Origin of the sequence: Pandoraea sp. PE-S2R-1 (assembly GCF_002179865.1) — a bacterium.
Taxonomy (GTDB): domain Bacteria; phylum Pseudomonadota; class Gammaproteobacteria; order Burkholderiales; family Burkholderiaceae; genus Pandoraea.
Window position 1 is genome coordinate 687387 of the sequence record NZ_NGUR01000015.1, and the last position, 56746, is coordinate 744132.

The 56746-nt window shown below is 64.0% G+C and carries 54 protein-coding genes, 1 tRNA gene, 1 pseudogene and 1 riboswitch (2 of these 57 only partly in view); of the genes and pseudogenes, 35 read left to right on the forward strand and 21 right to left on the reverse strand.

Annotation, left to right across the window (positions count from 1 at the left end):
- A protein-coding gene (locus tag CDV44_RS20580; RefSeq protein ID WP_141118775.1) for a hypothetical protein crosses the window boundary here: on the forward strand, positions 1–1756 show its 3' portion. The gene continues 80 nt to the left of window position 1, outside the view; only the last 1756 of its 1836 coding nucleotides appear in the window; the start codon falls outside the window, past its left edge; its stop codon occupies positions 1754–1756.
- A 218-nt stretch (positions 1757–1974) separates the two neighbouring features.
- Positions 1975–3669, forward strand: a complete 1695-nt coding sequence (locus CDV44_RS20585) for a hypothetical protein (protein WP_087690083.1) — start codon at positions 1975–1977, stop codon at positions 3667–3669.
- On the opposite strand, the gene CDV44_RS20590 is transcribed toward CDV44_RS20585, so the two are convergent.
- The 4 genes from CDV44_RS20590 to CDV44_RS20605 form a co-directional block, all read right to left on the reverse strand.
- Complete coding sequence (locus CDV44_RS20590; protein WP_087690085.1) at positions 3657–4505, reverse strand: 3-hydroxybutyryl-CoA dehydrogenase; 849 nt, start codon at positions 4503–4505, stop codon at positions 3657–3659. The two genes, CDV44_RS20585 and CDV44_RS20590, sit on opposite strands and share 13 nt — an antisense overlap.
- A gap of 217 nt (positions 4506–4722) precedes the next feature.
- Positions 4723–5763: a porin gene (locus CDV44_RS20595; protein ID WP_087690087.1), complete on the reverse strand. Its 1041-nt coding sequence runs from the start codon at positions 5761–5763 to the stop codon at positions 4723–4725.
- Positions 5764–6227: 464 nt separating this feature from the next.
- On the reverse strand, positions 6228–6497 hold the full coding sequence (locus tag CDV44_RS20600) for a hypothetical protein (RefSeq protein WP_087690089.1): 270 nt from the start codon (positions 6495–6497) through the stop codon (positions 6228–6230).
- A gap of 282 nt (positions 6498–6779) precedes the next feature.
- Positions 6780–7289 carry a hypothetical protein gene (locus tag CDV44_RS20605; RefSeq protein ID WP_087690091.1) on the reverse strand — a complete coding sequence of 170 codons (510 nt, stop codon included), beginning with the start codon at positions 7287–7289 and terminating at the stop codon, positions 6780–6782.
- 719 nt (positions 7290–8008) lie between these two features.
- Here CDV44_RS20605 and CDV44_RS20610 point away from each other — a divergent pair.
- From CDV44_RS20610 to CDV44_RS20635, 7 genes are all read left to right on the forward strand, one after another.
- Entirely contained in the window at positions 8009–8449 is a 441-nt protein-coding gene (locus tag CDV44_RS20610) for a hypothetical protein (RefSeq protein WP_087690093.1), read from the forward strand.
- A gap of 228 nt (positions 8450–8677) precedes the next feature.
- Positions 8678–9082 carry a hypothetical protein gene (locus CDV44_RS20615; protein WP_058376975.1) on the forward strand — a complete coding sequence of 135 codons (405 nt, stop codon included), beginning with the start codon at positions 8678–8680 and terminating at the stop codon, positions 9080–9082.
- Positions 9083–9180: 98 nt separating this feature from the next.
- Complete coding sequence (locus tag CDV44_RS20620) at positions 9181–9666, forward strand: hypothetical protein (protein ID WP_087690095.1); 486 nt, start codon at positions 9181–9183, stop codon at positions 9664–9666.
- Between the two features lie 207 nt (positions 9667–9873).
- Positions 9874–10275, forward strand: a complete 402-nt coding sequence (locus tag CDV44_RS27865) for a hypothetical protein (RefSeq protein WP_141118776.1) — start codon at positions 9874–9876, stop codon at positions 10273–10275.
- The gene (locus CDV44_RS20625; protein ID WP_087690097.1) at positions 10272–11645 is read left to right on the forward strand and encodes a TolC family protein; all 1374 of its coding nucleotides are present in this window, start codon (positions 10272–10274) and stop codon (positions 11643–11645) included. The genes CDV44_RS27865 and CDV44_RS20625 overlap by 4 nt, the downstream gene beginning before the upstream one ends.
- Complete coding sequence (locus CDV44_RS20630) at positions 11642–13000, forward strand: multicopper oxidase family protein (RefSeq protein ID WP_087690099.1); 1359 nt, start codon at positions 11642–11644, stop codon at positions 12998–13000. The genes CDV44_RS20625 and CDV44_RS20630 overlap by 4 nt, the downstream gene beginning before the upstream one ends.
- Positions 13001–13083: 83 nt before the next feature.
- Complete coding sequence (locus CDV44_RS20635) at positions 13084–13590, forward strand: plastocyanin/azurin family copper-binding protein (protein WP_087690777.1); 507 nt, start codon at positions 13084–13086, stop codon at positions 13588–13590.
- Between the two features lie 109 nt (positions 13591–13699).
- Here the strand turns inward: CDV44_RS20635 and CDV44_RS20640 are convergent, their stop codons facing one another.
- Together CDV44_RS20640 and CDV44_RS20645 are read right to left on the reverse strand one after the other, a co-directional pair.
- Positions 13700–14278: a YigZ family protein gene (locus CDV44_RS20640; RefSeq protein WP_087690101.1), complete on the reverse strand. Its 579-nt coding sequence runs from the start codon at positions 14276–14278 to the stop codon at positions 13700–13702.
- 55 nt (positions 14279–14333) lie between these two features.
- Entirely contained in the window at positions 14334–15203 is an 870-nt protein-coding gene (locus CDV44_RS20645; protein ID WP_087690103.1) for a PhzF family phenazine biosynthesis protein, read from the reverse strand.
- A gap of 401 nt (positions 15204–15604) precedes the next feature.
- On the opposite strand from CDV44_RS20645, the gene CDV44_RS20650 reads away from it, so the two are divergent.
- Entirely contained in the window at positions 15605–16324 is a 720-nt protein-coding gene (locus CDV44_RS20650) for a pirin family protein (protein WP_087690105.1), read from the forward strand.
- A gap of 115 nt (positions 16325–16439) precedes the next feature.
- Here the strand turns inward: CDV44_RS20650 and CDV44_RS20655 are convergent, their stop codons facing one another.
- Both CDV44_RS20655 and CDV44_RS20660 read right to left on the reverse strand, forming a co-directional pair.
- The gene (locus CDV44_RS20655) at positions 16440–16913 is read right to left on the reverse strand and encodes a 6-carboxytetrahydropterin synthase (protein ID WP_343039021.1); all 474 of its coding nucleotides are present in this window, start codon (positions 16911–16913) and stop codon (positions 16440–16442) included.
- Positions 16910–18178 carry a GTP-binding protein gene (locus CDV44_RS20660; protein WP_087690107.1) on the reverse strand — a complete coding sequence of 423 codons (1269 nt, stop codon included), beginning with the start codon at positions 18176–18178 and terminating at the stop codon, positions 16910–16912. Before CDV44_RS20660 ends, CDV44_RS20655 begins: the two co-directional genes overlap by 4 nt.
- A 646-nt stretch (positions 18179–18824) precedes the next feature.
- On the opposite strand from CDV44_RS20660, the gene CDV44_RS20670 reads away from it, so the two are divergent.
- The 5 genes from CDV44_RS20670 (at position 18825) to alkB (ending at position 23021) form a co-directional block, all read left to right on the forward strand.
- A complete protein-coding gene (locus CDV44_RS20670; RefSeq protein WP_087690111.1) occupies positions 18825–19256 on the forward strand; it encodes a copper resistance protein CopC in 432 nt (143 codons plus the stop codon).
- Positions 19256–20245 carry a copper resistance D family protein gene (locus tag CDV44_RS20675; RefSeq protein ID WP_087690113.1) on the forward strand — a complete coding sequence of 330 codons (990 nt, stop codon included), beginning with the start codon at positions 19256–19258 and terminating at the stop codon, positions 20243–20245. Before CDV44_RS20670 ends, CDV44_RS20675 begins: the two co-directional genes overlap by 1 nt.
- 105 nt (positions 20246–20350) lie before the next feature.
- Positions 20351–21613, forward strand: coding sequence for a bifunctional DNA-binding transcriptional regulator/O6-methylguanine-DNA methyltransferase Ada (gene ada / locus CDV44_RS20680; protein ID WP_087690115.1), 1263 nt, complete (start codon positions 20351–20353; stop codon positions 21611–21613).
- Positions 21610–22356: a 2OG-Fe(II) oxygenase gene (locus tag CDV44_RS20685; protein ID WP_087690116.1), complete on the forward strand. Its 747-nt coding sequence runs from the start codon at positions 21610–21612 to the stop codon at positions 22354–22356. Before ada ends, CDV44_RS20685 begins: the two co-directional genes overlap by 4 nt.
- On the forward strand, positions 22353–23021 hold the full coding sequence (gene alkB / locus CDV44_RS20690) for a DNA oxidative demethylase AlkB (RefSeq protein ID WP_087690118.1): 669 nt from the start codon (positions 22353–22355) through the stop codon (positions 23019–23021). The genes CDV44_RS20685 and alkB overlap by 4 nt, the downstream gene beginning before the upstream one ends.
- A gap of 131 nt (positions 23022–23152) precedes the next feature.
- Here the strand turns inward: alkB and CDV44_RS20695 are convergent, their stop codons facing one another.
- Positions 23153–23773, reverse strand: coding sequence for an NAD(P)-dependent oxidoreductase (locus CDV44_RS20695; protein ID WP_087690120.1), 621 nt, complete (start codon positions 23771–23773; stop codon positions 23153–23155).
- A gap of 73 nt (positions 23774–23846) precedes the next feature.
- Positions 23847–24587: a DsbA family protein gene (locus CDV44_RS20700; RefSeq protein WP_087690122.1), complete on the reverse strand. Its 741-nt coding sequence runs from the start codon at positions 24585–24587 to the stop codon at positions 23847–23849.
- Positions 24588–24743: 156 nt separating this feature from the next.
- On the opposite strand from CDV44_RS20700, the gene CDV44_RS20705 reads away from it, so the two are divergent.
- Positions 24744–25676 carry a LysR family transcriptional regulator gene (locus CDV44_RS20705; RefSeq protein WP_087690124.1) on the forward strand — a complete coding sequence of 311 codons (933 nt, stop codon included), beginning with the start codon at positions 24744–24746 and terminating at the stop codon, positions 25674–25676.
- A gap of 1 nt (position 25677) precedes the next feature.
- Here the strand turns inward: CDV44_RS20705 and CDV44_RS20710 are convergent, their stop codons facing one another.
- A complete protein-coding gene (locus CDV44_RS20710) occupies positions 25678–27006 on the reverse strand; it encodes a Fic family protein (protein WP_087690781.1) in 1329 nt (442 codons plus the stop codon).
- 464 nt (positions 27007–27470) lie between these two features.
- Here CDV44_RS20710 and CDV44_RS20715 point away from each other — a divergent pair, with 464 nt between their 5' ends.
- Positions 27471–29177 (forward strand): acid phosphatase, encoded by a 1707-nt coding sequence (locus CDV44_RS20715; protein WP_087690126.1) that lies wholly within the window; start codon positions 27471–27473, stop codon positions 29175–29177.
- A gap of 181 nt (positions 29178–29358) precedes the next feature.
- Here the strand turns inward: CDV44_RS20715 and CDV44_RS20720 are convergent, their stop codons facing one another.
- The gene (locus CDV44_RS20720; RefSeq protein WP_087690128.1) at positions 29359–29814 is read right to left on the reverse strand and encodes a MarR family winged helix-turn-helix transcriptional regulator; all 456 of its coding nucleotides are present in this window, start codon (positions 29812–29814) and stop codon (positions 29359–29361) included.
- Positions 29815–30008: 194 nt separating this feature from the next.
- On the opposite strand from CDV44_RS20720, the gene CDV44_RS20725 reads away from it, so the two are divergent.
- The 6 genes and pseudogenes from CDV44_RS20725 (at position 30009) to CDV44_RS20750 (ending at position 35173) form a co-directional block, all read left to right on the forward strand.
- Entirely contained in the window at positions 30009–31724 is a 1716-nt protein-coding gene (locus tag CDV44_RS20725) for an FAD-dependent monooxygenase (protein ID WP_087690129.1), read from the forward strand.
- A 69-nt stretch (positions 31725–31793) separates the two neighbouring features.
- Entirely contained in the window at positions 31794–31979 is a 186-nt protein-coding gene (locus CDV44_RS20730) for a DUF2783 domain-containing protein (RefSeq protein WP_087690131.1), read from the forward strand.
- Positions 31980–32075: 96 nt separating this feature from the next.
- Complete coding sequence (locus CDV44_RS20735) at positions 32076–33479, forward strand: MFS transporter (RefSeq protein ID WP_087690133.1); 1404 nt, start codon at positions 32076–32078, stop codon at positions 33477–33479.
- 33 nt (positions 33480–33512) lie between these two features.
- Positions 33513–34277 (forward strand): annotated as a pseudogene (locus CDV44_RS20740) (NYN domain-containing protein); the annotation flags it as partial.
- Positions 34278–34457: 180 nt separating this feature from the next.
- Positions 34458–34534 (forward strand) — tRNA-Val (locus CDV44_RS20745).
- Between the two features lie 339 nt (positions 34535–34873).
- Positions 34874–35173: a PXPV repeat protein gene (locus CDV44_RS20750; protein WP_087690137.1), complete on the forward strand. Its 300-nt coding sequence runs from the start codon at positions 34874–34876 to the stop codon at positions 35171–35173.
- Positions 35174–35431: 258 nt separating this feature from the next.
- On the opposite strand, the gene CDV44_RS20755 is transcribed toward CDV44_RS20750, so the two are convergent.
- Positions 35432–36361: a LysR family transcriptional regulator gene (locus CDV44_RS20755; protein ID WP_087690138.1), complete on the reverse strand. Its 930-nt coding sequence runs from the start codon at positions 36359–36361 to the stop codon at positions 35432–35434.
- Positions 36362–36527: 166 nt separating this feature from the next.
- Here CDV44_RS20755 and CDV44_RS20760 point away from each other — a divergent pair, with 166 nt between their 5' ends.
- From CDV44_RS20760 to CDV44_RS20795, 8 genes are all read left to right on the forward strand, one after another.
- Entirely contained in the window at positions 36528–37202 is a 675-nt protein-coding gene (locus CDV44_RS20760; protein WP_087690140.1) for a glutathione S-transferase family protein, read from the forward strand.
- A 184-nt stretch (positions 37203–37386) separates the two neighbouring features.
- Positions 37387–38271, forward strand: coding sequence for a pyridoxamine 5'-phosphate oxidase family protein (locus CDV44_RS20765; RefSeq protein WP_371328798.1), 885 nt, complete (start codon positions 37387–37389; stop codon positions 38269–38271).
- A gap of 74 nt (positions 38272–38345) precedes the next feature.
- Entirely contained in the window at positions 38346–38561 is a 216-nt protein-coding gene (locus tag CDV44_RS20770) for a hypothetical protein (protein WP_140413275.1), read from the forward strand.
- A gap of 191 nt (positions 38562–38752) precedes the next feature.
- The gene (locus CDV44_RS20775) at positions 38753–39601 is read left to right on the forward strand and encodes a DMT family transporter (protein WP_087690146.1); all 849 of its coding nucleotides are present in this window, start codon (positions 38753–38755) and stop codon (positions 39599–39601) included.
- A 176-nt stretch (positions 39602–39777) separates the two neighbouring features.
- On the forward strand, positions 39778–40674 hold the full coding sequence (locus tag CDV44_RS20780; RefSeq protein WP_087690148.1) for a LysR family transcriptional regulator: 897 nt from the start codon (positions 39778–39780) through the stop codon (positions 40672–40674).
- Between the two features lie 102 nt (positions 40675–40776).
- Positions 40777–42111 (forward strand): argininosuccinate synthase, encoded by a 1335-nt coding sequence (argG, locus tag CDV44_RS20785; protein WP_058376947.1) that lies wholly within the window; start codon positions 40777–40779, stop codon positions 42109–42111.
- Positions 42112–42354: 243 nt separating this feature from the next.
- Positions 42355–43755: an HdeD family acid-resistance protein gene (locus CDV44_RS20790; protein ID WP_087690150.1), complete on the forward strand. Its 1401-nt coding sequence runs from the start codon at positions 42355–42357 to the stop codon at positions 43753–43755.
- 55 nt (positions 43756–43810) lie between these two features.
- Positions 43811–44983 (forward strand): alpha/beta fold hydrolase, encoded by a 1173-nt coding sequence (locus tag CDV44_RS20795; protein WP_087690152.1) that lies wholly within the window; start codon positions 43811–43813, stop codon positions 44981–44983.
- A gap of 289 nt (positions 44984–45272) precedes the next feature.
- Here CDV44_RS20795 and CDV44_RS28765 read toward each other — a convergent pair whose 3' ends face one another.
- From CDV44_RS28765 to CDV44_RS20820, 5 genes are all read right to left on the reverse strand, one after another.
- Positions 45273–45443 (reverse strand): DUF6726 family protein, encoded by a 171-nt coding sequence (locus tag CDV44_RS28765; RefSeq protein WP_322788735.1) that lies wholly within the window; start codon positions 45441–45443, stop codon positions 45273–45275.
- A 226-nt stretch (positions 45444–45669) separates the two neighbouring features.
- Positions 45670–45951: a DUF1653 domain-containing protein gene (locus CDV44_RS20805; protein WP_087690156.1), complete on the reverse strand. Its 282-nt coding sequence runs from the start codon at positions 45949–45951 to the stop codon at positions 45670–45672.
- A 32-nt stretch (positions 45952–45983) separates the two neighbouring features.
- Complete coding sequence (locus CDV44_RS20810) at positions 45984–46775, reverse strand: DUF4239 domain-containing protein (protein ID WP_170936052.1); 792 nt, start codon at positions 46773–46775, stop codon at positions 45984–45986.
- 156 nt (positions 46776–46931) lie between these two features.
- Complete coding sequence (locus CDV44_RS20815; protein ID WP_087690160.1) at positions 46932–47408, reverse strand: GNAT family N-acetyltransferase; 477 nt, start codon at positions 47406–47408, stop codon at positions 46932–46934.
- Positions 47395–49515: an ATP-dependent helicase gene (locus CDV44_RS20820; RefSeq protein WP_087690162.1), complete on the reverse strand. Its 2121-nt coding sequence runs from the start codon at positions 49513–49515 to the stop codon at positions 47395–47397. Before CDV44_RS20820 ends, CDV44_RS20815 begins: the two co-directional genes overlap by 14 nt.
- Before the next feature lie 123 nt (positions 49516–49638).
- Here CDV44_RS20820 and CDV44_RS20825 point away from each other — a divergent pair, with 123 nt between their 5' ends.
- On the forward strand, positions 49639–50646 hold the full coding sequence (locus CDV44_RS20825) for a DUF72 domain-containing protein (RefSeq protein ID WP_087690164.1): 1008 nt from the start codon (positions 49639–49641) through the stop codon (positions 50644–50646).
- Here the strand turns inward: CDV44_RS20825 and CDV44_RS20830 are convergent.
- Positions 50632–51969, reverse strand: coding sequence for a voltage-gated chloride channel family protein (locus CDV44_RS20830; RefSeq protein WP_087690166.1), 1338 nt, complete (start codon positions 51967–51969; stop codon positions 50632–50634). The genes CDV44_RS20825 and CDV44_RS20830 overlap by 15 nt on opposite strands.
- A 148-nt stretch (positions 51970–52117) precedes the next feature.
- Positions 52118–52196: riboswitch (Fluoride riboswitch) on the reverse strand.
- A gap of 166 nt (positions 52197–52362) precedes the next feature.
- Here CDV44_RS20830 and CDV44_RS20835 point away from each other — a divergent pair.
- On the forward strand, positions 52363–52920 hold the full coding sequence (locus tag CDV44_RS20835; protein WP_087690168.1) for a restriction endonuclease: 558 nt from the start codon (positions 52363–52365) through the stop codon (positions 52918–52920).
- Positions 52921–52934: 14 nt separating this feature from the next.
- A complete protein-coding gene (locus CDV44_RS20840) occupies positions 52935–53483 on the forward strand; it encodes a hypothetical protein (protein WP_087690170.1) in 549 nt (182 codons plus the stop codon).
- 113 nt (positions 53484–53596) lie between these two features.
- Here the strand turns inward: CDV44_RS20840 and CDV44_RS20845 are convergent, their stop codons facing one another.
- On the reverse strand, positions 53597–55066 hold the full coding sequence (locus CDV44_RS20845) for a catalase (RefSeq protein ID WP_087690172.1): 1470 nt from the start codon (positions 55064–55066) through the stop codon (positions 53597–53599).
- A gap of 186 nt (positions 55067–55252) precedes the next feature.
- Positions 55253–56029, reverse strand: coding sequence for an SDR family NAD(P)-dependent oxidoreductase (locus CDV44_RS20850; protein ID WP_087690174.1), 777 nt, complete (start codon positions 56027–56029; stop codon positions 55253–55255).
- A gap of 172 nt (positions 56030–56201) precedes the next feature.
- Here CDV44_RS20850 and gcvA point away from each other — a divergent pair, with 172 nt between their 5' ends.
- A protein-coding gene (gene gcvA, locus CDV44_RS20855; protein WP_087690176.1) for a transcriptional regulator GcvA crosses the window boundary here: on the forward strand, positions 56202–56746 show its 5' portion. Its footprint extends 370 nt past the window's final position; the window shows 545 of its 915 coding nt (coding positions 1–545); the start codon lies at positions 56202–56204; its stop codon lies beyond the right edge, outside the window.

Here is a 56746-nt window from a genome sequence, read left to right on the forward strand (position 1 = left end):
CCCCGCGCATGCCGCAGTTCCCCGGTCGGCACGCGACGACCTGCCACCTCTCGACACGGGCAACAGCCTCGATACCGGGCAGGCGCTGGCATGGCGCGCGGGGACGGCGGCGACCGCATCGCCCACGCTACGCGCCGCCGAAGTCAGCACGGCCTCGTGGCCCGACGTCGTCATCCGGCCACTGGTACCCGAGGCCGTAAAAACCGAGTACAGCGTTGACGACATCCTGAAGGCGATTGCGTCAGGCACCGCGCCGTTCCGCAATCTCGGCGAATCGATTGCCGACGCCTACACGGCACTCACCGGTAACGACGTCAGTACCAAAATGCGAACGAGCCTTCGAAAAGGCACCGTCACCGCAGATGTCCTCACGGGCATGCTGCCCAGTGCGGCCCTCTCTCGCCTGAGCGCCGAAGTCGCACAAGTCCTCGCCGATCAGCACGAGGGTAAGCCGGTCGACAGCAGTCGTCTCGTCGCCATTTTGCTGAACACCAACCTGCGCGGCATGGGTTCCTCTTCGCACAAGTCCACGGTACGTCACACCCCGGCTAACAACGTACGTCCCCTTGCCGCGCACGAGCCCGCACCCGAGCCGCCGCGCGAGCCCCTCGACGCCCCGGCTTTCCATTTGCCGGAGATCGTGACGGGAGAACGCGAACATCTCACCGGCTACGCGCAACCGCTTCCCGGGAATGTGCTTCACAGTCCCTTGCCTGCCGGTCCTGAAGGACCGGACACGTTACACGGCATCATCATGGCGGATGGCCATTACTTCATACGCGGCACCGGTGGCTATTACCGCATGCAGCGCCAGAAGACAGGCGATCACTGGCTCATCGAAGCCCATGAGGCCGGCAAGCCGAAAATCCCTGTGGTCTACGACGCGGCGACGGGAAAATGGCGGGCCCATGCACCCTTGCGTTTGTGCGGGGGCGGCTGCGGGTCCAGCAAGGCATCGGAAGTGGCCAGCAACAGCAACAGCGACAGCATGCTCGGCATGGTGTTCGATCTTTCCAGCATTCGCGAGCCCGAGGTGCGCCGGGCCATTCAGGAGTCCTACGACGACCTGAGCGAGTTGCGCCTGCTGCGCACGAATCGCGACGATCTACGGCCACGGCGCGACAACTCGATCGTCGAGATACGGGAAAGCCTGTCGAACGCCATGCGCCGCATCAACCGCAACGCCCCGCTGCTTGAGCAACAGCGACAGGCGGCCAGATGCACCGCGCTCTACTATCTGGAGCATCCCGATTCCGAAGCCTTCTGCCAGGAAAACGCGGAAGTGCTCTTCCACTTCATGCTCGCCAATCAGGTGCCGGCGAGCCGAATCCGCATGATCACGCTGCGTCCGCGCAACCGGCCGCCGCACGTGATGGTGCTCTATACGGAATCGAAGAATGTCATTCAGATGCTGCACTGGGCGACACCGCAGCCGGCCGTAGACGGACGCGTCGATGGCATCACCGACCTGACCTTCGCACAAGAGATTTACGCCACACGTGCCAGCACACGACTGCTCGACCCGTGGGGGCGAATCAAGATGCAGTCGTTCGAGCGTGCGCGGTGCGAGCACGAGGTGCTCGACACCTTGCGCGTGATGCTCGAAGACGCGGGGGCGCGTAACGGCGAGCCCTTCTTCGTATCGATCACCCGCCCGCTGGGCACACCCCGTACCAGTTCCACCAGTCTGTCGTCACCGGGCGGGGCGTCTCCGCGCAGTGAGCGAATTCCCCAAGATGCGAAGGATTCGTCATGATGAAGCGCGCACAGCGGCACGCGGATCCTGCGGCACTTCGCTACGGTTTGCCGATGACCGTGGTGCGAAAAACGCCACGACGTCCAGCGCAGTCGGAGGCCGCCGTGGCGATTCGGAGCGTTCGTCGGCGGCGCAGACCGGCGTCGCAAACGACCGAGCGACCTTCCCCTGCGCCTGACAACGGTTCGTCCGCTCGCGCTTCGCTTATCGGGTGGCCGATGGCCTGCGCACTGCTGCTCGTCGCGAACATTGCGTTGCCAGTCGCCATCGCACGACCACGCGGCGCCGTCGAGACGCGCGATACCGGCACGCCATCTGCGGGGGTTCTCATCGAGCCAGTCGCCTATGCCCCGATCAAGACCGACTACAACGCGAACGATGTCCTGAAAGCGTTGGCCTCGGGGGGCTCCCCCTTCGCGAACTTCGCCGAGTCGATCAGCGATGCCTATGTCGTGTCGACGGGACACGACGTGCCGGCGACGACACGCAAGCAACTGCGCAACGGCATGCGCGCGCTGGACTACGCCACCGGCATGATTCCGGGCGTGCAACTCCTGCGCGTCCCCGGCGACGTGGCGCAACTCATGTCCGAAGCGTTGTCCGGACACTCGCCGGCGGTTCACCGAGTCGCAGCGGTGCTTTCGAATTCCGATCTGCGTGGCATGGACGGTATCGGCGAGCCGCACCGGCAGGCAGACGCCTCGCCGCGTGTCGCCGCGGCGCCTGCACCACGCAGCGAAGCGCACGGCGCCGTGGCGACCGACACAGGTCCGCCCCCCCATGATTTTCAAGTGCCGACGCAGTGGCGCCCGGTATTGAAACCTTCCCCTGCGCGACACGCCGGTGCGCGATCGCCGATGCCCATTCACGGCGAAAGCGAATTCTTGCGGGGCTATGCACAATCGCTGCCGCGCACAGAACCGTTGACACGTCTGCTGCCCGGGCTCGTTTTGCGAGGGAGTCGTTTCTTCCTGCGTGGCACCGGCGGCGACTATCGCGTGCAGCGATCCAAGGTCGGTGATTACTGGTACGTCAATGCCCCGCGAGCCGGTAAGCCGCAGGTGCCCGTGCGATTCGACCCTGCCACCGGCCGGTGGCATGCCTACGCGCCGCTGCGTTTGTGCGGTGGCGGCTGCGCGCAGAGCGGGATGGACACGCCGCGTAGCGTCACGGACAGCATTCGCGGGTACGTGCTCGATCTCGTCGGCATCGCCGATCAGCGGGTGCGCGATGCGATTCAGGAGGCCTTCGATACGCTCGGCGAGTTGCGTCTGCTACGCAGCAATCGCCACGATCTCCGGCTGTTTCGGGACAACTCGATTACCGACATTCGTGAAGCTCTCGTGGAAGGGCTGCGCGACATCGATCCGACCGCGCCGTTGTCCAACCAACAGCGCCGCGCCGCGGAACTCACTGCGATGTACTACCTGGAGCGCCCGGGGCTCGAAGCGTTCTGCCATGAGAACGCCGAGGTGCTGTTCCACTTCATGCTGGCGCGTGGGGTGCCGAAGTCACGACTGCGCATGGTCACCGTGCGCCCGCAAAACAGGCCGGCCCACGTCATGCTGCTTTATTCAGAGTCGCCCGTGCTCATCAAGATGCTGGAGATGGCGACACCGCAGCCGCCGGTCGAGGGGCTGGTGGACGGTCTGACACATCTGGAATTTGCCCGGGCCATCCTGTCGTCGCGCTATCGCAGCCGGCTCTTCGACCCGTGGAGTCGAATCAAGATGGTGACGTTCGAACAGGCGCGCAGCGAACGGGAAGTGAGCGACATGCTCGCGCCGACGCTCCAGGATGCGGGCTACCGGCGCGGCGCGCCCTATCGCATCTCGGTGACACGTCCGCTGGGCACGCCGCCTCAACGGCAGTCTGCCCAGACGGATCGCGCACAGAACGATCAGTACGTGTAGACGCCGCGGCCGGTCTTGCGGCCGAGATAGCCGGCCGCCACCATTTCCTTGAGCAGCGGGCACGCACGATACTTCGAGTCTTCGAACTCTTCGTAGAACACGTTCATCACCGAGAGGCAGACGTCGAGCCCGATCATGTCGGCGAGCGCGAGCGGCCCGATCGGATGATTGCAGCCGAGCTTCATTCCTTCGTCGATTTCCTCCGGCGTCGCGAGGTTTTCCGCCAGCACGAAGAAGGCTTCGTTGATCATCGGCACGAGAATGCGGTTCACCACAAAGCCCGGGGCATTCTTCACGGTGATCGGCGACTTGCCGACTTGGCGGGCGAGCGCATCGACGCGCGCGTGCGTCTCGTCGCTCGTTTGCAGGCCGCGAATGATTTCCACCAGCGCCATCAGCGGCACCGGGTTGAAGAAGTGCATGCCGATGAACTGCGACGGGTTCTCAACGACGGCGGCCAGCTTGGTGATCGAGATCGACGATGTGTTGGAGGCAAGAATGGCATCGGCCTTGGCCACGCCCTGAAGCTGCTTGAGGATCTTCACCTTCAGGTCGAAGTTCTCGGTCGCCGCTTCGATCACGATGTCGGCACCGGCGAGCGCTGCGTAATCGGTCGACGTCGAGATGCGCGCCAGTGCGGCTTCCTTTTCGGCCGTCGTGAGCTTGTCTTTCTTGATCAGGCGATCAAGGCTGCCGGCGATGGTGGCGAGGCCCTTGTTCACGGCGGCGTCGCTGATGTCGACCATCGTGACCGGCAGTCCGGCCACCGCACAGGCCTGCGCAATGCCGTTACCCATCGTGCCCGCGCCAATGATGCCTACGTGTTGAATCGTCATGTCGTCTCTGCTCCGTGTCTGGTGGATTTTCGGTGCACAAATCATAGCGCGGACACGTCGGATCAGTGACACACGAAACCGCTGTGCGGAACTCGCAAGTGGCGATGCGGCGCGTGTGCCGCGCAGAAAACGACAAAGGGGCAGACGCACCCCAAATTGGCGTCTGCCCCCTTGCCGGACCCGAACGGTGCGCGCATCGCTGCCGCACCGCGCGACATCAGAACTTCATGCGAATACCACCGCCTGCCGTGTTACCCGTCGAGAGCGTGCTCACCTTGTCCATCATGTAAGCCGCGTAGATGTCGGTACGCTTGGACAGCGGGTAGTCGTAACCCAGTGCCCACGTCTTGCGGTTGACGTTGGTCGCGCCCGAGCTCTTCGTGTACGCGTACGACGCGAGCACGCTGCCATTGCCCAGCGGCACCGACACGCCGAGCTGGCCGCCATTTTCCGACACGCCGCCACCCGTCACGTTGTTGCGAATGTATTGGTACTGGCCGAACAGCTTCACGATCTGGAAGTCGTACGTGGCGCCCAATTGCAGGGCCTGCTGGCTGCGGAAGCCCGGCATGCCTGCCATATCGTCGGGGACCGAGTCGAACTTCACTTGCTGGTAAGCCACGGTCGCGGCAAACGGACCGTTGAAGTACAGCGCCGATGCGCTCCACTTGTTCTGGCCGGCTTCACCCGCCTTGTTGCCGAACGCGTACGACACGCTGCCCGACAGGCCCTTGAAGTTCGGCGTGGTGTACATCACGCCATTGCTCCAGCCCGAGTCGCCGACGATACCTTGACCGGCCTGACCGATGAAGGTGTGGAACACCATCGGGCTGAACGTGTACGAATCGACGAACGGGTTGAACAGGATCGTCGAGACGAAGTACGACGTGGTCAGGCGGCCGATCGTGACGGTACCGGCGGTGTCCGACGACAGGCCGACATACGCGTTACGCGAGAACATCGAGTCGCCCTGGAAGCGGCCGTACTGACCGTTCTGCGGACGGAAGAAGTCTTCGAGCACGAACACGGCTTTCAGGCCGCCACCGAGGTCTTCGCTACCCTTCATGCCCCAGTACGACGTCGACATCCCGCCGCCGCCTTGCGTCCAGGCCGTATTGCCGCCCGGGTTCTTCACCGCGCCCACGAAGGCATCCACCTGACCGTACAGCGTGACGTTCGATTGTGCGAACGCCGCCGTGCTCATGCACGCGCCCAGAATGATTGCCCCGCCCAGGCCCTTGGCCATGCTCCGCTTCATTGACTTCTCCTTGGTTTGAGTATTTTGTGTGCCTGCTCCCGCCCCTGCGCGGGCCCTGCCGGCGCTCGTTTGCGAAGCGCCTCCCTGTTGAACGGCCGTGATTCTCGCACAGCCCCCGCGGCCTCGGTACGCCGAAACCGCGTAGAAAAATCGCCACATGAGGTGGCCGGGAAATGGTGGGGAGACAAAATTCGGACGACCACCCGCGCCACAATTAACCTCGGTATAACAGGATCGATATATCCCTTATATTGCCGGGTTAGCGAACACTCACATTCGCTGTGATGTGCGCGTTTGATGGGGGGTCATGAAGCGCGACCTGAAGTCGGCATTGCGGACAGACGAGCGCATCCGATGTTGCACATATGCAACATTCGATTCACTCAAGGGAGAAATTCAGGGGCAGGTGCAGCGCAGCGTCGGAGCGTGGGCTCAGGGACGGACGTCGCCGCTGAGGTGCCGAATTACCGTTCGCGACGACCGCCGCCGCCACCGCCGTGCGGGCCACGCGGGCCGCCTTGCGGGGTGTACTGCCGTTCGCGGGGTTCGGCCGGGGCGGCCCAGTTCGGGTAGGCAGACTGACCACGGCCGCGGTCGGCGCTGAAGCGGCTGATGTCCTCGCGCAACGACGCCTTGTTGACGTCGAGCGGGTCGCGTCCACGCCCGCCTTCTGCCCAGGCAGGATAGGCGCACACGAGCAGCAGGAGGAAACAGCAGCGGATACGGGCACTCATTTCGATATCGCCGGCTTTCGACCGACATCGGCCGGCCCGAGGGTGGGGCCGGTTGGCACGAGGCGACAGTCACGCAACCTTCGCGTGGGCAGCGCATACCTGCGCCATACGCCTCAAGAATGAATGTACCGGGTCAGCCGAACGAGCGTCGACCGAAAAGATGTTAACGCGCGGGGTGGTGTGCAACCGTTTGTAACTGCGCGTTGTGGCTGCGCAATTCGCTTGGGCGAGCGCCTGCTTTCTGCCGGCTTATGACCTGCTTTTTGCCCGCCTTTTACCTGCTTACTGCTTCTCGACCGACAGCGAAATCTCGCGCATGCGCTCGCCGCGCGGCGTCACCAGGTCTTGCGCCGTGACCGTGAAGTTCACCGGACGCGCGTACTTCTTGCTCGCGCTCTGCCATTCGGCGGGCAGACCGGCGGAGTTGGTCGTGGTCGTGCGCAACGTCGTCACGCCACGGGTGCAGCGCGAGACCTGTGTGGCGAAGCCTTGCGCTTGCGTGCGCAGATCCATCGGGGTGATCTTCTGGTAGTCCCAGATGCACTCATAAGTCGGTGCCAGTCCGGTCGCCCGGAACACCTTGCAATCGCCGCCCGGCACCGAATAGGTCGCCTGATAGCTTTCGCCGCGATCGTTCTTGGCCGCGAGTGGGCCGGTGATGTCTTCAAAGCCGTTCTGCGCGCTCTTGGCCAGCAGGAGGATGCCCTCGCACTGGTCCGCCGCAAAGGCCGTCTGCGCTGCGCACAGGCAGGCCAGCAGGGCCCATTGTTTTAGAGAATTCGTTGCCATCATAGGAATGTTTGACTGTCCTGCATCGGGCACATACTGCGGAATATGGCGTCATTAGAACGCAAACCGGGCCCGGACGAAACCACGGTGACAGGGGAAATGGTGCGCCAATTCGAGTGCTGACAGGCGGGTTAGTTCGCGCTGGCCCCGCGCGCGTCCCCGTGCGCATCCTCATGCTCATCCAAAAGGCCGATTCGCACGTCAGTCTTGCGACCTATACTCGGAGGGCAGTCAAACTGCATGGGCGCGGCCGGAACCGGCGACGGTTCAATGCATTGTGGCAGTGCCCCCTGGTGCCAAGTCTTCTTGGCCCTTACCATGCCGCGCCGGTACACGCGGCTGGCGATGCCCCGATGGGGCCTCAACCGGCGGCTTAGCCCGCCGGTTTCCTTTGGTGCCCACGATACGCTGCCACTTGCGCGCTCTCGCACGCGGTCGCACTGTCGCCTCATGACGACGGATTAGGCGAAAGTGCGGATATCGCTGCCCGCAGCCGTCTGCAACTATCAAAGCACAAGAGCAATATTCACCGGGCACTCAACTTCGGGAAGTCAACGGAGTGTTTGTGGATACCTGTCTGTCGTTGGCAGTGCACCCGTTCGGGTGTGCTCGTGTCTGCACGCGTCGCGCGGGGTGACATCATGGGCTACCCCACGATTCCCGGCGACATCTGCTCTGTTGGTCCCATTGGCCCTCTTGGTCCTGTTGGTCCCGTTGGCGCGTTGGGGTCTGTTCACGCGATCAGTCCGATCGCCGCCATCGCCCCCGATCTCTCCCAAGCCACCTATTACCTGCGGGGTCATGGCGGCACGCTCGCGCATGTGCTCGCCGCCCTCGGCAAGTTTCGCCGACGCCATGGGCATTGGCCGCGACGCCTCTACCTCTACCCCGAAACCTTTGCCGCGCTGGTGCAGGACCTCACGCCGATCGGCTTCTATCGCTTCCAGCAGCGGCTTGAGATTATTGCCGATCTCGAACGCGACCTGTTCTGCTCGGACGATGCCGGCAATGTAACCGTCTACCGGATGCAAGCCGCGCAGGACCCTGCCGCAATCGATGCCGCCACGGGCTGGCTCGACCTGTGTTCGCCCGGGGGGCTGCCGCCGTCGAACGCAGCGCCCTCGCCACATTCGCCGCCGTCACCCCACGAGCCGTCGCGCTGACGGCGGCGTGTCCGGCATCTCATCCATGAGGCGAGACGTGCCACTTTTTCGATATCGCGTTGTCACAGCGATATCGCAAAGCACGACTAGTCTGGTCTGCCGGCGCGCCGCTTGACTGGCGACGCGCCGGGCACCTGAGCCTCCACCGTATTGTCTGACTGCTACCGGCCCCCGCCCCTGTCGTGCGGGGCGATATGACCTCCGCCCTCCCCCTGTCGGAGAGATGTCATGAACCGACTCGCGATCATTCTTGATGGTCTGATGCTGCTCTATCTCGCTGCCGCCACCGTGGTGGGCGTGCAAGCGAGCGCCGCCGACGGGCATGAAATGCTCGCCAGCGTGCTCGGCGTGCTGCTCGCCATATTCACCTTGGCGTTGCTGGCTGCGCCGTTCTACGTCTCGCTGGTCGTCCTCGTCGCGCAGTCTGAGCGGCATTTGCGGTTAGCCGCGTGCCTGCAATGGGTGTTGCTCGGGTTGATGGTGGCGCTCACGCTAGTCTCGTTTCTCGCCAGCGATACGATCGAAGTCTCCGCGCCGCTGTTCGTGCTCGTGGCCGTGGTGTGTGTCGTCAATCTGGTTGCGCTCTCGCGGCGGCGCACGCACTTCGAGTCGTTCCATCTGTTCGAGCACTGAGGCGACGGACGCCGCGTAGCCCAGTTGCCAGACGCGTTCGTGTGTCCTTATTTCCGTCCATTTGCGAGCGGCCTGCCGGCAATGCTAGACTGCGCGGCATGAATCGCTGGCGCAAACTCCTCGTGCTGTGGCTGTTGTGCGTGACCTTGCCGTTACAGGCACTGGCCGCGCTGCGCACGCATTGCGCGCCGGGTTCGCCCGTGCAAAGCGTGGCGCAACTTGCCATGCCGATGGTCGCGATGGCGCACGACGATTCCGTCATGGCTAATGGCACCGCGCAACACACGATGCATCACGCGATGGGTGACATGTCGCATGACACGATGTCGGCCAGCGACGGCACCCACGACGCAACGCTTCACGCTGCGGGCCACGACACCTCGTCTGACACCGCTACGCAACACTCGCATCACGCCAGTTGCTCGGCATGCGCCGCGTGCGTGGTCTGCACGGCACTGCCGCAAAGTCTGGCGCTTCGCACGCCGGACGCCCAACCTTCCACCGTCATTCCGTTCTTGCGCACGTCCGCCGCCAGCGCGTTCGTTGCCGCACTGGAACGCCCTCCGAAAGCCACCCTCGTCTGAGTTTCTGATGGTGTGACGTTTGCGCTCAATTTGCGCACCGCTCGCCGTCACTGTTCCCGCTCGAACCGACGTTTTCCCTGCCACGCGCGCTTTCAGCGATCGCTTGCGGTGCGCTCGACACGTCCGTTCGTCAGATGAACTTGCGATGTCCGCTGCCTCGTCGTGAACCGATGAGCGCGGCCATCGTCATGCTCGACGAGTCTTTCGATGATGCTTCTTTCTTTGCGACGGCACGCGCTCACCGTGCCGGCCGCGCTATCGGTGGCGTATGCGTTCAGCGCACCACCGGCACACGCGGCGACCGATCCCGCTGGCGCGCCGCAGGCTTCTGCTGCGAATGCAACTTACGACCCCGCAAATCCGGCCGCGCCTGCTGGGCCATCCGCGGCCCCCGGTGTACTGCATGAATTTGCCCGCCCCGCGCTCTCCGTGCCGCCCGGAAACTGGCGAGAAGTGAATGCCAGCGTGTCCGGCGGTGGCCAGATGGATCATGCCGCGATGGGTCATGGCGCAATGAATCACGCCATGCCGATGCCGCCAACCTCACCGGCATCCGCAGCCGCAGCAGACCCGCACGCCGGGCATTCCATGAGCGGAGGCACGCGATGACGACGTCAACTCGCCTCCACCGTCACGCCCGTCGCACCCAAGGCGCGCTCATTTCACTCGCCGCGTTAGCGCTCACCGGTTGCGCCACCTTCAGCGACGACGGTGGTTTCACGCCGGTCGCGCAGGTAGCACAGCAGCGGCTGGGCAAGTCGGCCGTCTGGGCGCGCGACGATGCCACCACGCAAGCACTCGCCGAACAGCGCGACGCCCTGCTCGCCAAGCCGCTCGATATCGACACGGCAGTGCAACTCACGCTCATCAACCATCGCGGCTTGCAGGCCACTTATGCAGAACTCGGCATCGCCGAAGCCTCGCTGGTGCAAGCGGGCCGACTGCCCAACCCGCGCTTTGCCTTTCAGCGCGTACAAGGCGGTGGCGATATCTCGATCGAGCGCACGTGGGGTATCGACTTCGTGCGTGTGCTGACGATGCCGCTCGCGTCGCGCGTCGAAGCGCGACGGTTCGCCCAAGTGCAGGCACAAGTGACGCAAGCCATCATCGAGCAGGCCACGCTTACCCGGCGGGCATGGGTCGAGGCGGTCGCGGCCCAAGAGCGCGTGCAGATTCTCGAACAGACGAGTCTCGCCACGCAGGCCGCCAGCGAACTGGCCGACGGCATGGCGCGTGCGGGTAACTTCAGCGCGATGCGCCGGACTCAGGAGAACCTTGTCTACGCCGATACCGCAGCGCGGCTGGCCCGCGCCCGCGAGCAGGCCAACACGGCACGCGAGCAACTTGCCCGGCAGATGGGGCTATGGGGTCAGCAGCTCACGTTCACGTTGCCCGCGCGCCTGCCGTCGTTGCCTCACACGCGTCCGGCGTGGCCCGACGCCGAAGCGCAAGCGATGCGTGAGCGCCCCGACATCAATGCAGCGCGCGCCGCACTGGATGCCACGGCCAGCGATCTCGGCCTCACACAGGCGACACGCTTCATCAATGTGCTCGACACGTCCTATCGCGACAACAGCGCCACAGGCTCGCCCAACGAGCGCGGCTACGAGATTTCGCTCGAAGTGCCGCTGTTCGACTGGGGCACCGCTCGCGTTGCCGGTGCGGAGGCGCGCTATCGACAGCGCATTGACCGTTTGGCCGATACCGCCGTCGCTGCGCGTGCGGATGTCCGTACCCGCCGCACGCAGACCCTCGCCGCGTGGGACATCGCCGAGCACTACCGCGTGACAGTCTTGCCGCTGCGCCAGCGTGTCTCCGACGAAATGCTGCTGCGCTACAACGGCATGCTCTCCAGCGTGTTCGACTTACTCACGGATGCCCGCGAACAACGCGACACCGTGCTCGCCTACATCGACGCCACCGCAGACTTCTGGCTGGCCGACGCGGCATTACGTGAAAGCTTGGGAGGTGGCGCATGACGTCACGTCGACGATTCCTGCGTGACGCGAGTCTGGCCGTGATGGGCGCGGCCGCCGTGGAGCGAACCAGTCTCGCAGCCATCCCCGAAGCGGCGACGCGCAGCGACGCCAGCACCGCGACACCGCACGCCCCGCCGAATGGGCGCCCGTATCGACCGGTCGTCACGCTCAACGGCTGGACCCTGCCATGGCGCATGCGCAATGGCGTGAAGGAATTCCATCTGATTGCCGAGCCCGTCGTGCGCGAGATTGCCCCCGGCATGCAGGCGAATCTGTGGGGCTACAACGGCCAGAGTCCGGGGCCGACTATCGAAGTCGTGGAAGGCGACCGCGTGCGGCTCTACGTCACCAATCGTCTGCCCGAAGCGACGAGCGTGCATTGGCACGGTCAGCGCTTGCCCAATGGCATGGATGGCGTGGCGGGTCTCAATCAGCGCGCGATTGCCCCGGGACAGACCTACGTCTACGAGTTCGAAGCCAAGCGCGCGGGCACGTTCATGTACCACCCGCATGCCGACGAGATGATGCAAATGGCGATGGGGTTGATGGGCTTCTGGGTCACGCATCCGAAAGATCCGGCGGCGATGCCGGTCGACCGCGACTACGTGTTTCTCATCAACGCGTATGCGATCGACCCGGGCACGCGCACGCCGCGCGTGAACGAGATGACCGACTTCAACCTGTGGACATGGAATAGCCGCGCGTTTCCGGGCATCGATCCGATGGTGGCGCGACAAGGAGACCGCGTGCGCATTCGCGTGGGCAACCTCACGATGACCAATCACCCGATTCATCTGCACGGTCACGAGTTCAAGGTGACGGGCACCGACGGCGGCTGGGTCCCTCCCTCGGCGCAGTGGCCGGAAGTGACGACCGATGTCGCGGTCGGTCAGATGCGCACCATCGAGTTCGATGCAACGGAGCTGGGCGACTGGGCCTTCCATTGCCACAAATCGCACCATACGATGAACCCCATGGGACACGAGGTGCCCACCATGCTCGGCGTGAATCAGCGTGACATCGCCGGCAAGATTGCGCGCATCATTCCCGACTATATGGCGATGGGAGAAACCGGAGGCTCGATGAACGGCATGGAGATGCCACTGCCCGAGAACACGCTGCCGATGATGACCGGCACCGGTCCGTATGGGCCGATCGAAATGGGCGGCATGTTCACCACCGTAAAAGTGCGGCGCGACCAGCCGCGCGACAGTTATCGCGATCCCGGCTGGTATGCCCAGAAGCCCGGCGCGCCACGCGGCTCGGTCGCGCGTGCGTGGCAAGGCGATGTTTCAACCCTACCGTCGGCTTCACCTTCTTCCCAACGTCCACCCGTTACCGGAGGCAAATCATGATTCGTTCGTCCCACTTCCGCCAGATCCGCCGTCAGCTCAGCCGTCACCTTGCCCGTCTGCCGCAGTCGCCGTTGTCCGCCCGCATGCCGCTGCGCCATGTCATCCGCTTGCTGATTCCGGTGGCTGCGCTGGGGCTGAGTGTTTCGGCGGCGCCGGCCTTTGCCGACGATCCGCACGCGATGCACAACATGCAGCACGCGCACGGCGACGGTGCTGCGACCAACATCGGTGAAGCGGGCGACGCGGCGCAAGCCACGCGCACCGTCGAAGTCGATATGCGCGACACCATGCGTTTCTCGCCCGGCACGCTCACGGTGCGCCGTGGCGACACGGTGCGTTTCGTCGTGACCAACAGCGGCAAGATCCGTCACGAGATGATGCTGGGCACGGCCGCGTCGCTCACCGAGCACGCGAAGATGATGCAGCAGATGCCCGGTATGTCGCACGCCGAGCCCAATGCGGTCACCGTCGAGCCGGGCCAGCAAAAGACGCTCGTGTGGCATTTCACGCAAGCCGGCACGGTGGACTTCGCGTGTCTGGAACCGGGCCATTACGAAGCCGGCATGCGCGGCGTCATCAGCGTTCGGTAGTTGGGAGGAATGGGCGGGGCGCGGGCATCCGCCACTGCAATGTCGGCAATGTCGGCAATGCACAGAAGGCCTGTTTGCCGACCTTTTTTCGGCGCAGACCGCGCCTTGCCTAGACCCGTTCGAGTCCGCCGCTGAGCGCTTCGGTAGCGTCGGCCTCGAACACGTCGACATCGCGCGCCTTGAGACTCAGCCGCAGGGTCACGCCGTCGTCGTAGCTGACATCCAGTACGGTGGCCGCGTGACGCTCGGCAATCCGGCGCAGCGGCGCTTCGTGCGCGAAGCTGCAACGGTAGCTCGGCTCCGCCATCGGTTCGACGGCGGTGAGCGTCGCCAGCTTCAGGGCTTCGCTCACCGCCTGTCCGTAGGCGCGGGTCAGGCCGCCCGCACCGAGTTTGATACCACCGTAGTAGCGCACCACCACGGCCAGCACGTTGGCCAGCTCCTTATGCATCAGCACGTTATACATGGGCTTGGCCGCCGTGCCACCGGGCTCGCCGTCGTCGTCGAAACCCGACGCACCTTCGCACAACAACACCCAGCAGTAATGCGTTGCGTTGGGATAACGCACGCGCAGCGCGTCGAGCTCGCGCATTGCCACCTCGCGGGATGCCACGGGCATGACAATGCCGATAAACCGGCTCTTCCTGATTTCCAGCTCGGTTTCGACCGGTGCTGCCAATGCGTACATCCGTTGAATTCTCCCCGCGTCCAGAGCGCGACTGCCCTGCGACGCTCGCAAACGATTACAGGCTGACTTCGCCGCGCGCGAGTTCGATCACGTTACCGCCGACGCGAATCTGACGGTCGGCCGTCACTTCGAGCGTCAGGCGGCACGGACGTTCGATCGCGTCACCTTGCGACACGCGCGCGCGCACCGGCAGCGGATAGCCCTGTCCGATCAACCAGCCACCCAGATTCGCGCAGGCCGAACCGGTGCCCGGATCTTCGCTCACGCCACCGCCTTGCGTGGTGAAGAAGTAGCGCGCCGTCACTTCCAGCTCGCCGCCGTGATTGGCATCGATGGAAAACACATAACCCGTCTTGCGCTCGAGGCTCGAGAGCGGCCAGCGTTCCAGCCGGGCGCTGTCCGGCGTTGCACGGGCCACTGCATCGGCGTTCTTCAGCGGAATCAGCAACTGATCGGCACCGGTATCGACCCACTGCGGCGATTGCGCCAGATCGTCACGCGACAGGCGCACGAGCGCCGCGATGTCGGCGTCGGCTTCGTGTGCCTTCTCGATCTTCGGTTCGCCATGCGACGGTGCCGTGAGCGTCCAATGATCGCCTTCGGCCTGCACCGGCACGAGACCGGCCGCGAATTGCAGCGTCACCGCGTCGCCGAGATTACGAATCGAGCGCAGCACGTGGGCCGTGCCCAGCGTCGGGTGACCGGCAAAACGCATTTCGTAGCCGGGCGTGAAGATGCGTACATGCGCGTCGGCAGTCTCCGAGGGCAGGATAAACGTCGTCTCGGACAGATTGAACTGTCGCGCCAGCGCTCGCATTTCGTCGTCGCTCATGCCGCGCGCATCTTCGAAGACACACAGCGGATTGCCGCCGAACGTGGTTTCGGCAAAAACGTTGACGATACGAAAGGCAAAGGTGCGGCTCATGACGAATCTCCAGAGTGGGGGCGGTCAGGCTGACAGGGCCGACAGCGCCGGCGTGACTAACGAGGCCCGTGGCCTCGCAGGGCGGCCGGTCTGCCATGCGAAAGAAGGCTCGTAGTCTCGCACATCGTGCGTCAACGCGCGCATCGGCCGCACGTCTTTGCCGTTTTCACGCGACTTTTCGGTAAATTTCACCGCTCGACTCAGATTTGTCCGACCTTCACACGGAAATCCCGTCAATCCATTGCACAACAATTGTCATCTGAAACGTGACAATTATTCGCCATTCAGACGGATTGTAGTTCTCGCCGGGGACCCTAAAATGTGAGTCATCGAGGCAAACAACACCGCATCACCGCCTCTCACTGATTCGAACCGAATCGACGAACACCAAGGAGCCCAACATGCTGGACATCAGACAAGCTGCCGACCGGGGCGTTGCCAATCACGGCTGGCTCAACTCGCATCACACGTTCTCGTTCGCCAATTATTACGATCCGAAGCAAGTCGGCTTCTCCGACCTGCTCGTGATCAACGACGACCGCGTGGCCCCGGCGCAAGGTTTCGGCAAGCACCCGCACCGCGACATGGAGATCTTTTCGTACGTGCTCGAAGGCGCGCTCGAACACAAGGACACCATGGGCACGGGCTCGGTGATCGAACCGGGTGACGTGCAGTTGATGAGTGCCGGACGCGGCGTGGCGCACAGCGAGTTCAACCACTCGCCGACGACGCCGGTGCACTTCCTGCAAATCTGGATCGTGCCGAACCAGAAGGGCATCACGCCGGAGTATCAGCAACAGCGTTTCTCGCCGGAAGAAAAGCGCGGCCGTCTGCGCCTGATCATGTCGCCGGACGGCGCCGACAACTCGCTGCACATCCATCAGGATGCGCGCGTGTACGCCGGGCTGTTCGACGGCGACGAATCGGCCACGCTGGCGATTGCGCCCAACCGCTATGCCTACGTGCATGTCGCACGCGGCAGTGTGGAATTGAACGGCGTGGCGCTGGGTGAAGGCGACGGCGTGCGGGTGCGCGAAGAAACCGCGCTCACGCTCGCCAAGGGCAACGACGCCGAAGTGCTGGTGTTCGATCTGCGCCCGTTGGAAACGCCTGACTTCTAAGGCGCAGAGGCATGACGTACGGCGATCACCCGCCGCACGTCATGCGTCATGCAAAGCGGACGGTGCCTTAGGGACCGTCCGCTTTTTTCGTTCGCGTTGCTTGCCCTCATCTCGCTCACGCAGGGCCGATAACAAGCGAACACGCGTCGCCGCGCGCATCGCGGCTCACGGTTACGCGTGAGAGTCCGACAAGACGCGGTGCCAGCGTGCGCCAGATGAAACTGCACAGATTCTCGAGCGTGGCGGGTCCAAGCCCGGCGACATCGTCGAGCAGCCGGTGATCCAGACGCTCGCACACCTGCGCCAGCGCCGCGTCGAAGACGGCGAGGTCGAGCACCATGCCCGTCTCGCCCTGCGGCTTGCCCGTCACTTCCACCGTCGCACGGTAGCTGTGCCCATGAATGCGACGGCTCGCGTCGATGCTCGGCGGATCGATGTCGCGCCGCGCCAGCGTGTGCGCCGCCTCAAACACGAAACTGCGCGAGAGCGTGAACTGCGCGCGGTCTGCGCTGCCGTTCATGTCGTTGCTGCCGCTCACACGCCCCATCCCCATCCCTTTCAAGCCGCCAATCAAGCCCACACGACTCATGCAGTGCCGCCCGGCAAGTCGAGCGCCAGCGCATCTTGCGAGTCGCGCCATGCGGCGTCACCCTGCGCCAGTTCGACCACACCCAGACGGCACTCGGCGAACGCGAACTCGATGGCGGTGCGATCCATCTCGCGGCCGATGAAGACGACTTCGTTGATGCGGTCGCCCCACGGCGCTTCCCAATTGGCTTCGATCGCGTCGCGTTGCGGGTCGCCAAGCGCCGGCCAATGGTCGGGGTCGGCGGCGGCCCACCACTGGCCGACCGCCTCCAGCGTCGCCGTGTTGCCCGCGCGCGAGTAGGCGAGCGCCCACGCGGGCCGGTTCGCCACCCATACGTAGCCCTTCGCCCGCATCAAGCCCGGTAGCGGCATGCCCATGAACGCGGCAAAGCGTGCGGGATGCAATGGCTCGCGATGACGCAGCACGAAGCTCGTCACGCCAAAGGTGTCGGCTTCCGACGCGTGATCGCCCACGAGTGCCTGCGCCCAGCCGGCCATCTGCTCCGCACGCTCCGGGTCAAAGCGCCCCGTGCCCAGCACTTCGGTCAGCGGCACCTGCCCGCGCTCGCCGAGCACGATGCGTGCCGACGGATTGAGGCCGGTGATCAGCGCCTTCACGGCGTCGAGCCGTGCCGCGTCGACGCAATCGACCTTGCTCACCACCACCACGTCGGCGAATTCGATTTGTTCGGTCAGCAGTTCTGCCAGACGGCGTTCATCCTCTTCCCCCGCCACTTCGCCACGCTGCGCGAGCGTGTCCAGACCGTGGAAGTCTTCGAGCACGTGCAGCGCGTCGACCACCGTCACCATGGTGTCGAGACGCGCGACGTCGGCGAGCGACTTTCCGGCTTCATCACGAAACTCGAAGGTCGCCGCCACCGGCATCGGTTCGGCGATACCCGTCGACTCGATCAGCAGATAGTCGAAGCGGCCGTCCTGTGCGAGCTCACGCACGGCGATCAACAGGTCTTCGCGCAACGTGCAGCAGATGCAGCCGTTGCTCATTTCGACCAGCTTCTCTTCCGTACGCGACAGCGCCGCACCGGCGTTGGCGGCGCCACGTTCCACGAACGACGCGTCGATGTTGACTTCGCTCATGTCGTTGACGAGCACCGCGACGCGCAGGCCTTCGCGATTGCCCAGCACGTGATTGAGCAGCGTGGTTTTGCCGGCACCTAGGAAGCCGGAGAGGACGGTGACGGGCAGGCGGCGGTCGGCACTGCCAGCGGCAGTGGCGGCGGCAGCGGCATTGAGAGGAGGTGTCATGGCGGATGGATCCTGTTTGCGTGGGGGGCGATCAATGGCTGGCAACGCCCGCTGCCGTTTGAACCTTTCACGGGTGGTGCCTGCCGCGCGTGAGCGCGACGCAGCCCCGTAGGGATGCGCGCCGACGACGCTCGCGAGGGGTGTCGCCATGCCGGAGCCTGGGAAAAGCCGGCAGGGCGTGGGCGTGACGCCGGTGGCGCGCGCCGTCGGGGGGACCGGTGCAGCGTCAAGCCAGATCGAACGCGTCGGCGCGCATACGGGCGCGGCGCCATCGCTTCGCAAGCTACGTGTGGCCGGCCGGACGAGCACCCCCGCTATCGGCGGTGCATCGTGTGACGGTGGTCATCGCGGGGCTGCGACGAACGGGCGCCGCAAAAATGCAATTGAGTTGCAATAAATCGCGATGATACGGAGAGATTTTTAATTTTGCAACTGAGTTGCAAATATAAGACAAGCACCGAACCGGGCATGCCCTGCCGCGGACTGCGCGACACCGCGTCGCACCGCCTGTCGCGGAACTGCCGGGTGGCTGCATCGGTCTGCAAGGTCTGCGATACTGCGCGAGCGGTGCAGGTCGCACATCGCGCGGCGCCCGATACGTCGCATTGACGCCCCCCAATCCTTTTTCGCCAAGCTCAATATGCGTATGTCCAAGACCCCCTACGCCCCCCGCACCGCCCAAACCACTCGCACCCCGGGCGCCCGCCTCAATCCGCTGCGCCGCGCTGCGCGAGGGCTCGCCCTCGTTGCCGCCATCGGTCTGACCGGGCTTTCGCAAGGCGCGTGGGCCCATGCGCATCCGGTATCGAGCGAGCCTGCCGCGCAGGCCACGGTCGACGCGCCCAAGTCGGCCCGCGTCACGTTCGACTCGGCCCTCGAAGGTGCGCTCTCGAAGCTCACCGTCGTCGATGCGAAAGGCAAGCCGGTGACCGAGGCGAAGGCCGAACTCGACGCCGCCCGCAAGACGCTCACGCTGGCGTTGCCGACGCTCGCCGCCGGCGACTATCAGGCGAACTGGGTCGCCGTGGCCAACGACGGCCATCGCACGCAAGGCAGCTTCAAGTTCACCGTGAAGTGATGCCGTCCGATCTCGCAGCGGGCACCTGGCAGCCGGCAACCGCCGGTCTGCTCAACCTTGCGCTGGCGTTGGCGCTTGGCGTGTTGCTGCTGCGCAGCCCGCACGCGGTGCGACGCGGGCTGACCCTGCGCGTGCTGCCGGGGTTTGCTGCCGGACTCGCCGTCATTGCGTGGGTCGCCTATGTGCTGGCGAGTACGCAGGCGATGACGGGCGGCGATTGGGACAGCACGTCCGCCATGCTCGCCGACGTATGGCTGGTGCTCACGCAATCGCATTACGGGCGCATGCAGTGGGTTGCGGCGCTCGGCACCGCACTGCTCTGCGCAGGCGCGTGGACGTGGTACGACGCACGACGTCGTTTGCGCGACGCGCCCCCCGTCGCGGACGATCCCCGCGACCGCCATCATCGCCGCGAGCATCAACAGGAGCGTCACGCACGCACCATCTACGCGGCCGGTGCCGTCCTGCTGGCACTGGCCCGGGCAGGTACCGGGCATGCCGCCGACGCGTCCATGCCGTGGCTTGCCATCGGCATCCACACGCTGCACGTTGGGGCGGCCGCTACGTGGACCGGCGTGCTGCTGGTCGCGGGCTGTGTCATTCCGGGCTGGCGGCATTGGCCGGTCGGCGCGAGAGCCGCGTACGGCGAGCGTCTGTCATCGGTGGCTACGCTCGCCATGTTCGTCGCGCTTGTTACGGGAGCGTTCAACGCATGGCGCACGCTCGGCGAGACGCCCTCTATGTGGTTTGCAACGCAGAACGTGCCGTATCTCGCGTGGCTGATCACCAAGCTTGTGCTCGTTGCCTGCGCTGCCGTACTGGGTGCGTGGAACCGCTGGCACTTTCTGCCGCGTCTGGCGCTCGATACCGGCGAGACGCATCTGGACACCACGGCCTTCGCCCGTGTGATCGCCGTCGAAGCGCTCGTGCTGGTGATGGTCATGAGCTTCGCGGCCAAGCTTGGCACGACCATGCCACCGGGTGTCTGAGCCGCGCCGGGACTGGGCTGAATTCAATAGCAAGAAGCGGAGCGCGGTATCGCGACCGGCTCCCTAAACTGAAGGCAAGTCATCAGTCATTGGGAGAACACTGCGATGTGTGCCAATCAAGTGAGTACCAAGCCTTCAGTCCGTCAGGCCAGCCCTGCGCGCGCCGGTCACGCGGCGAATCGTGCGGATAGCACGGATAACGCGAAGAACGCGGATAACGCGAATACTGCGCGCCAGTCCCCGGCACCGGCCGGTACGACGACACCTGCCGCGCGTTATGCGACCGACGCCGCCAAATGGTCGGCCGTCGCCGCCCGCGACAAAGAGGCCGACGGGGCATTCTTCTATTCCGTGCGCACCACCGGCGTATATTGCCGTCCGTCGTGCGGGGCACGTCTGGCGCTGCGCGAGAACGTGGCGTTTCACGCCGATATGGCCGAGGCCGAGCATGCGGGCTTTCGCCCGTGCAAGCGGTGCAAGCCGGATCAAGGCACGCTCGATGCACGTCACGCCGAACTGATCACCGCCGCGTGCCGCCGCATCGACACGGCCGAGGTTGCGCCGCGTCTGGAAGACCTCGCCGCCGAGGCCGGTCTCAGCCCGCATTACTTCCATCGCCTGTTTCGCGCCGTCACCGGTGTGACACCACGTGCTTATGCCAACGGACGCCGCGCCGAACGCGTGCGCGATGCGCTGCCCGCTGCGGGCAGCGTGACATCGGCGTTCTACGATGCAGGTTTCAATTCCAACGGCCGTTTCTATGAGAACGCCGGCGCGTTGCTCGGCATGAAACCGGCCGCCTTCCGTGCAGGTGGACAAGCGGAAACGATTCGCTTTGCCGTCGCGCAATGTTCCCTTGGCGCGTTGCTGGTCGCCGCCACGCCGCGTGGCTTGTGCGCGATCTCGCTGGGCGACGATCCGGAAACCCTTGTGCACGAATTGCAGGATCGTTTCCCGAAGGCAGAACTCACGGGCGCCGATGCCGAATTCGAGCGTTGGGTCGCCCAAGTGGTCGGGTTTGTCGAGTCGCCGCGCGTCGGGTTGTCGCTGCCGCTGGACGTGCGGGGCACCGCCTTCCAGCAGCGGGTCTGGCAGGCGTTGCGCGATGTGCCGGCAGGCAAGGTCGCGAGCTATTCCGAGATCGCCGAGCGGATCGGCGCGCCGCGTGCGGTACGGGCGGTCGCACAGGCCTGCGCATCGAACACGCTGGCGGTGGCGATTCCGTGCCATCGGATCGTGCGTCATGACGGCGGGTTGTCGGGGTATCGCTGGGGGGTGGAGCGCAAGCGCGCGCTGCTCGCGCACGAACAGGCCGAGATGGTTGGCGCGGTTGGCGCGGTTGGCGCGTCCGCCAAGGGGAAGCAATGACCGCGCGCGAACCGGTGGGCAGGGTGCAGACGCTCAATTGGCAGGCGATCGAAGGCGAGCTCAACGGCTTCGGCGCCGCACGGGTGCCGAATCTGTTGAGCGCCGACGAATGCGCAGCGATCGCCGACCTGTATGGCGAGACCGACAGCCGCCCGAGCATTACGCCGACGTCATCGCGCTTCCGCAGCCGGGTGGTGATGGCGCGTCATGGTTTCGGGCTGGGGGAATATCAATACTTCGCGTATCCGCTGCCACCGCTTGTGGCGGAGTTGCGTGAGGGATTCTACGCACCGCTGCGCGAAATTGCCCATCGCTGGCACGCCGCACTTGGCATCGACGTCCGGTATCCGCCGACACACGCGGCGTTTCTCGAACAGTGCCACGCGGCGGGTCAGCGCCGCCCGACGCCACTCCTGCTGCGATATCGCACCGGCGACTACAATTGCCTGCATCAGGACCTCTATGGGGAACATGTGTTCCCGTTGCAGGTGGCCATTCTGCTTTCGCAACCGGGCGAGGACTTCACCGGCGGTGAGTTCGTGCTGACGGAGCAGCGTCCACGAATGCAATCGCGCGCCGAAGTGATGCCGTTGATGCGCGGCGATGCGGTGGTGTTCGCCGTGAACCATCGCCCGGTGAACGGCACACGCGGGGTGTATCGCGTGAATCTTCGCCATGGTGTGAGCCGCCTGCGCAGTGGCCACCGGCACACACTGGGCCTGATTCTGCACGACGCCACATGACACTCGATCTCTTCGCCGATGCCAACGATTCGCCGGATCCCCGCGCGAGGCAAAACGTGCAGGCCGATGAACTCGGCCCCGGCGCGTTCGTGCTGCGCGGCTATGCGGGGGCGAGCCTCGACGTGTTGCAAGGCGATATCGAAGGGGTGGTTTCACAGGCACCGTTACGCCACTGGCTCACGCCGGGTGGCAAACGCATGTCGGTCGCCATGACCAATTGCGGCGAAGTGGGCTGGATCAGTGACCGGATGGGCTACCGCTATGGCACCCGCGACCCGCTCTCGGGAAAGGCGTGGCCTGCCATGCCGGCGTCGTTCTTGAAACTTGCGCTGGAGGCGGCAAGCGCCGCCGGGTACGCGGGCTTCGCGCCTGACGCCTGCCTGATCAATCGCTACACGCTGGACGCACGTCTCACGCTGCATCAGGACAAGGACGAACGCGAGTTGGACGCACCGATCGTGTCGGTTTCGCTCGGCTTGCCAGCGGTCTTTCTATGGGGTGGATTGCAGCGGGGTGATCGCACGCGAAAGGTGCGGCTTGAACCGGGGGATGTCGTCGTGTGGGGCGGCCCGTCGCGGCTCGTCTATCACGGTATCGCCAGCGTGGAAGGCAGCTTCGACGCCGACGCGGTGCGTTTTAACCTGACGTTCCGAAAGGCACGCTGACGTCAGCGGTCAGCGGTCAGCGGTCAGCGGTCAGCGATGATTTTCGACCGCGCCAAAGACTTCGAGCGAGGACGTCACCGCCCTCGCCCGATATCCGATCCACGATAAATCCGTCGTGAATGCGTCGCGGATCAGTACCCGATGGTGAAACGTGCGCGCGGGTGCTGATTCTTTTCGAGTTCATCGACCAACGCGATGGCGTAGTCTTCCATCGAAATCCAGCTCTTGCCGTTGGCGTCGACCAGCAGGCCATCGCCCCCGAGACGGAACTTGCCCGTGCGCTCACCCGGCTCGAACAGGGCCGACGGCGACAGGAAGGTCCAGTTCAGCGACGCGTCTTTCGGCTCGGCGCGCAGCACGTTCAGGAAGTCGCGCCCCGCACTGGCTTCGGCCTTGTACGCCTCGGGGAATTCCGGCGTGTCGATCAGTGCCTTGCCCGGCGCAATTTCCAGACTTCCCGCGCCACCCACGACGAGCAGACGCGGCACGCCTGCGCGCTTCACGGCGTCGACCAGCTTCGCCGCATCCATCGATACGAAACGACCGGCACTGATGACGGCGTCGTTGCCGGCGAGCAGCGGTGCAAGCGATGCCGGATCGGCAGCGTCGCCCTTGACGACACGCAGGCCCGCCTCGGCTTCGACGCGCTCGGGGTTGCGGGCAATACCCGTGACTGTGTGACCACGTTGCAGCAACTCGGCAGCGACACGCGTACCCACGCGGCCGGTAATACCAATCAATGCGACTTTCATCGGGAGTCTCCTGAGGGTGAGGGGGGATTCGGCAGAGGTGACGTCATCGGCAGACACCACTTCCGCGGCAGATTCAGATCGCGCAGCCGTCAGGGCCGCATTGCGGCGGCGTTTCGGCAGCGTTGCTGGCGGCATTCACGCCCCCCGGCGCGTGGGTCTGCACCGCTTGCGCCGCGAGCAGACGTTCACGCAATGCGTCGCGCCATGCGTCGGGCTTGCCGAGATAGCGCCCGGGTTCCAGCCGTTCAAGTTGGCCGTCGATTTCCAGCGCAAACGTCGGAAAGCCGCTGCCGCCGACGCGCGTCAGCCACGAACGGCTTTCGCGAAAGTGGCGCATGAGCGCGGCATCGTCCTGCGCATCGAACGCGTCGGCAAAGGCCTCACGATCGAGACCGAGTCCGGCAGCGATATCGATGAGCACGTCGCGATCGGCGATGCGCTTGCCGTCGACGTAATGCGCCCGTTGCAAGGCGGCAAACATGTCGAGGCCGCGCCCGGCGAGCGTCTCGGCGGCCAGCACGGCAGCCGTCGGCGGTGCCGAGTCGAACACGGCGCTGTCGTCGCGCAGCAGGCCATCGAAATAGGCATCCCCGAACGGCTGCCCGGTAAGCGCGGCGATGCGATGGTCGTGCGGCATCACGTAGTTGCGCAATTGCGGCGTGACCGCCTGCGCATTGGGCCCGGCCATCATGCCGCCGCCGTGCAGGGCGATGTCGAGACCGGCGACGTCACGGGCAGCGCGTACGAGCGGTGCGGCGGCGTAGCACCAGCCGCACAGCGGATCGGCGATGTAATGCAAACGGGCTTGGGTCATGACAGGCTGTCCATTTGAGCGGGGGAACGGTGGCATTGGCGTTCCGGCTTGCCTGCGCCGTCATTCGACGCGTTCCATGAGTGACATCGTAGACGCGCCAATCGCTCAGAAAAAGCCCATAATGACGATCACTTTGTTGCATCGATCGAGCAAATCATGGATCGGCTGACAGCCATGCGTGTCTTTACCGAAGTGGCCGAGCGCGGCTCGCTCACGGCGGCGTCGCAGCGGCTCGACATGTCGCGCGCGATGGTGTCGCGTTATCTGGCGGAACTGGAGGCGTGGCTCGGCACGCGGTTGTTGCATCGCACGACGCGGGCGGTAAGTCTCACCGAGGCGGGGCTCGACGCGCTGCCCCGGTGCCGCGAGATGCTCGGTATCGCCGACGATCTTGCCAGCGTGTCGCACGACGACACGACGCCGCGCGGCTTGTTGCGGGTGGCGTGCAGCACGTCGCTCGGGCAGGCGTTTCTGGCGGCGGCGGTCACGCGTTTCATTGCGCGGCATCCGGGTGTGGCCATCGACCTTGTGGTGGCCGACCGCACCGTCGATCTGGTCGACGAGCGCATCGATCTGGCGATTCGTGTGACGTCAGAGCCGGCGCCGGGATTAATTGTGCGACGCCTCGCGACCTGCCATTCCGTGGTGTGCGCGGCACCGGCGTATCTGCAACGGGCTGGCACGCCCTCGCGCGCCGAAGATCTCGCGTTGCATAACTGTCTGACGTACACGTATTTCGGCAAGAGTCTGTGGCAGTTCACGCATGACGGCACACCGCTGGGGGTGCCCGTCGGCGGCAATCTGTCGGCCAACGAGGCAAACGTACTGCTCTCGGCGACGCTCGCCGGTGCCGGCATCGGCATGCAGCCGGTCTATGCGGCGTTGCCGTATCTGCGCGACGGCACGTTGCAAGCGCTACTGCCCGATTACGTGCCGCGAGAAATGACCGTGTACGGCGTCTATACCTCACGCAAACAGATGCCGAGCGCTCTGCGTGCCCTGCTCGACGATCTGGTTGAGCAATTCCGGACCGGGTTGTTTGAGGATAGTGGGTACCTTGCGCCTCGGCCGGCGACGCGCAGCCTCTGAATCAACTCGGACGCCCCGCATCAATCCATGTTTGCGTCATATGCGGTGTCAGGTAATAGCGTGCGCAGTTGAAAGGCCCGAGCTCCGACAACTCCTCCTCCAGAATCGGCACAAACGTTTGACAGGCGCCCGTCGTGAGACTGAGTGCCGATACTGCATCCGACACCGTGGCGCCGGCCCGGACGATGCGATCGATCGCGACCGTCAATTGCGCGCGAAAATTCACACGCTCCAAATCCGGTGAATCATCCGAGAGCGCGGCAGTTGCGTACTTCGTCAACGATCTGCGGTAAGTTCGTTCGAACAGCCGCACGGCTAGCGATGTGTCGCGAAACTCGTACACGCCGATCATGGCTTGCGCGTATTCCATCGGATCAACATCGAGAAATGACAGTGGCGCGCAGTTCTTGAGCATCAACGGCACATTGGCCGCGAGGCGGCTCGTTCGCTTGTTTCCGTCTTCGAACGGTTGCAGATACGGCAACTGCACCCAGAGGAAGAATGCCGCCTCGATAGGATTTCGGATTTCTGCCGCCTTCGTCACGATCTGCGTGAACATCTCGTCGAGCACGCAAGGTGTCTGCTCCGGCTGAAAGCGCGTATCCGTAATACCAACGGGCCGGCACCGGATCGTGCCGAGGGCGTTTCGGTTTGAGAGCAGGTCCTGCATGAGCAACGCGTGCAGGTTGCGCAGCAAGCTCGTGGTTAGCCCCTCATGCGGCACCGCATCCACCAGAAACTCAATCGCGCGCTTGTGATTGAGCAACATCACCGCATCGCGATCCCCATCGATGGTCTTTTCGCGAAACAGCGCTTCGGTTTCCAGCAGGCTATAGCGGTTACCTTCCAGTCGCGACGACGACCACGACAGATCGATCAGCAATTCCTCCAGCACACGCCGTGCAAATGTCCCCGCCGGCTGACGGCCAGGAAGCCGCCCTGCCCCAAACAATCCGCGCGCCAACTCCGCGGGCAACAGTGATGTTTGATTGGGGACGTAGCTGTCGACGAAATTCCGAAGGTAGCCCACCGCAGTGCGCGTCGAGAGCGGTGCCTCGAGTCGACGACGCAACACCGCCTCCGGTGACGTGTCGGCCCACACTGCCTCGGTGTCGGTTGCAGGGGACGTATCAAGCGGCGGACTGACGTCGTGCGTCAAATGCGGTTCGCAAACAACGCTGCCTGCCGCCTCGCTCACCACGACATATCGCGGAGCCTCGCCGCCGCCAAGCCGAACCACATCGCCCCCCGCCCACAAACGGCCGAGTGCGTCGCGTACGGTTTCAAGGCCGACTGTTGTCGCGTCGGCAAGTTGTTCGGAGGTCGACATCTCCTGGCCTTCCATTGATCGCTCTCGCATGACGCGAAGCAAGCGAACATCGAACGGCAGGTCGGACCGCAGGCGGGTACTCAATAGGGAAGTCATTGGCGGGATGGGCAACTGCCCCGAACATGCGTCCGGGGATTTGGGGAAACCAAGATACGGAGAATCGGGACACTTTCGAAGTGCAACGGCTCATTGTAGAAACCGCAAAGCCCGCGTGGCACATCGCCCCAAAACATTCGGAATTTCCCCGCCGCACCCCGCCGCACCTGGCCCGCCCCCGCCACTTCCGCCCCCTCGCCGGGAAGTGCCTTTGTTTCGTCACTGAATTGTCACAATCGACGCGTAAAAACGTCGTCTGCCTCGCCCGCCTGGGCAGGGTGACGACCTGACTCGTACGTCGTACCCTTGCCGACCGTCTGCGGGCGCCAACGCGCGCACCCAAGCCCGACACGTCAAACAAGGACATCATGACGCACGACGCCACGCCCCAGCCGCACGATCCCGCCCTCGACAGCCAGGACGACAATCCGTCTGACCCGTCGCGTCGCCGCATTCTGCAAGGTCTGGCCGCCATCAGCGCCGCCGGTGCCGCAGGCGCCACCACCGCCCTCACGGGCTGCGCCGCCGAAGGCGGTGCCGGTGCCACGACCGTAGTCGCCGCCGGCGGCACGTTCGATGCCCAGCTCAAGGCCAGCATCAAGACCGTGGTCGTGATCTACCTCGAGAACCGCAGCTTCAACAACCTGTTCGCCGATTTCCCCGGCATCGAGAAGCCGCTCTCGAAGGTGCCCGCCTCCGCCTACACGCAGCTCGAGCGCGACGGCAAAACGCCGATGCCGATGCTCCCGCCGTTCTTCGACGGCCTCGTGCCCAAGGCCCAGACCATCGGCGGCAAGAAGTACCACATCACCGAAAAAGACATCCCGCGCCAGCCCAACGCGCCGTTCATGCTCAAGGACGCCGAGGGCAAGCTGCTGCCGGAATCGGTCATCACGCGCGACCTGTGGCACCTGTTCTGGCAGAACCAGATGCAGATCGCCGACGGCACGAACAACCAGTTCGCCGCCTGGGCCGACTCCGGTGGTCTCGTCATGGGCTACTACGGCGAGACCGCCAAGACGCTCAACATGTACAAGATCGCGCAGCAATACACGATGTGCGACAACTTCTTCATGGCGGCCTTCGGCGGTTCGTTCCTGAATCACCAGTTCCTGATCACCGGCCGCCCGCCGGTGTACCCGAACGCCGCGCAAAGCCCGGCCAAGGACAAGATCGCCGTACTCGCCGACGGCCCGCAAGGCGTGCGTCTGGCCGTGCATGCAGAATCGCCGGCCGCCGCTGACGGCAAGCCGAAGTTTGTGCGCGACGGTGCCATCACGCCCGACAACTTCGCCGTGAACACGATGATGCCGCCGTATCAGCCGTCGCCGGTGAAGCCGTCGGCCAGTGGCGACAAGCACCTCGCCGATCCGTCGAACCCGAGCACGCTGCCGCCGCAAAACTTCGCGACCATCGGCGACCTGCTCTCGTCGAAGGGTGTCTCGTGGGCCTGGTACGCGGGTGCGTGGCAGGCCGCACTCGATCACAAGGGCGGCCCGGATACGCCGAACTTCCAGTACCACCACCAGCCGTTCAACTACTTCGCTCAGTTCGCACCCGGCACCGCCGCGCGTGAAGAACACTTGCGCGACGGCGGCCTCGGCGACGGCCCGATCTCGAACAAGTTCATCGCCGACGCCATTGCAGGCAAGCTGCCCGCCGTGACGTTCTACAAGCCGCAAGGCAACTTGAACCAGCACGCCGGTTATTCGGACGTGGAGTCGGGCGACCAACACGTGGCGAACATCCTCGCCCACCTGATGAAGTCGCCGCAGTGGCAGAACATGATGGTCGTGATCACGTATGACGAAAACGGCGGCTGGTGGGATCACGTCGCCCCGCCCAAGGGCGACCGCTGGGGCCCGGGCTCGCGCATTCCGGCACTCGTCGTGTCGCCGTTCGCCAAGCGCGGCAACGTCGATCACACGTTCTACGACACCACCTCGGTGCTGCGCTTCATCACGCGTCTGTATGACCTGCCCACGCTCGAAGGCATCGCCTATCGCAATGCCGCCTTCGCCGCACGCGGCGCCATGCCGCCGGGCGACCTGACGAAGACGCTCTCGTTCGCGTAATCGCAGCGGGGCGACGGCGCTGCCGGCAGCCTCGTTGCTGAACCGCCGGACGTCGTCGCAATGCAAGAGGGGCACCGACTCGCGTGGGTGCCCCTCTTCTTTTGTCATCTCAATGGTGCCGGGTCGCGCTCAACCGAATCCGGTGAGGCGCCATACGTCTGCGCCCGTCGACACCGCAGCGTCAGTCGGTTCCATCCAGCTCATCCGAGCGCAACAGCAACTTGTCGAGCAACCGCTCGTACACACGCATTTCTTCGTCCGTCAGCGCTTCGAACAAGTGTTCATAGTGCTCGCGCGCCGCGCCGATCACCACGCGCCACATCGCCTCGCCTTCCGGCGTCAGCGTGACCTTCACCGCCCGGCCATCGAACTCGTCCGGCGCGCGTCTCACCAGCCCGCGCGACACCAGTCCGTCGGCACCACGGCTCGCCTGACTCTTGTCCAGATTCGCACGCCGCGCCAGCTCGGAGTTCGACAGCGCCCCCGCCGAACCTACCGCCGCCAACACGCGCGATTCGGCCAGACTCAACTGCGCCGCATCCGCGTACGACTGCGCAATGCGCTTGTCGTGCTGCTTCATCAGGCGGTGCATCTTGTACGTCAGGAACTGATCGAGGGTCTTGTGAGCAGGCCGCATTTCAGTGTTTTCCCCTAGTCGAAATGAGACGATATTTGGTTGCGGGCGCAACCTTAGCACACTAGAATGGTTGCGTTAGCAACTAAATACGCAAAGGCCAGATTGGCCTTTCCTGCGCGCTTGTGCTGGCCGGCTCTGCGCTGACACGAGACGGTCGACGGCGAGCGCGCCGAGCCGTTTTCGGGTGTCGCATCATGCATCGACCAGAGACCTCCCCGCGCGCGTCGCTTTATCACGCGTACCGCGTCCATCCGCACTTTTTCCCGCAAGGTGAGCCGCCCGAAGTGCCTGTTGTCATCGTCGGCGGCGGCCCGATCGGCATGGTCTCGGCGCTGGCGCTCGCGCGTCACGGCGTGCGCTGCGTGGTGCTGCAAGCCGAGCAACAAGTCTCCGAAGGCAGCCGCGCGATCGTCTTCACGCGCCGCTCGCAGGAGATTCTGCAAGCGGTCGGCGTGGCCGATGCCGTGGTCGCCAAGGGCCTGCCGTGGACGAGTGGCAATTCGTTCTATCGCGGCCAGCGCGTGTTCCGTATGGAATCGCCCGTCAGCGAGGATGATCGATTCGCCCCGCTCATCAACCTGCAACAGAACGTGCTCGAGAGCTATCTCGTGGACGCCATCGAGCGCGAGCCGCTCGTCGAGATTCGTTGGGGGAACAAGCTGGTCGGCGTGACACAGAGCGAGCAGAACGCGCAGGAAAGCGGCCACGTCACGTTGCAAATCGACACGCCCGACGGCGAATACACGCAACACGCGCAGTGGCTCGTAGCAGCGGACGGCGCGCGCTCGACGGTGCGCACCGCCATGGGGCTGCGCTTCGAGGGGGCGAGCTACGAAGGGCGTTTCGTGATCGCCGACATCCGTATCGATCTCGATCTGCCGACCGAACGCCTCGCTTATTTCGCGCCGGACTGGAACCCGGGCAACACGGTGCTGATGCATCGCGAGCCCGACGGCATCTGGCGGGTGGACTATCAGTTGCCCGCCTCGGAAACCTCCGAACACGCGCTGCAACCGGAGACGATCCGCGAGCGCATCAACGCGCAGCTCGACATGATGGGACTCGGCGGCAAGCCGTGGGAACTCGACTGGTGTTCGGTGTATTCGGCGCGCGCACTCACGCTGCCCGATTACGTGCACGGACGCATTCTGTTCGCGGGCGATGCCGCTCACCTGCTGCCGATCTTCGGTGTGCGCGGCGCGAACACCGGCTTTCAGGACGCCATCGATCTGGCATGGAAACTGGCTGCGGTGGCCAAAGGCGTCGCGCCGTCGGCATTGCTCACGTCGTACACGCACGACCGCGTGGGTGCCGCGCGCGAGATCATCGCCGAAGCGGGCAAGAGCACGCGCTTCATGACACCGCCCTCGCATGGCTTCCGCCTGCTGCGCGATGCCGTTCTCGACCTGTCGCTCGACCATGCATTCGTGCGGCCGCTGTTCCACTGGCGCACGTCGCGTGCACACGACTATCGCGACTCACCGTTGAACAGTCCAAGCGATGACAACGCTTGCATGAGCGCCCACATGAGCGCCGGCCCGACCGTCGGCGCGCCCGCACCGAACGTGAAGCTCGGTGCAAACGACTATCTCTACGATCATTTCGGCGCCGCCTTCCACCTCGTGATCTTTGGCGACGCGCCGCTCTCCGACGCCCTGTGCGACACCCTCGCAACGTGGCGCGAGCGCGGTGTGCCGGTGACGGTGATCGCGTTCGCCGACAAGCAAACCACGGTGGCCGGTGCCGACATCACGTTGCCCGATCCGACCGGCCATGCGTTCGAAAGGTACGGTGCGGAGCACGGCACAGCCTATCTCGTGAGGCCCGATCACCACATCTGCGCACGCTGGCAGACGCTCGACGCCGCGCGTCTTACCGATGCGCTCGCGCACGCGACGGCCCGCGTCTGAACCGAGTGAAGCGCGGCACGCACTGCTGCTGCATTTCACTCACCACGTAATTTTGGGGAAGCCCCTGTCATGACCGCACAACCCACCACCATCGCCGGGCTTGAGGAAATTTACGACACCCTCGCTCTGGCCATCGATGCCGTCCCCGAAGACCGGCGCGAACTGCTGCTCGCCAAACTCGCCTTGTTGCTGGCCAACGAAGTCGGCAACCCGCAACGCGTGATCGAACTCATCGGCGAAGCCGCACGCACCTGATCGATTCTTTCGGCGCCTGCCCTCGACGGCAGGCCCGCTTTCCTTACACCGCCACACGACAAGTCAAGGCGGGGCGCGTTGGAGAAGACACTTATCATGAGCCGCACGACCCCTGCCGCCAGCCTCGCCGGCGGCATTGCTACACCTGTACCCATTGCACCGCACGCCGACGCACCCAGCGCCGCCATCGAGCAAGCTGTCGTACGAAAAGTCTCGCGACGTCTGCTCGGCTTTCTGTTTGTGCTGTTCCTGTTCTCGTTTCTCGATCGCATCAACGTCGGCTTTGCCGCGCTCACGATGAGTCAGGACCTCGGGCTTACGAGCACCATGTTCGGCATGGCGTCAACGGTCTTCTATCTGACCTATGTGCTGTGCGGCGTGCCGAGCAACCTGATGCTCGTGAAGTTCGGCGCACGGCGCTGGATCGGCGCCATCCTGATCGCGTGGGGACTCGCCTCAAGCGCCACGATGTTCGCGCACGATGCCACCAGCCTCTACCTGATTCGCGCCATCGTCGGCATTACCGAAGCGGGCTTTCTGCCGGGCATGCTCCTGTACATGGGCGACTGGTTTCCCTCGGCGGCACGGGCACGCGCAAACGCGTGGTTCATGATTGCGATGCCGGTCACGTCGGCGCTCGGTGCGGCGGCATCCGGCTATTTGTTGCGACTCGACGGTGTGGCAGGCCTCGCCGGCTGGCAATGGCTCTTCGTGCTCGAAGGGTTGCCGACGGTGTTGCTGGGCTTCGCCACGTGGTGGTACCTCGACGACAAACCGGCGGATGCGCGCTGGCTCTCCACCGCCGAAAAGCGCACGCTCGACGGCATGATTGCGCGCGATCGTGAAGCGGCGATTGCCGTCGCACAGCAGGCTGGCAATCGCCACGCCGCGACGCAGACGGGCAGTGTCTGGCGCGCCATCCTGACGCCCACGGTGGCGAAGTTCGCACTCGGCTACTTCTGTCTGGTCAACACGCTCTCGCTCGCGTCGCTGTGGATTCCACAGATCGTGAAGAGCTTCGGCACGACGAGCAGCAACGTCACCATCGGCCTGCTCGCCGCCATTCCCTCGCTTTGCACCATCGCCGGCATGATCTGGTGGGGACGCCGCTCCGATCGCCTGCAAGAGCGCCGCTGGCATCTCGTGCTGCCGATGCTGTTCTCGGCGGCGGGCTGGGTCGTCACGTGCTTCGCACCCGAGGCGTCGATGCGTCTCGCCGGGGTCGCCATGGCATCGACCGGGGCATACACCGCGATGGCGATCTTCTGGACCGTGCCCGATCGCAGCCTCACGCCGCAAACGCGTGCGCTCGGGCTCGCCGTCATCAACGCCGTAGGCAACCTCGGTTCGGCACTGAGCCCGATCGTTGTGGGCGTGCTCAAGGACTGGACGCACTCGTTCACATCGGGGCTGCTGTTTGCCGCCGCGAGCCTGCTGGTGGGGATTGCCGTGCTGTGGTTTGCACCGCTGGGACAGCCCCGGCGGCAAACCGCGCCATAATGCGTTACCTCTTCGCCCACAGGGAACCCATTCATGTCACCGACTTCCGCAGTGGCCGTTCAAGGATCGACCCTCGTCGTTCTCATCGACGCCGATAACGCCGCGCCCGCCATCGTCGAAGGTCTGCTCACTGAAGTGGCCAAGTACGGCGTGGCGAGTGTGAAGCGCATCTATGGCGACTGGACCAAACCGAATCTCGACGGCTGGAAGAAGTGCCTGCTCGAATATTCGATTCAGCCGATCCAGCAGTTCCGCTATACGGTCGGCAAGAACGCGACCGACAGCGCGATGATCATCGACGCGATGGACCTGCTCTACACCGGGCGCTTCGACGGCTTTTGCCTCGTGTCGAGCGACAGCGACTTCACACGGCTGGCCTCGCGCATTCGCGAACAAGGGCTGATCGTGTACGGCTTTGGCGAGCGCAAGACGCCGCAGCCGTTCGTCACCGCCTGCGACAAGTTCATCTATACCGAACTGCTGCGGCAAGATCACGAGCGCGATGATGACGACGAGGAAGCGCCCACGCGGCGTAATAAGCGTCGCAGCGCCGCCGAACTCAAGCGCGATGCGCGTCTCGTACGACTACTGCGCAACGCCGTGACGGATGTCTCGGATGAGGACGGCTGGGCAAGTCTCGGCTCCATCGGCAGCCACGTCGCCAAGCAGGCACCGGACTTCGATTCGCGCAACTACGGGTTCGGCAAGCTCAGCGATCTCGTCTCGACCATCGGCTTGTTCGATGTGGAGCAACGCGCAGGCACGGGCGGCAAGCAAGGCATCTGGGTGCGGCTCAAGCCAATCAAGCCACGCCGTGGCACGACAAAACGCGGCGAGGCGTGATCCATCGATGGTGAGTCAGTGGCACGAAACGACACGCGGCAGGCTCGCCACGAAAGCGCTTCACAAATATTTTTCAGAAATTTTCGCCAAAGACTTGCCACCTTCAGAAATTGACCCTATACTCGCGGTCTTTCTAGGCTCGTAGCTCAGCTGGTTAGAGCACCACCTTGACATGGTGGGGGTCGTTGGTTCGAGTCCAATCGAGCCTACCAACGAACAAAAGCACAAGGCGTCCCGCGTTTTTCGCGTGACGCCTTTTGTTTTTTCCGCTGTGCCTTTTCACTTTGTTGCCGTCCCCGATGTCCCACCGCTTCGCTGTCCTCTGCGCGTGACGTGGCAAGGAAAGAGCGCGTCCACTCGCGTTACAAAACGACACATCCCCGACAGACTCGTTGCACCTGCCGCGCCACACGCTCGCTACACTGGCCTCAACGATTCGACGACAGGCAACACAGCGCTTCGTGCGAATCGATCCAGCTCACCCCGCAAGCGCTCGCCTCATCTCGCAACGACACACCGTCACCGATTCGCGAGCGCCACTGGAGGACACCATGAAACGCTTTCTCATCATCGCTGCCCTTGGCGTAGCCGCCGCTGCCGCATCAGGTGCCGCATCGGCTCACGTGGACGTCGGCGTGTATCTGGGCGTGCCGGCACCGGTCTATGCAGCGCCGCAGCCGGTCTACGTGGCACCGCAGCCGGTGTACGTGCAGCCGCGCCCTGTGTATGTCGAACCGCGCCCGGTCGTCTACTACGGCCGCGATCGCTGGGACGACTGGCGCGAACGCCGCTGGGATGATCGCCATGACCGCCACGACCGCGGCTGGCATCGCGGCTGGCGCCGTGACTGATCGCGCAGTTCGCGATTAGCCCCTTCAACGCGATGAGCGCGACAAGCACCTGACGCATGGCGCAAAACGCATAACGCATAACGCCCAAGCATCTGATACCGCGATCGAATCGTACGATTCACACGATTCGGCCGACATGAACGAAGCGGCCCGCCGGTTGGCGTCGGCGGGCTTTTTAGCGGAAAGCGGCACTGTCGCTTTCCGCCTTCTTTTGTCTGCCGTCCGAGTTTTGTTTCGCTGCCCGGCTTCGCGACGACCTCACACCATCGGCACGTCGCGCAATTCCTTCTTCATCCACTCGACGAATGCGCGTGTGCGTGACGGCAGCAACCGTGCATGCGGATAGACGATGCTGACCGGACGTGCCGGTCCTTCGTAGTCCGTGAGTACGCGCTTGAGGCGGCCATCGGCCAGTGGCCCGACCACCTGATAGGACAAGAAGCTGCCGTAGCCGAGTCCGCCGATGCAGGCCTCGATCGCCGCCAGTCCGTGATTGACCTCCAGATTGCCGTCGACCGGCACCGCAAACTCGCGGCCACCTTCGCCCCTCTCGCCCCTCTCGCCCTTCTCCCCCTTCTCCCAGAATCGCCACTGCGCGTAACCGACACCGTAGGCACGGATGCAGTTCTTGCCGATCAGGTCGCGCGGATGCGTCACCTCGCCTTGCTCGGCCAGACACGCGGGGCTGGCGACCACGACACGCCGGATGGCACCGATGTTTTGTGCGATCAGTGTGGAGTCGTCGAGCGGTGAGATGCGAATGCCCACGTCGATCCCCTCTTCCCACAAATTCACCACGCGGTCGTTGAGCAACAACCGGCATTTGATAGCGGGATACGCCCGCAGGAAGCGATGCAAGGCGGGCGCGACATGCAACTGACCGAAGAGCACCGGTGCGGTGACCACGAGCGTGCCGGTCGGTGCCTCGTGACGCTCAGTCAGACGTGCCTCGGCGTCGTGCAACTCACCGAGGATCCGACGGCAGGTGTCCAGATAGGCGTGGCCTTCTTCGGTCAGCGCCTGACGCCGTGTGGTGCGATTGAGCAATCGCACGTCGAGCGACGTTTCGAGCGCCGCCAGCGTGCGCACCACTGCGGGTAACGAGGCATCGAGCGCGCGCGCCGCCGCGCTCAGGCTGCCCTGATCCACGATGGCGACGAAGGTCTGCATGGCACGAAGTTTATCCATGGGAAGCCACATTACTCCACTTACTGGAGTAGTCAAATCAGTTCTTCACCATTTATCCGGAATTCAATAGGAATAACAATGCAGACGTGGAATGCGTGAATGGCGCTCGGTAGCAAAAGCGCGACGCCAGCACCCCCAGGACCCGCGACTTCACCGGAGCTTTCTCATGACTGCGTCAACCCCATCGACCCGCCCTGCCCCTAGCCGCCCGATCCGGCTGTATCGCTTTGCCCTCTCGGGGCACTGTCACCGCGTCGAGCTGATGCTGCACCTGCTGAACCTGCCGTTCGAGGCGGTGGATGTGGACCTCCCCGCCAAAGAACATTTGCAACCGCCGTTTCTCGCCATCAATCCGTTCGGCCAAGTGCCGGCGATCGACGACAACGGCGTGATTCTCAGCGATTCGAACGCCATTCTTGTGTATCTCGCGTCGCGTTATGACCCGGCCGGCACATGGCTGCCGCGCGACCCGGCGGCGGCCGCCAACGTACAGCGCTGGCTGTCGGTTGCCGCCGGCGATCTGGCCTTCGGTGCGGCTGCCGCCCGAATTGTGGTGGCGTTCAAGCGTCCGGGCGACACCGTGGACATGATCCAGCGCGCCAACCAGTTGCTCACGCGTATGGAATCGCATCTGACGGCACCGGGCGCGAGCGCATTCCTCACCAGCGCCACGCCCACGATTGCCGATCTGGCCTGCTACGCGTATCTGGCGCACGCCCCGGAAGGAAACGTGACGCTCGAACCCTATCCGGCCGTACGCGCATGGCTTGCCCGCATCGCCGCATTGCCGGGCTTCGTCCCGATGGCATCGCTGCCGTGCGGCCTGAACGCGGCCGCGTGAGCCGCGGTTTGAAGCGAACATGAAGCGAACATGAAGCGAATGTGAGGCGATCATGAACGACATCCGCCATCCCCCCGTCGATTGGGAAAATCTGCTGCCGGCGCCGCTGCCGATACTGGGCCCGGACTCGCCGTTCCATGCAGGCGAAGCGGTCGTGCAGACGCTTGCAGGCTCGCGTGAGGCGATGGCGGAAGTCGGTCCCAAAGTGATCCGCACGGCGATGCCCGAGCAGCATCGACAGTTCTTTCCGCAATTGCCGTTTTTGGCGGTCGGCGGGCTGGATCACGCCGGGCAACCGTGGGCCACGCTGCTCAGCGGTACGCCGGGGTTCGTCCACTCGCCGGACCCGACGGTGCTGCGCGTGGATACGCTGCCACCGCCGACCGATCCGCTCTACGGCACGATGACGCTCGGCGCCCCCGTGGGGGTGCTCGGAATCGAGCCGTCGACGCGGCGTCGCAATCGCATCAATGGGCCAGTCATCGAGAGTGATGCACAGGGCTTCGCCGTGCGTGTGGCGCAAAGCTTCGGCAATTGTCCGCAATACATCCGCAAGCGCGAGATCACGCCGGATGCGCATGTTGCGCCACCCGAAGCCGAGGCGCCACAGACCGAGCTCGACGACGACGCGCAGTGGCAAATCGCCAGCGCAGAAACCTTCTTCGTTGCGTCGTACTACGCCGGTGAAAGCGCAACCTCTCGCAGCGCGGGCGCCGACGTATCACATCGCGGCGGCAAGCCGGGGTTTGTGCGCGTCGACGATGCGCAGACGCTGACGTGGCCCGATTTCCGTGGCAACGCTTTTTTCAACACGCTGGGCAACTTGCTCGTGAACCCGCGCGTCGGCCTGCTCTTCGTCGACTTCGCCACGGGCGATTTTCTGCACGTGGCTGGCGATGCCGAAATTCTTTGGCATGACGAAACACAGAGCGGATTTGTCGGCGCCTTGCGACTGGTGCGCGTGCATGTGCGCGAGGTGCGTCGCGTGCGCGGCGCGCTACCCGTGGCATGGCGCGATGGCGAGACCTCGCCGAGTGTCGAACGCACGGGTGATTGGCAAACGGCGTGAGTGCAGGCCGCACGCCGACCGGCTTGCCGCCAGCGAACGTGCCGTGTAAAGTACGTGAACGCCCGTCGAGTGACGTGCCAATTTTTCATCACCTTATTTTCTCCATGACGGGTCACGCGTCCATCCGCCTTGCCGTATCGCCGCCGTTGCGCGGTGCCGGCTCGCGCCTGCGAGGACGCTTTGCAGCAGTCGCCCCTCCCCCGCCTGCCGGCGTGGCACCGCCCGACGCTGTCGTCGTCGCGGCTGTCGCCAGTGTCATGGCCGTGGTGACCGACGTCACCGTGGTCTGACGCCACCGGACGTCGCTCGGATGTTTGACATCCGCAGCGCTACGTCCTGATTCGATTCCGAATTCTGTTCCGCCTGTTGCGTCGTCTCGCCATGACGACAGCGTTGCCTCGTGCTCACTTCAACGTGCGCCTCGGCACGCATGTCATGGCCATACGCCACAGGCCGGACTACCTGCGCAGGGGAAAGCACAATGCAAGTCGATGGTCTCTGGTTGCGCCGGCATGGCACAACGATGTTGTTCGTCCTGTTGTGGAGCGGCGGCGCACTCGCTGCCAAATGGGGGCTGACGCACGCGTCGGCATTCGCGTTTTTGGTGATACGTCTCGGCGTGGCGCTGGCAGCGCTCACGTTGCTCGCGATCACACGGCGCCGGTGGTGGCCGGCACGCGGCACGCGCTGGCGTGTTGCAGGTACCGGGGTGCTGCTCATCGGCGGCTATCAGGCGGCGTATCTGCTGGCCCTCGCGAACGGCATCACGCCCGGCGCGCTCGCCACGGTTCTCGGCGTGCAGCCGATTCTCACGCTCGTGGCGCTGGAGCGATCGCACAGCGCCCAACGCCTCGTGGGGCTGGCGTTGGCGCTAGGCGGTCTGGCGCTCGTCGTCGCGCAGAGTCTGATGTCGGCGCGGCTGTCCGCTGCCGGGTCGATATGGGCGCTCACCGCACTCGCCTGTATGACGCTCGGCACGATTGCGCAGAAGGGCTCCCGGCAGACGCCACTCGACGTGCTGCCGCTTCAGTACGCCGTCGGGTTGGCACTCGCCGTACTGGTCGCGCCGACACAGCCGTGGCACGTCGATAACTCGGCCGGCTTCTGGTTGCCGCTGCTTTATATGGGCGTGGTGATCTCGGTCGGCGCGACGTTGTTGCTCTACCGGATGATCGCGGCAGGCAACCTCGTCACCGTGACCAGCCTGTTCTATCTCGTCCCCGTGGTCACCGCGCTGCTCGACTGGGGCATCTTCGGGCATCAACCGACCCTGCTCGCCGTCGGCGGCACCGCAGCGATTCTGCTCGGGCTGCGGCTGGCGCTGCGGTAGCGGCTTTGGCCCGGGTTGCGGTGGCGCTGTCGCCAGTGGCCGAACCGAAACGGGTGGCCAACGCCAGTCAAAGGACGGGCCATACGACTCGGTTAAGATTGTCGGCTCCAAGGTGACAATGACTCAGCTTCGCTGGGCGTTGTCACCTAACCCTTCTTAAGACTGGAATTTGACGGATGGATCTGCTCGACGACATGCGCATCTTCGTGAGCGCGGTGGAAGCGATGAGCTTTACCGGGGCGGCAGCCAGACTCGGACTGTCGAAGCAGTTCGTAAGCCGGCGCATTTCGGCACTGGAACAGAGCCTCGGCGTCCGGTTGCTGCTGCGCACGACGCGGCGGCTGGCCGTGACCGACCTCGGCCAGATCTATTACGCCCGGGCGCGGCGGATTCTCGACGATGTGGAAGCCGCCAATCTTGCCGTCAGCAGTCAGGGGGAGCGCCCGCGCGGCAATTTGCGCGTCTCGGCACCGATGTCGTTCGGCACGATGTTTCTCGGCTCGGTCATCCCGTCGTTTCTGGCGACCTACCCCGACGTCACCATCGAGTTGGAGTTGAACGACCGCACGGTCGATATCATCGGCGAAGGCTACGACGTGGCGGTGCGCATCGGCGCACTGGCCGATTCGTCGCTGATTGCGCGCGCGGTGGCGCCAATGCGCATGGTCACGTGCGCCAGCCCCCGCTATCTGGCCACCCACGGCACGCCGCTCACCCCCGAAGACTTGCGCGAGCATGCCCTGCTGCCCTATGGCCATAGCCAGCGCGTGAGCTGGACGTATGCCCGCGACGGGAGTCCGGTAGAGATTTCCGTGTCAGGCCGACTGCGGGTCAATAACGGCGAATTGGCGCGCGATGCCGCCGTGGCGGACCTCGGTCTGACGTGGCTGCCGGTGTTCATCGTCGCGCCGGCCTTGCTGGGCGGGCGTCTGGTCACCGTGCTCGATGATTTTTCCCCGCCGCCGACCGCCATTCACGTCGTCTACCCGCAGCATCGTCAGGCATCGCTCGTGATTCGCGCGTTTTCCGAGTTTTTGGCCTCGGCATGCAGCGTGGCGGGGGTGCAGTGGTAACGCGAAGCGCGTCCCGATGCATGGGAATCGGCCATCAGACTTGACCATCCATAGCCCTGACAGGGATACTTGACAGGTTAAAAACCCAGCTTTTCCACGCCGATGACCACGATTCTGCAACACATTCCCACGGGACAATCGGTCGGCATCGCCTTCTCGGGCGGTCTCGACACCAGCGCAGCGCTGCTTTGGATGCGCAAGAAAGGCGCGATTCCCTACGCTTACACGGCCAATCTCGGTCAGCCGGACGAACCCGATTACGACGAAATCCCGCGCCGCGCGATGGCTTACGGTGCCGAACAGGCCCGTCTGGTCGACTGCCGTGCCCAACTCGTGTCCGAAGGTATCGCCGCCCTGCAATCGGGCGCGTTCCATATCTCGACGGCCGGCGTGACGTACTTCAACACCACGCCGATCGGGCGCGCCGTCACGGGCACGATGCTCGTGGCCGCCATGAAGGAAGATGGCGTCAATATCTGGGGTGATGGCAGCACGTTCAAGGGCAATGACATCGAGCGCTTCTATCGCTACGGTCTCTTGACCAACCCGGGCCTGCAAATCTACAAGCCGTGGCTCGATCAGCAGTTCATCGACGAACTCGGCGGCCGCAAGGAAATGTCGGAGTTCCTGATCGCCAACGGCTTCGACTACAAGATGTCGGTCGAGAAGGCATATTCGACCGACTCGAACATGCTCGGCGCCACGCACGAAGCCAAGGATCTGGAGCACCTGAATTCGGGCATCAAGATCGTGCAGCCGATCATGGGCGTGCCGTTCTGGCGCGATGACTGCGCGATCAAGGCAGAAGAAGTCACCGTGCGCTTCGAAGAAGGCCAGCCGGTGGCCCTGAACGGCAAGACTTTTGCCAACGCCGTCGAACTGTTCGAAGAAGCCAACCGCATCGGCGGCCGTCACGGTCTGGGCATGAGCGATCAGATCGAGAACCGCATCATCGAAGCGAAGAGCCGTGGCATCTACGAAGCCCCGGGCCTCGCGCTGCTGTTCATCGCTTACGAGCGTCTGGTGACCGGCATCCACAACGAAGACACCATCGAGCAGTACCGCGAAAACGGCCGCCGCCTGGGCCGTCTGCTGTACCAGGGCCGTTGGTTCGATCCGCAGGCCATCATGCTGCGCGAATCGGCACAACGCTGGGTGGCGCGCGCCGTGACCGGCGAAGTGACCATCGAGCTGCGTCGCGGCAACGATTACTCGCTGCTCAACACCGTGTCGTCGAACCTGACGTACAAGCCGGAGCGCCTGACGATGGAAAAGGGCGAATCGAGCTTCACGCCGCTCGACCGTATCGGCCAGCTGACCATGCGCACGCTCGACATCGTCGACACGCGCGAGAAGCTGATGACGTACGCCAAGGCCGGTCTGCTCACCTCGACGAGCGAAGACGCCCTGCCGCAACTCGAAGGCAAAAAGGACTAAGACGGGCCGTCCGGCAGCCCTGCCCCTCAATGTTGTAACGGGGCGCTCAGGGTGCCGGCGCTGTCTTGCTGCAACAAAGGCGGCGCGTTCCTCACGGAGCGCGCCGCCTTTGTTTTTGGCCTGTCACGGTACACGCGCTAACATAGCACCACAAAACAAGCTTTTTCCCACATCCCCCGTGAACGGGATGCCCGTGACGCCCGGCACCGATGGCGTTGCGACGCATGCGATGGAGACCCTGCGTTGGTACGTCTGATCCTGTTGTTGCTCGGCGTCGATTATTTGCGCCGGCGAGCCCGTGCGCTGATCTGGATCGGCGCACTGTTCTTTGCCTTCGGGCTCGCACTCATCGTCGATGCGCTCGACGGCGTGGTGCATTTCCCGATCAAGGTGTTTGCCTGGCTGCTGCTTGCCGAAGGGCTGGCGACGCTGGCCATCGTCGGGATCGGCGTCGGCGGACAGCGCATCGTGCGCAGCCTGAAGGGCGGCACCTTTACGCTCACGGCGCTGCTGGTGCTCTTCTTCCATCAGCAGCACGGCAACTTCTGGCTGTCGATGCTGTTCGGTACGCTGTTCCTCGCGGACGGCCTGCTCCAGTGCGTTGCCGCCTACGTCGTTCGTTACCCGCGATGGGCATGGGCAATGGCCGGCGGCATTTTCGAAATTGCCGTCGCGGTGTTCTTCTATCAGCCGTACCCCACGCACTACAAGGGCACGCTGCCATATGCCATCGGCCTGGGTCTCGTGTTCACCGGCTGGAACGTGCTGGTGCTGGCGATGCGCGCACGCCGCATGCGCAGCAGCTTCCGCGTCGAGCAGATTCTCGGCAGCCCCGAAGACAAGCGCAAGTTGTGGCGCGACCGTCCGCGCGCGCCGCGTTGGGAAGGCCCGCCCTCCGAAGGCGAGCCGGCACTGACGGTGCACGTCTGGACGCCTTCCGGGTCATCCAAGGCTCCTGCACGGCGACAACCGCTGATCGATCGCTATATCGCCGCTGTCGACAAGAACGGTGTGATTTCGACCGGTCATGCCGCGCTCGAAAGCCACGAGGGCGTGTATCTGAGCCTGTATCCCGCACAGGAAATCGACCGTTCGCCGGATCAATTCGGCCAGTTGTTGCGCGCGACCCGCGAGAACGACGTACCCGGCGTGTTCCAGCCCGATTACGTGACCGAGTCGAAAGCGTGGTGTGCGTCGACGGTCAAGGTGCGTATCCGGAACTACAGCCCCCAGCAGTTGAGCGCCTTCTGGGAGATGTACCGGCAGAACCCCACGTACAACCTCACCCATCGCAACTGTTCGAGCAGCGTGGCAAAGGCCCTCGAAGCCGCCATCGAAGGTCGCGTCGGACGACTGACCAACGGCGACGATGCGGGTTGGTGGACGTTCGTTCGTCTGTGGCTGACGCCCGAATTGTGGGTCGCCGCACAATTGCGCAAGCGTGCCAAGACGATGGCATGGACGCCGGGGCTCGTACTCGATTACGCGCGTGCGGTGAGCATGCTGGTCGATCCGCGTCCGTTCGGCTGGATTACGATGTCATCGCTCGCCTTACGCCGCATGCGCCGGTCGCGTCGAGCATGGCGTGAAGCCGCCGAGCAGGCCGCAGCGCAAACCCAGAGCAATCAGGCCTCGCACGGCTGACGTCGCCGTGCGGGGGTTGCCATTCGCAGCAGTCAACTCACGAGGACAGCTCAACATGTTCAACCGCCTGTGGCGTTACGCGAGCGCCGCCCTGTTCGCCAGCCTGGTCATCGGACGTGCCGCCCACGCGGTCACACCCGAGGCCGCCCCCACCGTCATCCCGCACGGCGCAATCGTCGAGCGATTACCGCTCGAAGCCGACCACGGACTGCCCGAAGCGGGGGAACAGTTCCGCATTCGCTATAGCTCCATCGACGGGGTCGGCGGCATCGAAGCCCGCGAGGACACCGGTGCCGTGTTTCTGCCGAAGGGCCCGACGCCCGCCGGTGGCTGGCCCGTCGTCCTTTGGGCGCACGGCACGGTCGGCGTGGCGAGTCCCTGTGCGCCGTCGCTCAACGTGCGCACGCAGCGCGACACCCAGTATCTCGGCACGTGGCTGTCGCTCGGCTTTGCGGTGGTGGCGCCCGATTACGCCGGTCTCGGCTCGCAAGGGTTGCATCACTATCTGAATGCGCGCGCCGAAGCGTACAGCGTGCTCGACAGCCTGCTGGCCGCGCGCAGCGTGTTCCCGTTGCAGAACCGGGTGGTGATCGTCGGACAGTCGCAAGGGGCTCATGCCGCGTTTGCCGCCGCCGGGTATCAGCCGCTGTACGCGCCCGACGTGAAAGTGGTCGCCACTGTGCTGACCGGCACGCCCTACTTCAACGCACAAACCTCGGCGGCCGCCATCTTCGCCGGCCAGCCGGACCCCGGGGCACCCGACCCGAAGATTCCCTACGCGATGTATATCTTCCTCTCGGCTGCCGATCGAGACCCGTCGCTGCAAGCCTCGCGCTACTTCTCGCCGCAGGCGCTACCGGTGCTGGATATGGCGCGCTCGCTGTGCATCGGTGAATTGACCGACCGCTCCACGGCCGCCGGGCTGAACGGGGGCAACAGCATGCAACCGGCGATTCAGAAGCTCATGCACAACCAGACGCCTTCATTGCGTTACCCGACGCTGCGTATCAAGCATCCGGTGTTCATCGGCATGGGTTCGGACGACATCGACGTGCCGGTCATGATGCAGCAGGCTTTCGCTCGCGACGTCGCAGCGGCCGGCACGACCACAATGGTGCGTGTCTACGAAGGGCTCGACCACGACGCGGCGGTCAATCCGTCGCTCAGAGACTCGGTGCCGTTCATCCTCAAGCAGATGGCCCCTGAGAAGCGTGCACGCGCACAATAAATAGAGGGGAGATTCGGAATTTCGGAAAGACAGGAGCGGGGCGAGTTGGCAACAAGAGAAATAAGTATTTGATTTATTTGAAATTATTTCTCGTTGCACGGACGCAACATGCGGACACTTACGCAAAACTACATATGGTGCGTCGCAACACGTTGTCCTATACTGAACTCGTCTCCTCCATGTCTCCTCCTGATATGGATTAAGCCCGCCACTCGCGGGCTTTCTTTTTTTCTGCGCCCGAAACCGCGCAAGTATCAGGCCTCAACCGTCCAGCCACCTGACGGTGCGCTTAGTCGATGACTGCGGCACACGCATCGGTCGGTGCCGCCAGCACACCCCCAACGCCCGGTACGATCTTCAGGCCCGCCGAGGCCACACGGCACGGGGCGGCCACGAGCCCGCATCCCGCCACCGACGTCACAAACGGCAGTACAGCGAACAAGGCCCACCAGCGACGCAGATTGCGCGGTGCGGGGGTCGACTTCGCACGGGCGTCGTCCGCAGACGGAACTGCGGAAAGCAGGGACGGATTCAGCGAATTGCGCGGATGATTAGGCACTGACTGACCCGTTTGGGCAGGCGAGCAGTACATCGAAGCTACGGTATTCATGGGCGTGAAGCATCCAGAAAAATGGCTCGGGGGGCCGGATAGCGCGAAGAAGCGTAGAGCGCGTGAGAATCGCCGGTTACCCGGCAGGCGACGTGTGTCCGACATACGTGAAGCGTGCTACCGGAGCGTCATCCATCGTCACCGGCTCGTTCCAGATGCGCAACAAGCGAGTGCTCATCGGCAGGCCTTCGCGCGGATAAAGGCGGGTGTAGACCACCACCGGCTCATCGGTCTCGTCGGCGCGGGCAATACCGAGCGCGAGATAGTAGTTGCCTTTGTAGTGGCGGTAGACGCCCGGGCGGAATGCCTCGATCTCAGGCGTGGATTCGGCGGAAGGTGCCGGTGAAGTGGGAAACATCGTGTTCAACTCCTGCAAACTACAAACGGCTATCACTTGGGAATAACGATGCCGACCGATTTCGCCAGCGGTGCCGGCGAGATCCCGGACACGCCCCGAAACGGCTCGTCCAGATTGATGATCAGTGCGACCACCATTCCGATCGCGCCCATGTGCAACGCAATGATGAAATTGCTCTTCCACGAGCCCGGATAGCGGCCGTTCATGGCCATGGCCGCGACCAGAAACAACGTAATCACCCACCAGAACACCGAGGGCACCGTCTTCGTGGCGTTCTCGAAGCGGCCCTGCCGCGCTTCTTCCAGACGGTCGAGCAGAATGCGGATCGAACTGGCGCTCTCGTCGTGCTCCTTCAGCACCCGGCGAGTCGCGCCGACGAACGCGCTCAACGCGTCTTCCGTACGTGGCGAAAGATCCGGGTCGGCAGTACTCAACGTCTTCCACTCGTCGTTGACGGCGGACGTCACATAGTTGCGCAGCAACACCCGCGCGGCTTGCGCATCGGTGTCGCCAACGGCCTTCAATTCGCGGTCCAGACGGCGCACCACCGACGCTTCGTGCAGCGCCTGATCGTCGGCATGGCCGAGATTGGCGCGCACGTCGGTCAGCACGTGTGCCAGCACAAATACGATGAAGGCGAGCAGGCTGCCGTGCACCACATCGGCCACGGTGCCACGCACTTCGGAGGGGTCGGCCAACCGGTCGAACAACCAGACGCGCGCAAGCCACGCCACGGCGACTGCCGTGAGGGCTGTCACGATCGCCAACGACACGAGCAGCAAGCCCGTCGGCATCAGCGTCATTTGGTCAACCAACCATTGCATCCGTCCCTCTCCCCTGACCACGTTATTGGGGCGAACAGGCATCCCGCATCAGGGTACCCGCCGCCGATGCGGCGACTATACCTGATGCGCGAAGGACGGCAACCTTGCGAAAATTTCCGCGCATGTCGGCGGAAAGGAAAAAGAAGGTGGCAGCGCTCAGAGCGCTTTCGTCAGCAGCACCGTGGTGAAACCGCTATCCCATTCCTCGTCGGGATATGTCGCGACCTCGGCATAACCGTGCTTGCCGTAAAACGCGCGGCTCTGTGTGTTGAACGTATCGGTTTCCAGCCGCGCCAGTGTCTGCCCGTTCGCGCGCATCTGCGCTTCGGCATGGGAGAGCAGCGTTGCTCCGAGACCCAATCGTTGCCGCGCCGGCGAGACGTGCAAGGCGTCGATGAAATCGCCTGCCACGTGCACCATCCCGGCCACCGTCCCGTCAACGGTAGCGACCGTGAATTCCGGCCAATGTGCCTCGACATAAGCGCGAGTGCGTTCGCCAGAACCATGCGCCGCAGCGGCTTCCGGGCGCAGTTCCGGCGCCCAAGTGGCGAGATAGGTTTGCATCAGCAGCGCGGTCACCGCATCGATATCCGCCGCACTCGCAGTACGCAGCGTCACTTCAGGACCAGGCATTGCGAAGCCTCCGTGCTACGTCGATATGCACCGTCACGTCGCCCACCGGACCGGCGGGCCCCTCACCTTCTCGCGGCTTGGGCAGCATCTCGAACAGCGGCAGCATCTTGTCCGACACGAAGCGGCTACGCGTGCCGTACACGTGACGGTCGCCCAGACCGGTTTGTTGATGCACGTAGAACCGTTGCGGCACCACCAGTTGCAGCGACGCCTTCGCGCGCGTCATGGCCACGTACAGCAAACGGCGTTCTTCCTCGATGTCCTCGTCGTCGCCGGTACTCATGTCGGACGGGATACAACCGTCGACCACGTTAAGCACGTAGACCGAGTTCCACTCCTGCCCCTTTGCGCTGTGAATCGTCGAGAGAATCAGATAGTCCTCATCGAGCAGCGGCGGGCCGGATTGGGCGCTCGTCGCATCGGGCGGATCGAGCGTCAGTTCGGTCAAAAACTGTTCGCGCGAGCCGTAGGTCCCGGCAATGCGGGCGAGCTGCTCGAGATCGGCCTGACGCACGGCCGCATCATCGAACCGCTGGGTGAGCAGCGGCGCGTACCAGCGCAAGGCGAGATCGACATCGGCGGGCCACGCAAGGCGCGTGTCATTCAACGTTCTGAACACTTCTGCAAAGCCGCGCCAATCATGCGCAGCCGCCGATGGCGGTTTGAAATCGGCAAGCACCTGCGCGGGCGTCGCGGACTGTGCCATCGCATCGAGCAGGCGCGTGGCGCTCACGGGCCCGATACCGGGGATGAGCTGCGCCACGCGAAAGCCAGACAGACGGCTCGCGGGGTTATGCGCCCAACGCAAAATCGAGAGCATGTCCTTGACGTGGGCCGCTTCGAGAAACTTCAAGCCACCGAACTTCACGAACGGGATGTTGCGCCGCGTGAGTTCGAGTTCGAGCGCGGCACTGTGACTGCCCGTGCGAAAAAGCACAGCCTGTTGCTTGAGCTTCGTGCCGGTCTCGCGCTGTTCCAGCACCTGATCGGCAACCCAGCGCGCCTGACCGGATTCATCGCTAACGTTGACCAACTGTGGCAACTGCGTTGACTGACGATCGGTCCAGAGCGCTTTGGCGTAGCGCTCGGTCGATTCGGCAATCACGGCATTCGAGGCATCGAGAATGGGCTGAGTCGAACGGTAGTTGCGCTCCAGCGTAATCACGTGTGCCGGCTCGGCAAACTGGCCCGGGAAGTCGAGGATGTTGCGAATGGTGGCGGCACGAAACGCATAGATCGACTGGGCATCGTCACCGACGACCGTCAGGCCCCGTCCGTCCGGTTTCATCGCGAGCAGAATCTGCGCCTGAAGACGGTTGGTGTCCTGATACTCGTCGACCAGCACATGATCGAAGCGCGCCCCAAGCTCGCGTGCCAGTTCAGGCGCGGTCATCATCTCGGCCCAGTACAGCAGCAGGTCGTCGTAGTCGAGCACGTGCTGCGACTGCTTGGCATCGACGTACGCGCCGAACAACGTCTTCAACTGCGCTTCCCACTGCGCGCACCACGGGAAGTGTTTCGCCAGCACCTCGGCGAGCGGCGCCTGACTATTCACCGCCCGCGAGTAAATCGACAGGCAGGTGCCCTTCAGCGGAAAGCGGGACTGCGTGGCCGAGAAGCCCAGTTCGTGCCGCGACAGGCCGAGCAGGTCCTCCGCGTCGCTGCGGTCATGAATAGTGAACGCTTCCGAAAGCCCGATGCGCGTCGCGAAGTCGCGCAACAACCGTGCACCGACGGCGTGGAACGTGCCCGCCCACGGCAGCGACGGCGGTTGCGACGAGGCCAGCCCGAGCACCTTTTGCAGCACGGCACCGGCGCGGCGCTCCATCTCCCCGGCAGCGCGCCGGGAGAACGTCAGCAACAGGAGGCGATTTGGGTCGGCACCCCGCGCGATCAGGTTGGCCACGCGATGGGCGAGCGTGCTGGTCTTGCCGGAGCCTGCCCCTGCGATGACCAGCAGCGGTCCGCCGGGCGTACCGTCGCCGCCCACGCCGTAGTCGACGGCTTCGCGCTGGCGGTCGTTGAGTTCGGCCCACGGGTCGCGGGCGGCGGGCGTCGGCGCTGGAGTCGGTGCAGGATTCGGCGCTGGAATCGGCTTATCTGACATGCAAGACAAGGGAGGCTGGAGGTTCGGCGAGTCGGTGGGCCGGGCGGCGAGCGCACCGACTACTGTATATTTATACATTATAACGATCGCATCGACGCTCATCGAGTCACAGGGTTTCGAGTCATGACATTGCGTGTCGGCACATCGTCCTGGACCGACCGGACACTCATTGCCTGCGGGCGCTTTTACCCGCCGGGCGTCAACACGCCCGAAACGCGGCTGCGCCATTACGCGTCGCGTTTCGATCTGGTGGAAGTCGACAGCAGCTACTACCACCTGCCTGACGCGGGCATGGCGTGGCGCTGGACGCAGCGCACGCCGCCATCGTTCCGCTTTCATATCAAGGCCTTCCGCGCGTTCACCGGACACACGACGCCCGTCAGTGCCCTGCCTGCGGATATTGCGGCTGCGCTGGGTTCTTCTCACGACCGGGCGTTGGGTTCCGCCGATGCCGCTATCGACGCCTCAGCCAATCTCCCGGCCGAGCTACGCGACGAGCTTTGGCGGCGGTATCTGGAAGCCATCGAGCCGCTGCGCCAGAGCGGACAACTGACCGCCATCCATTTTCAGTTCTCGCCGCGCGTGAAGAACGACCGCGCCGGGCGAGCGCTCGTGTTCGACACCGCCAAACGGCTCGACGGCGAGCGTCACGCGATCGAGTTTCGACATCGCAGCTGGTTCGACACGCCCTCGCGCGAAGCCGCCACGCTAGCGATGCTGCGCGAGACGGGCGCCGCCCACACAATCGTCGACAGCCCCACCGAATTCGAAAACACCGTGCCCGCCGTCTGGGCGACCACACGCGACGACCTTTGTGTCGTGCGTCTGCATGGCCGCAATGCGGCGGCGTGGAACCGGCGCGGCATCACCGCGTCATCGGGCCGCTTCGTCTATGAATACAGCGCGAGCGAATTGATCGACATTTCGGCACGCGTGGCGCGTATTGCCGCGAAGGCCGACGACACCCACGTGCTCTTCAACACCAATCACGAAGATCAGGGCATGCGCAATGCCGCGGCATTCCAACGCACGATTGCGGGGCTGGCACGAGGCGATATCACGCTGGGCACTACCGATGCCGAGGACGAATGGGATGCTCTCGATCCGGACGACGTGTCACCTTGGCGATGAATCGTCGTTGATCTGCGAGCGCGAGCGCTGCGCCTCACGCCATGCGGGCAGATCGGCCAGACGCGCCCCTTCGGGCACGACTCCATGCTTGCCGTGTCCGAGGCGCTGCGATTTGTAGATGCCCGTATGTCCCGAGCAGAGATACGCCAGCACGCAGGCGATGGCGGCATACCCGCCGATTTGCGGGCCGAAGATCTCGATGGCCATCAGCGTCGACGCAATCGGCGTATTCGCCGCCCCGGCAAACACGGCCACGAAACCGACGCCCGCAAGCACGGCAGCGGGCAGCGTGAGCACGTGAGACAGCGCATTGCCCAGCGTCGCACCGATGTAGAACAGCGGCGTGACTTCCCCACCTTTGAAGCCCGAGCCCAGCGTCACCACGGTAAATAGCGATTTGCCGAGAAAGTCGTACCACGGCAGCGTCGTGTGAAAGGCGTCGACGATGGTCGGAATGCCGAGGCCGAGATACTGCGGCGTGCCGAGTGCCGTCGCCGCGACGGCGACCAACACCCCACCCACGACCGGACGCAGCGGTGCGTAGGCGATACGGCGCTTCATGAACGCCGACATGGCGTGCGTCGCCTGCGCGAAGCCCATCCCGACGAGACCACAGGCCACGCCCGCGACGGCCGCACTCATGGCCCCCGCCACCGACATCGACGCCCCGAACAGTTGCGGCGCGATCGCATACGCCGTGTGATGCACGCCCCACGCGCGCGTCACTGCGTCACCGACGAGCGCGGCGACGAGGCACGGCAGCAAGGCGTCGTAGCGCAAGCGGCCAATCGCGAGCACTTCCAGCCCGAATACGGCTCCGGCAAGCGGCGTGCCGAACACGGAAGCAAAGCCCGCCGCGATCCCCGACATCAACAACACGCGACGTTGTTCCCCGGAGAGCCGGAAGACGTGCGTGAGTTGATCGGCCAACGCGCCGCCCATCTGCACAGCAGTGCCTTCACGGCCCGCCGAGCCGCCGAACAGATGAGTGATGACGGTACCGGCCAGCACCAGCGGCGCCATTCGCAGTGGCACGACACGGCGAGGGTCGTGAATCTCGTCGATCAGCAGGTTATTACCGGCCTCTACGCTTGCGCCGAGCCGCAGGTAGAGCCAGCCCACGGCAAAGCCCGCGACGGGCAGCAGCCAGAGCAGCCACGGATGCAGGAGTCGTGTGTCGGTCACGAACTCGAGCGCGACGAGCAGCAGCGCGCTGGCGCTACCGGCCATCACGCCGACGAGCGCGGCCAACGCACTCGCGCGGGCGGCACGCGGCAGCACATCGACCAGCTCGCGCAAAGGGGAATGGTCAAACATCTTCATGGTGTGCGCACACAGGGCAACGCATCGGACGGGCCGATGCCATCGACGAATCGCCTGAACATTGCCGAGGGGAAGCTGGGAAGAAACACGGAGGAATGAGACGCGAAGAACGTCCGCACGCATAGCCCGCAACCTCCCGGCACGCCAGGATCTTGCAGGCATCATCAGCCCCGTGGCGGGGCGGTTTGCGAAACGAACGCCGGAGGTATGCCATCTCCGTTGAAGCTGTTGCCATGCTATCAGGAAGCGAGGGCACTCACAATGCGTGACACTTTTGCCCCGTTTCGTGGGCCGGAATGCCATAGCCCATCAGGACTTTCCGATATATCGCCTCATTGCCGTTTTGCCTGCACAACCGCCTCTAGAATCGGCAACGGATCGACGGAGGCTGGCATGACCACAGACACGCAATACACCGATCGGGTGAGCCGCTACGACTGGACCGACATCACGCAGCTATGGCATTGCGTGATGACGTGCACCACCCCGGGCTGGGACCCGGGCAAGGCGCTTGAATATTTGGTGCTCAAAGGCTTCGAGTTGAGCGGCGCGGAGGTTCGGTGGCCGTATCGGGTGACCGTGCTAGGTGCAAAAAACGCGGAACAGATCGATGGACTGGTTTACGTGTCCGGCATCAACGCAATGATCGAATGCAAGGATCTTTCGGATATCAGGACGCGCAGAAAGCAGCGGATAGATTTCACGCCGATTGCGAAACTACGCAGTCAATTGGCACGGCGACCGTCCGATTTGATCGGCTGCATCTTCACGAGTGGCGACTACACGGATGCGGCGGTCACGATGGTCAATTTCACCAAACCGCAGACCATCCTGTGCTGGACAGGACAGGAAATCGAGGCATGCATTCAACGTCAGGATTTCGCGCGCCTGATGCGCACGAAATATGAGGAATGTCTCGAATACGGCAAGCACTACGATCAACCCAAGTAAAGAACGGATCTCACATGAAACGCTGTATCGTCTGCCCATCGGAGAGCGGCTTCAAACTGCTGAAGGCGTGGCTCCCAAACGAAATCACGGATTCCTCGCGATTCTTCGTCAGCACAGGTGTGTGGCGAACAGTACCGATCGCACAAGGGGCCGTATTCCACGAGAAAGCACCCACGCTACTGATACAGAACGCCTACACCGTGGATGACACGTGGGTCATGGATCAACAGGGAAGCGCCGAATCCATGCTGTCTTTGGCGGGATCGCCAAGTCGTTATGAAGTCCGTATGGCAGCGCCAACGCTTGAAGTGATGCTCTTCGAGACGGCGGAAATGATGGATGCCGTCTTTGGCGAGAAAGTGACCGACGTACTGCGCTTGTTGGGCTATTACGACCCCCAACGGGCGATTCGTGAGGCTGGCACGACGGTGGACGAAATCATCGAGCGCATGAGTCCATCCACCATTGATTTGCTCCGCACCACACCTACGGCGCAGGACATTCTTGATGGCATCACCACGCTCGATGCCAAATGCGCTGCCTGGGAGTATGCGGAACTATAACGGCGGGGACGATGCCAAGCATCGCCACCCGCCGCATTCACGCCGCATTCACGCCGCACTCCGCTATCGCCCCAGAGTCGCCGGGGCGATTACCTTCGCGCTTAATACGTCAATTACTTCTTCGCGCTCTTCACCGCTTTCTCGATACGCGCACCCACATCGGCGTCGATCTGCTTCCAGTAGTCGAACGCACGCTCCAGCACCGGGCTTCGCACGCCTGCGAGCAACGCGCCCGACACCGTCTCGACGAGACGTGCCCGTGCGGCGTCGTCAAACACGTTGCGCACCAGATTTCCCGGCTGCGAGAAATCGTCGTCTTCCTTGTGCAGCGTGTACGCGTTACGCACCATGTCGCCATCCGACTCCCAGCCGTCTTCCGCGGCGCCGGTCTGATCGGCGTACGGACGTCCACCGCTGTTCGGCACGTACGTCGGCGCATTGCCGCTATGTTCGAACGCCATATGCCCGTCGAACATGTACGACTGCACGGGCACCTTCGGGCGGTTGACCGGCAGTTGGTGGAAGTTCGTACCGATGCGATTGCGCTGCGCATCGTTGTAAGCGAACGCACGGCCCAGCAGCATCTTGTCCGGCGACAAGCCGATGCCCGGCACCGTATTTCCTGGCGAGAAGGCCGCTTGCTCGATCTGCGCGAAGAAATTCTCCGGATTGCGGTTGAGCGTCATCTTGCCCACCTTGATCAGCGGATAGTCCTTGTGCGACCACGTCTTCGTGAGATCGAACGGGTTGAAGCGGTACTGCTTGGCGTCGGCATACGGCATGACCTGCACCGACATGATCCAGCTCGGGTTTTCACCGCGGGCAATCGCGTCGAACAGATCGCGGCGGTGGAAATCGGCGTCCTGACCAGACATCGTCGCCGCTTCGGCGTTGCTGAAGAATTCCATACCTTGTTCCGTATGGAAGTGATACTTCACCCAGAATTTCTCGCCGCTGGCGTTGACCCACATGTAGGTATGCGAACCATAACCGTTCATGTGTCGCCAAGTACGCGGCAGGCCACGATCGCCCATCAGATAGGTGACCTGATGCGCCGACTCCGGATTGTTGGTCCAGAAGTCCCATTGCATGTGGTTATCGCGCAGCCCCGAATCGGGCAAACGCTTCTGGCTCCGGATGAAGTGCGGAAACTTCATCGGATCGCGAACAAAGAAGATCGGGGTGTTGTTACCAACGAGATCGTAGTTGCCTTCGTCGGTATAGAACTTGAGGGAGAATCCGCGCACGTCGCGCCACGTATCGGGGCTGCCGGATTCGCCCGCGACGGTGGAAAAGCGCGCGAGCATCTCGGTTTTCGCGCCTTTCTTGAACAACGACGCCTTCGTGTAGCGACTCACATCCTCAGAGGTTTCGAAGACACCGAAGGCACCGGCACCTTTGGCGTGAGGCTGGCGCTCAGGCACCTTCTCACGGTTGAAATGCGCCATCTGTTCGATGAAGTGAACGTCATGGAGCAACAGCGGACCGTCCGGCCCGACCGACAGCGTATTGCGATCGCTCGCCGCCGGGGCGCCCGCACCGGTCGTGGATCCGGTGTCGTGACGTTCTTTCTCTTTGCTCATACATACCTCCAGACATCAAGGTGGGTGGGGAGAGGGAGAGAATAGATTTGCAAGTGGTTCAAAGCATAATACAGGACGGTGACTTTGACCCATCAAGGCGTCGCGCGTTGAATATTCGTCAACTTGCGACAGATCAATTCGCCAACGCTCCCCTCTCACCACCGCTTGAAAATCGCGAGTGCGATATCAAGCCTGACGCCCGGCCATCACCCCGCCGTCGACCGGCAGCACCGTGCCGGTGATCCACGATGCGGCGTCCGATGCGAGAAACAGAATCGCCTCGGCCACATCACGCGGCTGACCGTTGCGGCCAAGCGGGTGGAACGCGTTGAACGCGGGCAGTGTGGCTTTGACTTCGTCGTCGCTCATGAACGTGTTGTAGACCGGCGTCTCGACCACGGCCGGGGCCACCGTATTGATGCGAATGTTGAGCGGCGCGAGTTCGATGGCGAGATTGCGCGTGAGGGCATGCACGCCGGCGTTCGCGGCCGAGTACGCCGATGAGGGCGTGGCCCCGATGGCCTGCAACGCCCACAGCGAGCCGGTCTGCACGATGGCACCGCCGCCGCGTTGCATCATTGCCTTGGCAGCCGCCTGCGCCATGAAAAACTTGCCCTTGAGGATGATGTCGACAAAGCCGTCGTACTCCGCCTCGTCCAGTTCCAGAAACGCCTTGGGATGGAACACGCCCGCGTTGTTCACCAGAATGTCGACACCCCCGAAGGCCGACGTCGCCAGCTCGACCAGCGCCGACGCCGTCGCCGGTTGAGCGATGTCGCCCGCCAGATAACGCACATTGACGCCCGTCGGGTCGATTTGTGCGGCCGCCGCCGCGAGCTTGGCCGCGTCACGGCCACCGATCACCACGCGGGCGCCCTCAGCGACCAGACGCGTCGCCACTTCCTTGCCGATGCCGGATCCGCCACCCGTGATGATGGCAACCTTGGAAGAAAAACTTTTCATTTTGCTGACTCCTGAAGACTTGTCTATGACTCGATAGATAACGCCGGACGTCGCTATGGCATGCACCGTTTCCGCACACCACCGTCGTCGTTCGATATCCACATTGTTGGCGTCGGACCGGGTCTTCACAAATCAGTTATTCTGCGTCGCATTGAAAGAAAATCTTTCCATCATGAAAGCACCGGTGTTCCTCAATGCGCTACGGGCGTTCGAAGCCAGCGCGCGGCATCAGAGCTTCTCTGCCGCCGCTGCCGAGTTGAACGTGACACCCGCAGCCGTCGGCCAGATGGTGCGCAGTCTCGAAGCGTGGATGGGCGTACCGCTCTTCGAGCGCAGCAGCACCGGGCGGGCGCGTCTCGTGCCGACGCAGGCCGCGCAGCGGGCACTGCCCGACATTCGCGATGGCTTCGATCGTCTCAACTTGGGGTTTGCCAAACTACGAGAAGGCTCGGCCGTCGGCGTGTTGACGGTGACGGTCAGTCCCGCGTTCGCCGCTAAATGGCTGCTGCCGCGCATCGACGACTTCCAGAGCGCATGGCCGGACACCGACGTGCGGCTCGACACCAGCCTCAAACTGGCGGACTTCGTCGCACAAGGCATCGATATCGGCGTGCGTTACGGTCAGGGGCACTGGCCGGGGCTGAAGGCCGAGAAATTGATGGATGAACAGGTCTTTCCTGTCTGCGCCCCCTCACTGCTGCGCGAGCATCCGTCATT

Bases quoted from the DNA above. Each gene is read 5' to 3' on its own strand.
- CDV44_RS20840 (WP_087690170.1), top strand. From the start codon at position 52,935: ATGAAACGCTGTATCGTCTGCCCATCGGAGAGCGGCTTCAAACTGCTG.
- alkB (WP_087690118.1), top strand. From the start codon at position 22,353: ATGACACTCGATCTCTTCGCCGATGCCAACGATTCGCCGGATCCCCGC.
- ada (WP_087690115.1), top strand. From the start codon at position 20,351: ATGTGTGCCAATCAAGTGAGTACCAAGCCTTCAGTCCGTCAGGCCAGC.
- CDV44_RS20660 (WP_087690107.1), bottom strand. From the start codon at position 18,178: ATGACACCTCCTCTCAATGCCGCTGCCGCCGCCACTGCCGCTGGCAGT.
- CDV44_RS20730 (WP_087690131.1), top strand. From the start codon at position 31,794: ATGACCGCACAACCCACCACCATCGCCGGGCTTGAGGAAATTTACGAC.
- CDV44_RS20810 (WP_170936052.1), bottom strand. From the start codon at position 46,775: ATGCAATGGTTGGTTGACCAAATGACGCTGATGCCGACGGGCTTGCTG.
- CDV44_RS20715 (WP_087690126.1), top strand. From the start codon at position 27,471: ATGACGCACGACGCCACGCCCCAGCCGCACGATCCCGCCCTCGACAGC.
- CDV44_RS20685 (WP_087690116.1), top strand. From the start codon at position 21,610: ATGACCGCGCGCGAACCGGTGGGCAGGGTGCAGACGCTCAATTGGCAG.
- CDV44_RS20835 (WP_087690168.1), top strand. From the start codon at position 52,363: ATGACCACAGACACGCAATACACCGATCGGGTGAGCCGCTACGACTGG.
- CDV44_RS20775 (WP_087690146.1), top strand. From the start codon at position 38,753: ATGCAAGTCGATGGTCTCTGGTTGCGCCGGCATGGCACAACGATGTTG.
- CDV44_RS20595 (WP_087690087.1), bottom strand. From the start codon at position 5,763: ATGAAGCGGAGCATGGCCAAGGGCCTGGGCGGGGCAATCATTCTGGGC.
- CDV44_RS20720 (WP_087690128.1), bottom strand. From the start codon at position 29,814: ATGCGGCCTGCTCACAAGACCCTCGATCAGTTCCTGACGTACAAGATG.
- CDV44_RS20670 (WP_087690111.1), top strand. From the start codon at position 18,825: ATGTCCAAGACCCCCTACGCCCCCCGCACCGCCCAAACCACTCGCACC.
- CDV44_RS20625 (WP_087690097.1), top strand. From the start codon at position 10,272: ATGACGACGTCAACTCGCCTCCACCGTCACGCCCGTCGCACCCAAGGC.
- CDV44_RS20600 (WP_087690089.1), bottom strand. From the start codon at position 6,497: ATGAGTGCCCGTATCCGCTGCTGTTTCCTCCTGCTGCTCGTGTGCGCC.
- CDV44_RS20705 (WP_087690124.1), top strand. From the start codon at position 24,744: ATGGATCGGCTGACAGCCATGCGTGTCTTTACCGAAGTGGCCGAGCGC.
- CDV44_RS20795 (WP_087690152.1), top strand. From the start codon at position 43,811: ATGTTCAACCGCCTGTGGCGTTACGCGAGCGCCGCCCTGTTCGCCAGC.
- CDV44_RS20765 (WP_371328798.1), top strand. From the start codon at position 37,387: ATGGCGGAAGTCGGTCCCAAAGTGATCCGCACGGCGATGCCCGAGCAG.
- CDV44_RS20805 (WP_087690156.1), bottom strand. From the start codon at position 45,951: ATGTTTCCCACTTCACCGGCACCTTCCGCCGAATCCACGCCTGAGATC.
- CDV44_RS20845 (WP_087690172.1), bottom strand. From the start codon at position 55,066: ATGAGCAAAGAGAAAGAACGTCACGACACCGGATCCACGACCGGTGCG.
- CDV44_RS20735 (WP_087690133.1), top strand. From the start codon at position 32,076: ATGAGCCGCACGACCCCTGCCGCCAGCCTCGCCGGCGGCATTGCTACA.
- CDV44_RS20605 (WP_087690091.1), bottom strand. From the start codon at position 7,289: ATGATGGCAACGAATTCTCTAAAACAATGGGCCCTGCTGGCCTGCCTG.
- CDV44_RS20675 (WP_087690113.1), top strand. From the start codon at position 19,256: ATGCCGTCCGATCTCGCAGCGGGCACCTGGCAGCCGGCAACCGCCGGT.
- CDV44_RS20780 (WP_087690148.1), top strand. From the start codon at position 39,778: ATGGATCTGCTCGACGACATGCGCATCTTCGTGAGCGCGGTGGAAGCG.
- CDV44_RS20830 (WP_087690166.1), bottom strand. From the start codon at position 51,969: ATGAAGATGTTTGACCATTCCCCTTTGCGCGAGCTGGTCGATGTGCTG.
- CDV44_RS20650 (WP_087690105.1), top strand. From the start codon at position 15,605: ATGCTGGACATCAGACAAGCTGCCGACCGGGGCGTTGCCAATCACGGC.
- CDV44_RS20635 (WP_087690777.1), top strand. From the start codon at position 13,084: ATGCCGCTGCGCCATGTCATCCGCTTGCTGATTCCGGTGGCTGCGCTG.
- CDV44_RS20815 (WP_087690160.1), bottom strand. From the start codon at position 47,408: ATGCCTGGTCCTGAAGTGACGCTGCGTACTGCGAGTGCGGCGGATATC.
- CDV44_RS20590 (WP_087690085.1), bottom strand. From the start codon at position 4,505: ATGACGATTCAACACGTAGGCATCATTGGCGCGGGCACGATGGGTAAC.
- CDV44_RS20640 (WP_087690101.1), bottom strand. From the start codon at position 14,278: ATGTACGCATTGGCAGCACCGGTCGAAACCGAGCTGGAAATCAGGAAG.
- CDV44_RS20750 (WP_087690137.1), top strand. From the start codon at position 34,874: ATGAAACGCTTTCTCATCATCGCTGCCCTTGGCGTAGCCGCCGCTGCC.
- CDV44_RS20725 (WP_087690129.1), top strand. From the start codon at position 30,009: ATGCATCGACCAGAGACCTCCCCGCGCGCGTCGCTTTATCACGCGTAC.
- CDV44_RS20710 (WP_087690781.1), bottom strand. From the start codon at position 27,006: ATGTCGACCTCCGAACAACTTGCCGACGCGACAACAGTCGGCCTTGAA.
- CDV44_RS20760 (WP_087690140.1), top strand. From the start codon at position 36,528: ATGACTGCGTCAACCCCATCGACCCGCCCTGCCCCTAGCCGCCCGATC.
- CDV44_RS20820 (WP_087690162.1), bottom strand. From the start codon at position 49,515: ATGTCAGATAAGCCGATTCCAGCGCCGAATCCTGCACCGACTCCAGCG.
- CDV44_RS20620 (WP_087690095.1), top strand. From the start codon at position 9,181: ATGAATCGCTGGCGCAAACTCCTCGTGCTGTGGCTGTTGTGCGTGACC.
- CDV44_RS20695 (WP_087690120.1), bottom strand. From the start codon at position 23,773: ATGAAAGTCGCATTGATTGGTATTACCGGCCGCGTGGGTACGCGTGTC.
- CDV44_RS20645 (WP_087690103.1), bottom strand. From the start codon at position 15,203: ATGAGCCGCACCTTTGCCTTTCGTATCGTCAACGTTTTTGCCGAAACC.
- argG (WP_058376947.1), top strand. From the start codon at position 40,777: ATGACCACGATTCTGCAACACATTCCCACGGGACAATCGGTCGGCATC.
- CDV44_RS20655 (WP_343039021.1), bottom strand. From the start codon at position 16,913: ATGAGTCGTGTGGGCTTGATTGGCGGCTTGAAAGGGATGGGGATGGGG.
- CDV44_RS20615 (WP_058376975.1), top strand. From the start codon at position 8,678: ATGAACCGACTCGCGATCATTCTTGATGGTCTGATGCTGCTCTATCTC.
- CDV44_RS20850 (WP_087690174.1), bottom strand. From the start codon at position 56,029: ATGAAAAGTTTTTCTTCCAAGGTTGCCATCATCACGGGTGGCGGATCC.
- CDV44_RS20700 (WP_087690122.1), bottom strand. From the start codon at position 24,587: ATGACCCAAGCCCGTTTGCATTACATCGCCGATCCGCTGTGCGGCTGG.
- CDV44_RS20755 (WP_087690138.1), bottom strand. From the start codon at position 36,361: ATGGATAAACTTCGTGCCATGCAGACCTTCGTCGCCATCGTGGATCAG.
- CDV44_RS20825 (WP_087690164.1), top strand. From the start codon at position 49,639: ATGACATTGCGTGTCGGCACATCGTCCTGGACCGACCGGACACTCATT.
- CDV44_RS20630 (WP_087690099.1), top strand. From the start codon at position 11,642: ATGACGTCACGTCGACGATTCCTGCGTGACGCGAGTCTGGCCGTGATG.
- CDV44_RS27865 (WP_141118776.1), top strand. From the start codon at position 9,874: ATGATGCTTCTTTCTTTGCGACGGCACGCGCTCACCGTGCCGGCCGCG.
- CDV44_RS20585 (WP_087690083.1), top strand. From the start codon at position 1,975: ATGGCCTGCGCACTGCTGCTCGTCGCGAACATTGCGTTGCCAGTCGCC.